The organism is Pararhodobacter sp. SW119 (assembly GCF_017811755.1).
Taxonomy (GTDB): Bacteria; Pseudomonadota; Alphaproteobacteria; order Rhodobacterales; family Rhodobacteraceae; genus Pararhodobacter.
Genome location: NZ_JADDJF010000001.1, coordinates 1 through 56,663, shown reverse-complemented (window position 1 = coordinate 56,663; position 56,663 = coordinate 1). Strand labels below are relative to the sequence as shown.

Sequence of the window (56,663 nt, the reverse complement as noted above, 5' to 3'; positions counted from 1 at the left end):
ATCCGCCCCTGTCCAGCCAAAGGCGCCCGCCCGCGCCACGACTTCACGGGTCTCTCTCCGGCAGGAAGCTGCGACCGGGTCCGCGCGCAGCCAGGCCCAGATGCGCCGCGACCGACGCCGCGACATCGACAAAGGCGCATTGCCCGATCCGCCCCGCCCCGTAGCCCCAGGCCAGCACCGGCACGCGTTCGCGCGTATGGTCGGTCCCGTGCCAGGTCGGATCGTTGCCGTGATCTGCGGTGAAGATCGCCAGATCCCCCGGACCCAGCCGCGACAGGAACGCGCCTGCCTCGACGTCGAATGCCTCCAGCGCGCGGGCGTAGCCGGCCACGTCCCGCGGATGACCGTAGTTGCTGTCGAACTCGACAAGGTTGCAGAAGGTCAGCGAGCCGGGTTCGGCTTCAAGCGCCAGCCGCTGCAGATGCCCGATCAGGTCGCTGTCCGACTGTCCCTTGTGGACCTGCCCGACCGCCCGATGCGCGAAGATGTCGGCGATCTTGCCGATGGTGTGGACCGCTCTCTTCTCGTTGCGCGCCCAGTCCAGAAGCGTCGGTTCCGGCGGCGCAATCGCGTAGTCCCGCCGGTTGCCGGTGCGGATGAACCCGGCTTCGGCGCTGCCGACGAACGGGCGCGCAATCACCCTGCCGACCCGACGCCCATGCAACCCCGGCGCAAGCCCCGCGCAAAGCGCGTATAGCCGGTCAAGCCCAAATGCCTCTTCATGCGCGGCGATCTGGAAGACGCTGTCCGCCGAGGTGTAGCAGATCGGCCAACCGGTACGCAGATGCTCGGCACCGAGTTCGTTCATGATCGCGATACCTGCGGCGTGGCGATTGCCCAGTATGCCTTCGGTCCCTGCCAGCCCGCAGACCTGTGCCACCAGGTCAGCGTTGAACGCCGGTAAGGCCTGCGGGAAGTAAGTCCAGTTCCAGGGCACCGGAACGCCCGCCAGTTCCCAGTGCCCTGAGGGCGTGTCCTTGCCGCGCGATACCTCGGTCGCCGCGCCCCAAAGACCCGCGGGTTCGATGCCCAGCCCCGGCGGGTTGATCCCCGAAGCCAACTCGATCGCCCGCCCCAGCCCCAAACGGTCGAGGAACGGCATCCGCAAGGGGCCCGATCGCCCCGCGTCGGCCCGTCCGGCCGCGCAGGCCTCGGCGATGTGCCCCAGGGTGTTGGCGCCCGCATCACCGAAATCGGCCGCGTCAGGTGCCCCGCCGCAACCGACGGAATCGAGGACAATGAGGAATGCGCGGCTCATGCGATGCGCTCGTGAACCAGCGGCGGCGCGACGGCTGTCTCTGCCAGCGTGAAGGCGCCTGCAAGCTCGGCCTCTGCCGCCGCCAAGCCCGCCTCATCTGCGGCATGGATCAGGCAGATCGGATCGCCCACCGCGACGCTATCGCCGATCCGGGCAATGGCGGAAAGACCCACGGCAGGATCGATCCTGTCGGTTTCGATCCTGCGCCCACCGCCCAGGCCGATGACCGCATACCCCAGTGCGCGCCCATCGATGGCGGCCACGATCCCCGCCTCGCGCGCCACGAAAGGACGCACCAATCGCGCGACGGGAAGCTGGTCGCGCCAGTTTGACAGGAAATCGGACGGCCCGCCCTGGGCCGCGACCATTTCGCCCCATCGCTCGCCCGCGCGCCCGTCCGCAAGGACCCCCTGGATCATTGCGCCGCCAGCATTCGCGTCCACCGCCAGTCCGGCAAGCGCCAGCGCCTCGCCGCCAAGGGCCACGGTCACCTCGGTCAGCGCCGGATGTGCCTTGGGATCGGCGAAATTCTCCATCACTGCGGCGACCTCCAGCGCGTTCCCCGCCGCCGGGATCAAAGGCTGGCTCATTTCGGTAATCAGCGCGGCGGTCTTGCAGCCCGCCCCGTTCGCCGTGTCGCAAAGCGCCCGCGCCAGCGCGCGCGCGTCCTCCATGCCCGCGAAGAAAGCGCCAGAGCCAACCTTCACATCAAGCACCAGCGCATCCAGCCCCGCGGCGAGCTTCTTCGACAGGATCGACGCGGTGATCAGGTCGATGCTTTCCACCGTCCCGGTCACATCCCGTATCGCATAGAGTCGCCGGTCGGCGGGCGCGACATCGACGCTGGCTGCGACGATCGCCGCACCCTGGGCGCTGACCAACTGCCTGAACTCGGCGGGGTCAAACTGCGTCCGAAAACCGGGGATCGCCTCGAGCTTGTCGAGCGTGCCGCCGGCATGCCCCAGCCCGCGGCCCGAAATCATCGGCACATACGCGCCACAGGCCGCAAGCGCTGGGGCCAGCAACAGCGACACGGCATCCCCGATCCCGCCAGTCGAGTGCTTGTCGACGACCGGACCCGGCAGCGCCCAGTCCATGACGCGCCCGCTGTCGCGCATCGCCTCGGTCAGCGCGACGCGGCCCGCCCGGCCCAACCCCTTCAGGCAGACCGCCATGGCAAACGCGCCCGCCTGCGCATCGGTGACCGAGCCATCGACCAGTCCCCGCACGAAGCCGGACAACGCCTCGCCCTCTGGCACCCGTCCGTCGCGCAACGCCGCGATCAGACGCGCCGGCGCGGTCATTCGCCGGCCATTCGACCGGAGTCGAAAGCATAGGGCAGCAAGTCTCCCAGCGGCACGGTCAGCGTCCGACCGCCCGTCGTCGCCATCGTGACCGGCACCTCCGCACCGGCAAATTCGCTCAGTTTCTGCCGGCACCCTCCGCAGGGCGGTACCGGTTCGGCCGCATCGGCGATCACGAAGACCTCGGAAATCCGCGTATCACCCGCTGCCACCATCGCCGCGATCGCTCCGGCCTCGGCGCAGGTGCCCTGCGGATAGGCCGCGTTTTCGACATTGCAGCCGGTGTGGATGCGGCCCGAAGCGGACCGGACCGCGGCACCGACCTTGAAACCGGAATAGGGCGCATAGGCGTTTTCGCGAACGGCGCGGGCGGCATCGGAAAGCGTCATGCGGATCTCCGGCGAAACGGGGCAGGAAGAAGTCTGAAACTCTGTCGCGTCCGTTGCAACCCCCTGAGTTGGCGACGGTTGCACCACCCGCCGGATTGGGGCTATGCCGGAGGCCGGCGGTCACTTAACCTTGATCTTCTTGACCGGCCGGCAGGAGGAGACCGCCAATGTCCGAGGATCGCCCGCAGAACCGTCCCGATCCACGCGCCGACGTCTTTCGTCAGACCGCGCTGGATTATCACGAGTTCCCACGCCCCGGTAAGCTAGAGATCCGGGCGACCAAGCCGCTGGCGACCGGTCGCGATCTTGCCCGCGCCTATTCACCCGGCGTCGCCGAAGCCTGTCTGGAAATAAAGGCGGACCCTGCAACGGCCGCGCGCTACACCTCTCGCGCCAATCTCGTGGCGGTTGTCACGAACGGGACGGCGGTGCTGGGCCTCGGCAATATCGGGGCGCTGGCGTCGAAGCCGGTGATGGAGGGCAAGGCGGTTCTGTTCAAGAAGTTCGCCAACATAGACTGCTTCGACATCGAATTGAACGAAAGCGACCCCGAGCGCCTGGCCCAGATCGTCTGCGCGCTGGAGCCCACCTTCGGCGCGATCAATCTGGAAGACATCAAGGCGCCCGACTGCTTCATCGTCGAGAAGATCTGCCGCGAGCGTATGGGCATTCCGGTCTTCCATGACGACCAGCACGGCACAGCGATCGTAGTGGGCGCGGCGGCGACCAATGCATTGCACATCGCCGGGAAAAATTTCGCGGATATTCGAATTGTCTCGACCGGCGGCGGCGCCGCCGGCATCGCCTGCCTGAACATGCTGCTCAAGCTCGGTGTCAAACGCGAGAATGTCTGGCTCTGCGATCTGCATGGCCTGGTCTATGAGGGCCGCGAGATCGACATGAACCCGCAGAAGGCGGCCTTTGCACAACCCACGGACAAGCGAAACCTTGAGGATGTGATCGACGGTGCCGACCTCTTCCTCGGGCTTTCAGGGCCCGGTGTGCTGTCGGTCGAACTCGTCAAGCGCATGGCCTCCCGGCCCATCGTGTTCGCGCTGGCAAACCCGACGCCCGAGATCATGCCCGATGCCGCCCGCGCGGCCGTGCCGGATGCGATCATCGCCACCGGTCGGTCGGATTTCCCGAACCAGGTGAACAACGTCCTTTGCTTTCCGTTCATCTTCCGCGGCGCGCTTGACGTCGGCGCGACCGAAATCAACGACGACATGCAGATCGCCTGTATCGAGGGGATTGCCGCACTCGCCAGAGCCACCACCTCGGCCGAGGCCGCCGCGGCCTACAAGGGCGAACAACTCAGCTTCGGCGCCGACTACCTGATCCCCAAGCCGTTCGATCCGCGGCTTATGGGCGTGGTCGCCAGCGCGGTCGCCTCCGCCGCAATGGAATCCGGGGTCGCAGCGCGTCCCCTGCCCGATCTGGAGGCCTACAAGCAGTCGCTTGACGCATCGGTCTTCCGTTCGGCCATGATCATGCGCCCCGTCTTCGAGGCCGCGCGCCAGGCATCTCGCCGCATCGTCTTCGCTGAGGGCGAGGAAGAGCGTGTGCTACGCGCCGCGCATGCGATCCTCGAGGAGACGACCGAAGTGCCAATCCTGATCGGCCGCCCCGAAGTCGTCGCACAGCGCTGCGAACGCGCTGGACTGAGTATCCGCCCGGGGGTCGATTTCGACATCGTGAACCCTGAAAACGATCCGCGCTACCGCGAATACTGGGAAACCTATCACGCCCTCATGGAACGGCGCGGCGTCACCCCCGACATCGCCCGCGCGGTGATGCGCACCAACACCACCGCCATCGGTGCCGTCATGGTTCATCGCGGTGAAGCCGACAGCCTGGTCTGCGGCACCTTCGGTCAGTTCCTGTGGCATCTGAACTACGTGACCCAGATCCTTGGACGCGACGGGATGCACCCGGTCGGCGCGCTGAGCCTGATGCTGCAGCCGGAGGGCAACCTTTTCATCGCGGACACGCAGGTGCACCCCGAACCGACGCCGGAGGAGATCGCCGAAGCGGTCGTCGGCGCGGCGCGGCATGTGCGGCGCTTCGGGATCGAGCCGAACATCGCGCTCTGCTCGAATTCGCAATTCGGCAATCTCGACACCTCGTCCGGTCGTCGGATGCGTCGCGCGCTCGAAATCCTCGACGCCAACGCCCCCGATTTCGCCTACGAGGGGGAGATGACGGTCGATGCCGCTCTCGACCCCGAACTGCGCGCGCGCATGTTTCCCAATGCCCGCTTCACCGACCCGGCGAATGTGCTCATCTTCGCCTCGACCGATGCCGCCTCGGCGGTGCGCAACACGCTCAAGATGCGCGCAGGCGGGCTGGAGGTCGGGCCGATCCTGATGGGGATGGGCAACCGTGCGCATGTCGTGACGCCGTCGATCACTGCGCGCGGGCTTCTGAACATGGCCGCGATAGCCGGCACGCCGGTCGCACACTACGGCTGACGCCTCTCGCCGCAAGCTTGATTTGCAAACTGCGCGCCGTCGCGGCGCAGGACCTTTGCACGGCGGCGGCTTTGCAGAATATGCGCCTCCGTACCGAAGATTCTGCAACTCTTTTGCAGGTGCGGCGCGACTGTCATCCGGTAACAGCGTTGCAGGATGACCGCGACGTAGCGTAACACGATGGCGACGCCGAGGAGGAGGGACGCCCATGCGCTATGCCGATCTGCACCGCCGTTCGATCGAGGACCCCGAGGGTTTCTGGCTGGAACAGGCGCGCGCCATCGACTGGATCGAAGCGCCGAAACAGGCGCTCTTCACAAATCGTGCGCCAATCTACGAGTGGTTCAAGAACTCAAAGCTGAACGCTTGCTGGAACGCGCTTGATCGCCACGTCGAAGGCGGGCGAGCCGAACAGACGGCGCTGATCTACGACAGCCCGGTGACGCACACCAAGCAGACCTACACCTATCGCGAACTCCGCGACCGTGTCGCGTCGCTCGCCGGGGCCTTGAAGGCGCGCGGCGTCACCAAGGGCGACCGCGTGGTCATCTACATGCCGATGATCCCGCAGGCGCTTGAGGCGATGCTCGCCTGCGCGCGGCTTGGCGCGATCCATTCGGTGGTTTTCGGAGGATTTGCCGCGCGCGAACTCGCCACCCGGATCGACGACGCGAAGCCCCGCGCGATCATCGCCGCCTCCTGCGGGATCGAGCCCGGCCGCGTGGTGCACTACAAGCCGCTTCTGGACGGCGCGATCGACATGGCCGCGCACAAGCCCGATTTCTGCGTGATCTACCAGCGCGAGCAGGAAGTGGCGCAACTGACCGAGGGCCGCGATCTTGACTGGCACGCCTGCCAACACGGCGTGGAACCGGCCGACTGCGTCCCGGTCGAGGGCGATCACCCGCTCTATATCCTCTATACCTCGGGCACGACCGGACAACCGAAGGGCGTGATCCGGGCCACCGCCGGCTACCTCGTCGCGCTCGCCTGGACGATGAAGAACCACTACAACGTCAATCCAGGCGAGGTGTTCTGGACCGCCTCGGACGTGGGCTGGGTCGTCGGCCACAGCTATATCGTCTACGCCCCACTGCTCCACGGCGCCACCACCATCGTGTTCGAGGGCAAGCCTGTCGGCACGCCCGACGCCGGGACCTTCTGGCGGATCATCGAGGAATACGGCGTTGTCAGCTTCTTCACCGCACCCACCGCCTTCCGCGCCATCAAGCGCGAGGATCCCGCAGGCGCGCTGGTCAAGGACTACGACCTGTCGTGCCTCCGCTCGCTCTACCTTGCGGGCGAGCGCGCCGACCCCGATACCGTTCACTGGGCGCAGGAAAAGCTGCAGGTTCCGGTCGTCGATCACTGGTGGCAGACCGAGACAGGCTGGCCGATCTGCGGCAACCCACAGGGGTTCGAGCCGTTGCCGATCAAGGTGGGCTCGCCGTCGGTCCCGATGCCCGGCTACGACGTTCAGGTGCTGAACGAGGCCGGCAACCCGGTGAAACCCAACGAACTGGGGGCGATCGCGATCAAGCTGCCCTTGCCACCGGGTACGCTTCCGAACCTCTGGCAGGCCGAGGCGCGCTTCGTGAAATCCTACCTCGCGACCTTCCCCGGATATTACGAGACCGGCGACGCCGGCCATATCGATGAGGACGGCTACCTCTACATCATGGCGCGCACCGACGATGTCATCAACGTCGCGGGCCACCGTCTCTCGACCGGCGCCATCGAAGAGGTGCTGGCCAGTCACCCGGATGTCGGCGAATGCGCCGTGATCGGGGTCGCGGATGATCTCAAGGGGCAGTTGCCGCTCGGGTTTCTCTGCCTCAACAAGGGCGCGACCAAGGATCCCGCGGCCGTGGTGAAGGACTGCGTGGCCCTCGTCCGCGACCGGATCGGCCCGGTGGCGGCGTTCAAGCTGGCCGTCGTGGTCGACCGCCTGCCAAAGACCCGATCCGGCAAGATCCTCCGGGCAACCATGGCCCAGGTCGCCGACGGCAAGGACCCCAAGGTTCCCGCCACCATCGACGATCCGGCGATCCTGGACGAGATCGCCGCCGCCCTGGCGACGATCGGCTATGCCCGAACACCCGCATGAGGAGCCACTCCCAACACAGGTCGGAACATTTCCGTAGGTTGTGCGATTCATCCCTTGATTGTGCTGCGGATTCCGCTCAAGCTGTCTTTGTTCCAGACCCCAAGCCTGTTCCGGTTTCATGATGGATGATCTTCTTGCCATGACCCACGCTGACCGGACGTCTGGAACCGCCATCGATCCGGCCGTTCTGAACCAGATCCTGGACATCGGCGATGCGACGCTCAAGCAGGCGCTCCTGTCGCAACTGCTGGATGACTTTCGCCGCATCTCGGACGCGCTGGACGGGGAAAGCACCCGCGGCGTGGGCGCTGCGGCGCATGAACTGAAGGGGCTTGCGGCGACAATCGGCGCCCACCGGCTGGCAAACCTTGCGCTGCGCCTCAACGTCGCCGCCGATACGGTGGTCTCGGCGGAACTCGGTGATTTCAGCGCACCTGTGCGGGGCGAGATCCGCGTCGTGCTGAACAGCCTGGCGAGTTTTGCCGACGGAGCCCGCTCCTGACCCGGAAATCCATGAGCGACGCACCTGATCACTCCGACACGATCCTGCTGGTCGAGGATACCCCGTCGCTGCAGATGATCTATGCCGCGGCGCTTGACCGCGCCGGCTTCAAGGCCGAGGTCTGCGGCACCGCCGCGGAGGGCCGCGATGCCTTCGACCGGCTGCGTCCCTCGGTCGTTCTGCTCGACCTGATGCTGCCCGACGGGACCGGCCTTGACGTGATGCGCTACATGCTGGGCAAGGCCCCGCAGACCTGCGTCATCGTGATCACGGCCCATGGCTCGATCAACAAGGCGGTCGAGATGATGCGCGCCGGCGCGCACGAGTTTCTTGTCAAACCCTTCGACGACCAGCGCCTTCTGGCGGCGATCGAGAATGCGCGCCGCTCGCTGAGCCATGCGCCGCAGGCCCGGACACCCGCGGCCGACGCCACCGCGCTGGACCCCTTCATCGGCCGGTCGACCTCCATGAAGGCGATCTATGACAAGATCCGCTCGGTCGCGCGGTCGATGGCCACGGTCTTCATCACCGGCGAAAGCGGCACCGGCAAGGAGCTGGCCGCCGATGCCGTGCACCGTCTCTCGGCGCGCGGTCATGGCCCCTTCATCGCGCTCAATTGCGGCGCGATCCCCGTGGATCTGCTGGAATCCGAGGTTTTCGGCCATCTGCGCGGCTCGTTCACCGGCGCGATCTCGGACAAGATCGGCGCGGCGGCGGCCGCGGACGGCGGCACGCTCTTTCTGGACGAGATCTGCGAGATGGACCTCAACCTGCAGACGAAGCTGCTGCGCTTCCTGCAGACCTCGACGATCACGCCGGTGGGTGCCACGAAACCGCGCAAGATCGACGTGCGCATCGTCTGCGCCACGAACCGCCATCCCCTGGACGAGGTGCGCGCCGGCAACTTCCGCGAGGATCTCTACTACCGCCTGCATGTCGTGCCGATCCACATGCCCCCGTTGCGCGCCCGTGGCGAGGACGTGAACGAGATCGCCGAACGCCTGCTCGCCGACATGGGACAGGAAGAGGGGCACGCCTTCACCGGCCTCGACAACGAGGTGAAGTCGCTTTTCCGTCGGCTGCCCTGGCCCGGAAACGTGCGCCAGTTGATCAACGTGCTGCGCAATGTCGTCGTGCTCAACGACGGTCCGGTCGTCACCGTGGACATGCTGCCACCCGAGCTTCTGGCCGAGGATCGCCGGGAGGCGCCCCCCGGCACCGAAACCGACCCGGCATCGGCCGCGCGCCCGGGCCAGAGCCCCTTCGCCGGCCGCACGCTGGCCGAGATCGAGCGGATGGTGATCGAGGATACGCTTCAACGCCACGACGGCTCGGTGCCGAAGGCCGCGCGCGAACTCGATGTCGCGGCCTCGACGATCTACCGCAAGCTCGAGACCTGGGCAAAGCGGAATGCCGGCTGAGCGGCCGGGCGCACGCGTCCTGCTGATCACCGGCTGTTCCTCGGGCATCGGGCTCGATGCCGCACGGACGATGGCCGCGCGCGGCTGGCGTGTCTTCGCCGCCTGCCGCAAGGCCGAGGATTGCGACCGCCTGCGCGCCGAAGGGCTGGAAAGCCCGCGCATCGACCATGCCGACCCCGAAAGCATCGACACCGGCCTCGCCGAAGTGCTGGCGGCGACCGGCGGGCGTCTCGATGCGCTCTTCAACAACGGGGCTTTCGCCACACCCGGCGCGGTCGAGGATCTGCCCACCGACGCGCTCCGCGCGATATTCGAGGCCAATCTTTTCGGTTGGCACGACCTCACCCGCCGCGTGATCCCGGTGATGCGGGCGCAGGGGCAAGGCCGGATCGTTCATTGCTCCTCTGTTCTGGGCTTCACGCCGATGCCCTGGCGCGGCGCCTACGTCGCGACAAAATTCGCGCTCGAGGGGCTGACGCATGTCCTGCGGATGGAGATGCGCGACACACCGCTGAAGATCATCCTGATCGAACCCGGTCCGATCAGCACCCGCTTCCGTATCAACGCCCGTGCGCAGTTCGAACGCTGGATCGACTGGCAGGCCAGTCCCCGCGCCGGGCAATACCGCGACAGGCTGCTCCAGCGGCTCTATGCGGACACCGGCCCGGACCGGTTCGAACTGCCGCCGGCCGCGGTCACGCGCAAGCTGATCCATGCGCTGGAAAGTCCGCGCCCGCGCCGGCGCTATTTCGTCACCGTACCGACCTGGGCGATGGCCGCGCTAATGCGGCTACTTCCCCTGTCGGTACTGGACAGGCTGCTCGCCCGGGTCTAGGCGGGGCTGGCAATGACCGCGGCGCCGGCTATATCGACGCCACGGAAAGGGGGGCGCATGCTTCTGTCAGACCCACTGTTCATCGTCGCCGAGATCGCCTCGATCGCGGTGCTGGGGATCCTCGTCTTCGGCATCGGCAGCTTTGCCCGGGGCGGCGAGTTCAACCGGCGCAACGCCAACCGGCTGATGCGCTGGCGGCTGGGCGCGCAGTTCGTGGCGGTGATCCTGATCGTGGCTTTCGCCTGGTTCAAGACAAGGGGCTGAACACATGGTCGTACTCAATCGCATCTACACCCGCACCGGCGACAAGGGCGAGACGGCGCTCGGAAACGGCGCGCGGGTACCGAAATTCGCGCCGCGGGTCGACGCCTACGGCACCGTGGACGAGCTGAATTCGACCCTCGGCCTCGCGCGGCTCCACGCCGAGGGCGACTTGTCCGGGATGATCGCCCGTATCCAGAACGACCTCTTCGATCTGGGCGCCGACCTCTGCCGCCCCGACATCGCCAAGGATTCCGAGGCCGGCTACACCCCCCTGCGCATGATCGACGCGCAGGTCGACCGGCTGGAGGCCGAAATCGACGCGATGAACGCGAACCTGCAACCGCTGCGCAGCTTCATCCTTCCGGGCGGATCGGCGCTGGCGGCGCACCTGCACCTTGCGCGCACCATATGCCGCCGGGCCGAACGCCTCACGGTGGAGTTGTCGCGCGCCGAGGACGTCAATCCGCCCGCGCTGCGCTATCTGAACCGGCTTTCCGACTGGCTCTTCGTCGCCGGTCGCGTCGCCAACGACAACGGCGCCGAAGACATTCTCTGGGTTCCCGGCGCGAACCGATGAGCGCGCTTGCCCGCCAACGCGGCGTCGAGACGCGGAAATCGGTCGCATTCCCTCTGTTTTCCAGTCACCGAAGGCGCTAGGAAGCGGGGGCGAATTTTTTGCGCCCTTCCGTCGGCGGCGGGGCTGAAGAGAGGAGAAGGACATCCATGAAGGTACTCGTACCTGTGAAGCGGGTGATCGACTACAACGTCAAGGTCCGGGTGAAGGGCGATGGCAGCGGTGTCGATCTGGCGAACGTCAAGATGTCGATGAACCCCTTTGACGAGATCGCCGTCGAAGAGGCGATCCGGCTGAAGGAAAAGGGCGTGGTCACCGAGGTCGTCGCGGTTTCCATCGGCGTCAAGCAGGCGCAGGAAACCCTGCGCACCGCGCTCGCCATGGGCGCCGACCGCGCCATCCTGATCGTCGCCGCCGATGATGTGCACACCGACATCGAACCCCTGGCCGTCGCCAAGCTCCTCGCCGCGGTGGTGAAGGAGGAGGAGCCCGGCCTCGTCATCTGCGGCAAGCAGGCGATCGATAACGACATGAACGCCACCGGCCAGATGCTCTCCGCCCTTCTGGGCTGGAGCCAGGCCACCTTCGCCTCCGAAGTGACGATTGAGGGCGACCACGCCCTGGTCACGCGCGAGGTCGATGGCGGTCTGCAGACCATCAAGGCCAAGATGCCCTGCATCGTCAGCGTCGACCTGCGCCTGAACGAGCCGCGCTACGCAAGCCTTCCCAACATCATGAAGGCCAAGAAGAAGCCGCTCGACGAAAAGACGCCCGATGACTACGGCGTCGACGTCGCGCCGCGCCTGAGCATCGTCAAGACCGCCGAGCCGCCGACGCGCAAGGCCGGGGTCAAGGTAGGCTCGGTCGACGAACTGATCGCGAAACTGAAAGACGAAGCGGGGGTGATCTGATGGCTGTTCTTCTTCTGGGCGAAGTCACCGACGGGCATCTGAACCGCGACGCCACCGCCAAGTCGGTCACCGCCGCGAAACAACTCGGCGATGTCACCGTCCTCTGCGCCGGCGCGCGCGCCAAGGAGGCGGCGGCCGAGGCGGCGAAGATCGAGGGCGTCGCCAAGGTGCTCTGCGCCGAGGATGCGAGCCTCGGCCACCGCCTCGCCGAACCGACCGCGGCGCTGATCGTCAGCCTCGCCGGCGACTACAGCCACATCATGGCCCCGGCGACGACGGACGCCAAGAACGTCATGCCCCGCGTCGCGGCCCTTCTCGACGTCATGGTGATCTCGGATGTCTCGGGCATCGTCGACGCCGACACGTTCGAGCGCCCGATCTACGCCGGCAACGCGCTCCAGACGGTGAAGACGTCCGACAAGGTCAAGGTCGTGACCATCCGCACCTCGACCTTCGACGCCGCCGGCGACGGCGGCTCGGCCGAGGTCGAGGAGATCGGCGCCGCCGACAATCCCGGCCTTACCGAATGGGTCGAGGACAAGGTCGCGGCCTCGGACCGGCCGGAACTCACCTCCGCGGGCATCGTCGTCTCGGGCGGCCGCGGCGTCGGCTCGGAAGAGAATTTCGAGATGATCGAGAAGCTGGCCGACAAGCTGGGCGCCGCCGTCGGCGCCTCTCGCGCGGCGGTCGATTCGGGCTACGCGCCGAACGACTGGCAGGTCGGCCAGACCGGCAAGGTCGTGGCGCCGAGCCTCTACATCGCCGTCGGCATCTCGGGCGCGATCCAGCACCTGGCGGGGATGAAGGACAGCAAGGTCATCGTCGCGATCAACAAGGACGAGGAAGCCCCGATCTTCCAGGTCGCCGACTACGGCCTGGTGGGCGACCTGTTCCAGATCGTGCCGGAACTGACGGAAAAGCTCGGCTGAACCACGCTCCATCGGACCCCCGGTTTACTCGGGGGTCCGATCAATTCGAAGTTCGTAGCGGCAGGAATAGTTGTAGTCGTTGAAGATCCGGACAAACATGTGTGCGGCGTTGCCAACAAAGACTCGTCGGTAGTTCGAACTTCCTTCCCTTGGAAAATCCCAGGTCGCAATGAGCTGCTCGCGATCATCATGGGCGGAAGCTTTGCATATGTTGTTCTGCGCGAGGCTCCTTATCTTTATATCCACTTCCTGACCGTGAAGTTCGGCGGTGTCGAATACGAACCAATCGCGGCTATCGTTTCGAGAAGGTGTGAGATTGCCGGAATAATACACGCCTAGCATGATCTGATTTGCTTCATGGATCGTGTCGTTCGGCTCGCTCTCAGCGGCCTCGGCGCCGCCGGGCAGGATGATCGCCCTCTGGCCTTCGCCAGTCCCCGACTCGTCCGTCTGTAAGCCGGTGCCCCCCACCCCGGCGCGCGCCTGGGCACCCGTCGACGCCGGCTTCTCGGGCACAAAGATTGGCACCGCCAAGAATAACGCGCCAATCAGGAAGACTAACAGGCCTGCCGAACTCGCCTGAAACTTCAAGCCGAAAAGCTCGATCCGCGCCGCTTCCCCGGCCGGCTGTGGGCGGAACATGAGCCACAGGCCCGCCAGCGCGAAGATGCCGCCGGCGAGCATGAGCGCGAGAAGTTTCGCCCCGTCGAGCGCGACGATCTGCATGGCGCCGCCTTTCGGTTGATCCCCAACAGTCTACCGCAACTTCCCGCGCCGACAAAGCGGAACCGCGGAACGACGGCCCGCTTGGGCTTGCGCCTGCCGCGCGTGGGCGCATAAGGTCTGGCGCAGTTGAAGATGGGGACAGTAATGGACATCAAGACCGTGGGCGTCGTGGGCGCGGGCCAGATGGGCAACGGCATCGCGCATGTCTTCGCAGTGGCCGGGTTCGACGTGCTGATGACCGATATCAGCCAGGAGGCACTGGAAAAGGCGATGGCGTTGATCGAGCGAAACCTCGATCGGCAGGTCAGCCGCGAGAAGCTCAGCGCCAAGGACCGCGACGCCGCGTTGGCCCGCATCAAGACCACGACCACGCTGACCGACCTCGGCCCGTCCGACCTGATCATCGAGGCCGCGACCGAGCGCGAGACGGTCAAGCAGGCGATCTTCGAGGATCTGCTGCCGCATCTGAAGCCGACCACGATCCTGACCTCGAACACCTCGTCGATCTCGATCACGCGGCTGGCCAGCCGGACCGACCGGCCGGAAAAGTTCATGGGGTTCCACTTCATGAACCCGGTGCCGGTGATGCAGCTGGTGGAACTGATCCGCGGCATCGCCACCGACGACGCCACCTATCAGACCATGATCAAGGTGGTCGAGAAGCTGGAAAAGACCGCGGCCAGCGCCGAGGATTTCCCCGCCTTCATCGTCAACCGCATCCTGATGCCGATGATCAACGAGGCGGTCTATACGCTTTACGAAGGCGTCGGGAATGTCCGGTCCATCGACGAGTCGCTGAAGCTGGGTGCGAACCATCCGATGGGGCCGCTGGAGCTGGCCGATTTCATCGGGCTCGACACCTGCCTTGCGATCATGAACGTCCTGCACGACGGTCTGGCGGACACGAAATACCGCCCCTGCCCGCTGCTGACCAAGTATGTCGAGGCCGGCTGGCTGGGCCGCAAGACCAAGCGCGGCTTCTACGACTACCGCGGCGAGACCCCGGTGCCGACGCGCTGAAAGGCCGGCCCGGGGGGCGATCCCCGCCCGGATCGGACGCCGGACGCGCGAGGGGTGCTCACGCGTGAGCAGACCGGCAAGGCATTGATTATGTACTGAAATTTCGGGCCGTTAACCGCAATGAAAGGTTCGCGCGGACCTCGACCGTGGAGCCATGCCAAACATTTCATTGCGGTTAACGGCGTCGATTACGCCAATGAAATCATGGCCTTGCCAAAGCGTCCGCATGCGGACGCCTGCACGGGCCGCGACCGGCCCGAAGGTCGTCCGAAAGGGCCCATGGCGCTCTCAGAACCCCTCGCCGAAGCGGTCCTCGACCAGCGCGGCCAGCGCGTCCATCAGCGCCTCGGCCTGCGCGCCTTCGGTGCGCACCACGATCTCGGTCCCGCGCGAGGCGGCGAGCATCAGAAGACCCATGATCGAATCGCCCGAAACGCTCATCCCGTCCTTCTCGACCTCGGCCTCGGCGTCGAACTTCTCGACCACCTCGACGAACCTGGCCGAGGCCCGGGCATGCAGCCCCTTCTCGTTGACGATCTTCAGGATGCGTTCGGCGCTCAATCGACTTCCCCCACCGGCGCCGCCTCAGACGCCGCGCCCGCCCGACACCTCGATGCAGTTGATGTACTTGCGCCCAGCCTCCAGCGCCAGCGCGGTGGCCTCGGCTACCGTGAAATTGCGCGACTTGGCAAGCTTGATCAGCATCGGCAGGTTGGCGCCATAAAGGATGCGGCGATTGGGCGGCATGCAGGCCGGTAGCGACAGGTTCGACGGCGATCCCCCGAACATGTCGGTGACCACCAGCACGCCCTGCCCCGTGTCGACCTCGTCGGCGGCGCGGCAGATCTCGTCCTGCTTCTCGCCGCGGTCGTGATCGTACTCGATCGCGATGGCCCGGATACCTTCCTGCTTGCCGACGACATGCTCGACCGCGGCGAGATACTCGCGCGCCAGTCCGCCATGCGCGACAATGACAATGCCGATCACGTCCCTGATCCCGTTTTCGCGACCGGAGAGGCAAGCGACTGCCGCTCCAGTTCCCTGTGCCTCTTTGACACCCGCCAGCCCTGCTCGGCAAGCGTCTGCGCCATCTTTTCAGCCATTGCCACGGATCTGTGCTTTCCCCCGGTACAGCCGAAAGCGACCGTCAGACTCGTCTTGCCCTCTTCCACGAAAGCATCGAGCAAAGATGCCAACAGTTCGTGCACACGGTCGAAAAACGGCGAAAAACGCGGGTCGGCCTCGATATGGGCAACGACCTCGGCGTCGCGGCCGTCGCGCGCGCGCAGGGCAGGCTGCCAGTGCGGATTGGCCAGGAAGCGGCAATCGAAGACCATGTCGACACCGCGCGGCAACCCGCGCTTGTAGGAAAACGACTGCACCTGCAGCGCCATCGGCTGACCTGAGGGCGGCGAGAACCAGCGCGCCAGTTCGGCCCGCAACTGATGCGGCGTCAGCGCCGAGGTGTCGATCAGCACATCGGCGCGTTCGCGGACCGGGGCCAGAAACTCCATCTCGCGCCGCAGCCCGACAATCGGCGCGTCGTCGGGGCTTAGCGGATGCCGCCTTCGGGTTTCCGAGAAACGGCGCAAGAGCGTGTCGATGTCGCAGTCGAGATAGAGAAGCTCGCAGCCGACGGTTTCCGCGCGGTGGAGCCGGTCCACAAGCTCGATCATCGCGCTGGACGAGAAGTCCCGGTTGCGCACATCGACCCCCAGCGCCAGTGGGCGCGGCAGCGGCGGGCCATCCAGAAGGCGCGGGATCAGCGACAGCGGCAGGTTGTCGATCGCCTCGAAGCCCAGATCCTCCAGCACGTTGATCGCCGAAGACCGCCCGGCGCCGGAAGGTCCGGTGACCAGCACCACGCCGGCGGCGCGTTCGGCAATCTGGGACATGTAAAGGCGCCTCCGTTCACGCCCTGCGACTCAGTTCCACAACATAATGCCGCAACGCAGCAGGGAAAGCATCCCCAGCCCCCGCGGGCAGTAGCGGAAGTGTCACACCTTCGAGATCGCGCGTCGCTCCCTCAGGCATACGGGCGGGCGGGGCGTTCAGATCAACGATCAGCCGCAGCCGGGCCAGCCGCAACGGCAGAAGCCGCACGAGGCCCGTGCCGCGCGCCTCAATCAGCCCGGCGATGGGGCGCGGTGCGCGCGCAAAGAGCTGCCCGCCCCGCGCGATCACGATGGTCCGGTCATCGGCGACAAGCTGCGCGCCGGTCGCGATCAGCCGCAGCGCCAGCGTCGATTTCCCCGTGCCCGACGACCCTAGGATCAGGATGCCGCCCCCCCGCCCGAAGGCCACGGCAGAAGCATGCAGGATCGTCATCGCGGTCTCATGCGCGCGGCCCCCTCATAGCGGCAGTCCGACGACGAAGCGCGCGCCCAGCGGCGGCGAGTCCGCCGCGGCGTCGGCGGCGCGGATGTTCTCGGCCCAGATGACGCCGCCATGGGCCTCGACGATCTGCTTGGAAATCGCCAGACCCAGCCCCGAGTGGTTGCCGAACTGGCTTTCGGGGCGTTCCGAATAGAAGCGCTTGAAGATCTTGTCGAGCGCGGCTTCGGGGATGCCCGGACCGGTATCCTCGACCACCACCAGCGCGCGGTTCGCCCGCTTGCGCGCCCAGACGCGCACCACGTCCCCCGACTGGCTGAACGAGATCGCGTTCGAGATCAGGTTGACGAAGACCTGCGCCAGACGCGCCTCCAGGCCCTGGATCATCACCGGCTCCGCGGGCATCTCGATGACAAACTCGATGCCCTGCGCCTCGGCTTCTTGGGCCAGGTGGCGGCTCAGCGCCTCCAGCGTCCCGCACAGATCGAAGGTTTCCTCGGTCTCCTTGACCAGTTCGCTGTCGAGGCGCGACGCGTTCGACGTATCCGAGATCAGCCGGTCGATGCGGCGCACGTCATGCTCGATCACGTCCAGCAGGCGCACGATCTGGTCCTCGCGCTTGGTCATCCGCAGCGCGCCGACGGCCGAGCGCAGGCTTGCGAGGGGGTTCTTGATCTCGTGCGCGACGTCGGCCGCGAATTGCTCGTTCGCGTCGATTCGGTCGTAGAGCGCCGAAACCATGCCGCGCATGGCGACCGAAAGCCGCCCGATCTCGTCGGGGCGGCCGGCCAGGTCGGGAATGCGCACGCGCTCGGGGCTGATCCGGCGCACCTGCCGATCGCGCCCCAGTTCGGCGGCGGTGGCCAGATCCGACAGCGGATTCGCGATGGTGGAGGCCAGCACCAGGCTCAGACCGACGGAGACCAGAAAGGCGACGACGAACATCTGCAGGACCTGCTCGCGCTCGGCGCGCAGGGTCAGCGACAGCGCGCGCGGAACCTGCCGCAGGACCAACACCGAGGTCGCCTCGCCGCCGGCGCCGATCGGGACGGCAACCAGCATCCGTAACTGCGCGCCCTGCTGGACAACGCGGCTGGCGGTGGCGCCACCGCGCGCGGCGGGCAACAGATCGGCGATCACCGTGGCATCCTCGGGCGGCGGGCTGGGCGGGGGTGCAATCGCCGCGAACCCCGACCAGAGCGCCTCAAGCGCGTCGCTGATCACCGTCCGGCGCGGCGGGTCGGCCCTGCTGACCTGGTCACCCCCGGCATGGCGAAAGACCACCTCGCCGGCCGGGTCGATCAGCATCACCTCGGTTTCCATGGGCAGGCGCAGCGCCGCAAGCGCGCGCACCCGCGCCGGGCCGTCGGAGGCCGCCAGGATATCCGACAGCGCCTCGGCCTGCGCGCGCAGCGCCGTTTCGTGCTGGCGCAGCAGGGTATCGCGGAAGGGGTTGGTGAACAGCACCCCCGCGGCCAGCAGCACCAGCGCCAGCATGTTGAACAGGATGATCCGCCGCGCCAGCGGCGAGCGCAGGAGCGTCAGCACCCCGCGCCGGGCCCCCCGGTTGCGCAGCTCCGCCTCCAGGTTGCCTGGCGGGCGCATCCAGTCGTCGCTCAGGACGATCTCGGTTTCCGGCGTCGCCGTCTTTCTGCTCACCTTCGCCTCGCCGACCTTCTGTCGTGGGCCATCCGTCGTGGGAGCGCGCTTGCCGCGCGCGGCCGTCAGGCCTCGTTGTAGCGGTAGCCGATGCCGTATAGCGTCTCGATCGAGGCGAAATCGGGATCGACCGCGCGCAGTTTCTTGCGCAGTCGCTTGACGTGGCTATCGATGGTGCGGTCGTCGACATAGACCTGATCATCATAGGCCACGTCCATCAGCTGGTCGCGGCTTTTCACGAAGCCGGGACGAACGGCAAGCGCCTGCAGAAGCAGGAACTCCGTCACCGTCAGCGTCACGTCCTCGCCCTTCCAGGCGACGGCATGGCGCAGCGGGTCCATCGTCAGGCTGCCACGCACCATGATCCGTGTTTCCTCGGTCGTGCCCACCTCGCCGGTTTCCACCGCCTGCTGCCGACGCAGGATGGTGCGGATGCGTTCCAGCAGCAGCCGCTGCGAAAAGGGCTTCTTGACGTAGTCGTCCGCCCCCATCCTGAGGCCCAGCACCTCGTCGATCTCGTCATCCTTCGAGGTCAGAAAGATCACTGGCATGTGCGTCTTCATGCGCAGCCGCTGTAGCAGCTCCATCCCGTCCATGCGGGGCATCTTGATATCCAGGACCGCCATGTCCGGAAGCCGGCGGTTGAAGGCATCGAGGGCCGACTGGCCGTCGTTGTAGGTATCCACCTCAAACCCCTCCGCCTCGAGCGAGATCGACACCGAGGTGAGGATGTTCCGGTCGTCGTCGACGAGTGCTATGCGCGACATCGGTTCGTCCTTGTTTCGCTCAGGTTGATTATCTGCCGTTTTGGCCGATTTTATTTCCGTCAATCAACCGAATACTGGTCCATCAGCGCAGCATGCCGCGATTCTGTCACTAATTCCTTATTTTCGCCATCTTGCGCGTCTTCCGGCCGAGTTTGCGATAACAGGGGGCTGGTTGCGCTAACTCAGGGCCTCGTGCCTGTTCCATCATGGAAATGCCATGATATAGCCCACTCAAGCGGACAGGGATGGACGTGGCTGGCGAGGCCTCTTTCTGGGCGTCGGCGGGATTTCGCAGGCCACCCAAGGCCGGGCATCAGGAGCGAGTGCATGACAGCAGGACGCGTGAACCCCAGTTTCAGGCTCGAGGATCAGGGGATCACCGGGCTCGGCTCGGCTTCCTACAACCTGATCGAACCGGCGCTGATCCAGGCGGCGCTCTCGCGCGGCGAAGGCAAGCTGGGTCATGGCGGGGCGTTTCTGGTCACCACCGGACAGTTCACCGGACGCTCGCCCAAGGACAAGTTCGTGGTCCGCACGCCCTCGGTCGAAGACACGATCTGGTGGAACAACAACAAGCCGATGGCCCCCGATGCGTTCAAGCGGCTGCACGCCGACATGCTGGAACACCTCAAGGGCCGCGAGGTCTTCGTGCAGGACCTGCACGCCGGCGCCGACACCGAACACCGCCTGAACGTCCGCGTCGTGACCGAGCTTGCCTGGCACGGCCTTTTCATCCGGCACATGTTGCGCCGCCCCGCGCGCGACGACCTGGACAGTTTCGTGGCCGAATGGACGATCATCAACTGCCCGTCGTTCAAGGCCGATCCGGCCCGGCACGGCTGCCGCTCCGAGACCGCGATCGTGCTCAACTTCGATGCCAAGCTCATCCTGATCGCCAACACCGCCTATGCCGGCGAGAACAAGAAATCCGTGTTCACGCTGCTCAACTACCTGCTGCCGGAAAAGGGCGTGATGCCGATGCACTGCTCGGCCAACCACGCGATCGGCGATCCCAGCGATTCGGCGGTCTTCTTCGGCCTTTCCGGAACCGGCAAGACGACGCTCAGCCAGGACCCCTCGCGCGTGCTGATCGGGGATGACGAACACGGCTGGTCCGATACCGGCATCTTCAACTTCGAGGGCGGCTGCTACGCCAAGACCATCAACCTCGACCCGCGCGCCGAGCCCGAGATCTACGCGACCACCGCGCGTTTCGCCTCGGTCGTCGAGAACATGGTCTTTGACCCCGAAACCCTGGTGCTCGATTTCGACGATGACAGCCTGACCGCCAACACCCGCGTCGCCTATCCGTTGGACGCAATTTCGAACGCCTCGACCTCGTCGTTGGGGGGCCACCCAAAGAACGTGATCATGCTGACCTGCGACGCGTTCGGCGTGTTGCCGCCGATCTCGCGGCTCAGCGCGGCGCAGGCGATGTATCACTTCCTGTCCGGCTTCACCTCCAAGGTCGCCGGCACCGAACGCGGCGTGACCGAGCCCGAACCGACCTTCTCGACCTGTTTCGGCGCCCCCTTCATGCCCCGCCGCCCCGAGGTTTACGGCAAGCTGCTGCAGCAGAAGATCAACCAGCACGGCGCGACCTGCTGGCTGGTCAACACCGGCTGGACCGGCGGCGCCTACGGCACCGGCAACCGGATGCCGATCAAGGCCACGCGCGCGCTTCTGACCGCCGCGCTCAACGGCTCGCTCAATGCCGCCGAGTTCCGCAAGGACCCGAACTTCGGCTTCGAAGTGCCGGTCGCCGTCGCCGGGGTGGAGCCCGAGTTGCTGGACCCGCGCCGTACCTGGGCCGACGCCGACGCCTATGACGCGCAGGCGCGCAAACTGGTCGCGATGTTTGCCGAGAATTTCGACAAATACGCACCCTACATCGATGACGATGTCCGCGCCGCCGCGATCGGCTGAGCGCCCCTTGCCGCGCAGCGCAGCGGGCCCTGCCCTTGCCGCGCTGGTGCTTCTGGCCGCCGTGCCCGCCCGGGCCGAACCGGTCCTGCAGCGCTCGGATCTGGTCGAAACCCTGGCGCAGGGGCTTTTCTGCGCGACCTCCGAAACCGGGCGCATGGAGGCCCCGGACACCGAATTCGGCTGGATCCACATCCCCGAGGAACCGATCGCCATGCGCCAGCGCGGCAGCGTGGCGCCAGCGGTCCTGGGCATCGGCTTCGGCCTGGAATACACGCTGACCGGCGACGCGCCGATCCTGATCCGGCATGTGGTCGAGCATCCGCCCATGCCGGCCTCGGGGCGGACACGCCAAAGCTGGGAAAGCTGGGCCCTGGGCGGCGTGCCCGAGATCATCTTCTTCCAGTTCGACCTCGAGGAAGAACTGCTGCCGGGCCGCTGGACCTTCATCGCGCTCGCCGGCGAGGCCGAGGTCTTTCGCGCCGGATTCGACGTGGTCCCGCCCGACGCCGCGCCGCATCTTGCCGGGCTCTGCAGCGGCGGCGACCTGCTTGCCCTCAGCCGGTGATCGCCCGGCGCAGCAGGTTCAGGGCGACCAGGATCAGCACGAGCAGCGTCCAGCGCCGGAAGCGCACGGGATCCAGCCGGTCCTGCATGCGAAAGCCCAGCCACATGCCCAGCGCCGCCGGCGCGACCAGCGCCGCCGACAACGGCAGCGTCACCGCATCCAGCACGCCCGATCCCAGATGCGCCGCGGTCAGCACCACCGCCCCGACCATGAAGACCACGCCCAGAACCCGCACCATCTCGGCCTTCTCGGCGCGGATCGCCAGCAGATAGACGATCACCGGCGGCCCCCAGATGCCGGAGATCCCACCATAAAGCCCGCCCAGCAGACCCAACCCGTACTCGGCCGACGCCCGGTGGCGCAGCGGGATCACCGGGGCCCAGCCGCGCAACTGCATCAGCGCAAACCCCATGACCGGAACGCCGAGCAACGCGAAGAGAAGCTGCTGCGGCAGCACGACGACAAACGGCGCCGAGATGACGATGCCCGCACAGGTCGTGGCGATGATCCGCCGGTACTTCACTGCCGACTCCCAGGCCGCGCGCCGACCAAAGCGCAGCGACTGGTGCACGTTGGTCGTCAGCAGGGACAGGATCATCGCCGCCAGCGCGGTGTCGGGCGGCATGAAGCTTGAAAACGCCGCGATCATGATCAGCGGCATGGCAAAGCCGACCGCGCCCTTGACGAAGCCGGCAAAGATCGTCACCACGCAGGCCAGCCCGAACGCCCAGGCCGGCAAGCCACCGAAAATCATGTCCATTCGGTATCCTCCGTTGCGCCTGCGTGATAGCGTGGGGGCGGGCCGGCTGCACGGACAAAACGGATGCGACATTTTCCTGCTTGAAGTGAAGCGCCGAAGACTTAAAGTTGCGCTGCAGCTGCAAAATAGCCAGCGCCAAGCCATGCAAGGAGACGCCGATGCCGCATGATGGCCAGGACATTCCCGCCCGCCCGCCGGTCCTCGACGATCTGTCCGCGCTCACCGCCCAGGCGCAACCCGCGCTCGACGCGCTGCTAGAGCGCGCGCGCGCCGCGGTGCAGGCCCGCGTCATCTCCGGCGGACGGGTGAACGCTGCGGCGTTGGAGACGCACCAGCGCGCCGCGCACGGCCTTGCCTGGCTGGCCACCTATGTCGAAAGCCTGCGCCAGATGCAGGCCTGGTCCGCCCGCCTGACCGAGGCCGGTGAGTTCGGCGAGATGGAGGCGCTGATCCTGCAGGTCGGTTTCGCCGAATACCTCGCCCAGATCGCCGGCGGCCTGCCGATGAGCCAGACCGAGATCCTCCGCCCGTCGGACCTCGACCTCTCGCCCGACGATCTCGCCGCTTTCCACACCCCCGCCGTCACCCGCCTGATGACCGGCAACACGCCCCAGGCCCGTGCCGCGCTCGTTGCGCTCATGCGCCAGAACGCCGGGCGCGCCAGCTTCGGCGCCACCGGCCTCGATGACGAGCTGGAGATGATCCGCGAGCAGTTCCGCCGCTTCGCCGACGAGAAGGTGGTGCCGCACGCCCACGGATGGCACCTGAAGGATGAACTGATCCCGATGGAGATCATCGCCCAGCTGGCCGAAATGGGTGTCTTCGGCCTGACCATCCCCGAGGAATTTGGCGGCCTTGGCCTGTCGAAAGCCTCGATGGTCGTCGTCTCCGAAGAGCTCAGCCGCGGCTACATCGGCGTGGGCTCGCTCGGCACCCGGTCCGAGATCGCCGCCGAACTGATCCTCTGCGGCGGCACCGACGCGCAGAAATCCCATTGGCTCCCTGGCCTCGCCTCGGGCGAGATCCTGCCCACCGCCGTCTTCACCGAGCCCAACACCGGCTCGGACCTCGGCGCCCTGCGCACCCGCGCCACCCGTGACGGCGACGACTGGCGCATCACCGGCAACAAGACCTGGATCACCCACGCCGCGCGCACGCATGTGATGACGCTTCTGGCGCGCACCGACCCTGACACCACCGACTACCGGGGCCTGTCGATGTTCCTGGCCGAGAAGACCCCCGGCACCGACGCCGCCCCCTTCCCCGACGACGGGATCACCGGCGGCGAGATCGAGGTGCTGGGCTACCGCGGCATGAAGGAATACGAGCTTGCCTTCGACGCCTTTCCGGTGAAGGGCGAGAACCTCCTCGGCGGCGCCCCGGGACAGGGCTTCAAGCAGCTCATGCAGACCTTCGAGAGCGCGCGGATCCAGACCGCCGCCCGCGCCATCGGCGTCGCCCAGAACGCGCTGGAACTGGGCCTGCACTACGCCGAGGACCGCAAGCAGTTCGGCAAGGCGCTGATCGAGTTCCCGCGCGTCGCCGACAAGCTGGCTATGATGGCGGTCGAGATCATGGTCGCGCGCCAGCTCACCTATTTCTCCGCCTGGCAGAAGGACCACGACCGCCGCTGCGACCTGGAGGCCGGCATGGCCAAGCTTCTGGCGGCCCGCGTCGCCTGGTCGGCCGCCGACAACGCCCTGCAGATCCACGGTGGTAATGGGTTCGCGCTGGAATACCCGATCAGCCGCGTCCTCTGCGACGCGCGCATCCTCAACATCTTCGAGGGCGCGGGAGAGATCCAGGCCCAGGTCATCGCCCGACGGCTGCTGGACTGATCGGGCCCTGAGGGGCGGGAGCGCGGGACTCCACGCGCTCCCGCCCCTCGTCAGGTTGTGCTGCGCACGAACCTTCCTCGCGTTGGGCCGGGCCGGGGGGCGCTGCCCCCCGGACCCCCCGGCGTCGCACGCCATCGCAACGGAGGGGGCCGGATCCAATGCTTGCAATCCGGTTAATTTTTTTTCGGGTATATAATGATTTCAGTAGCTTGACCACTCTGCGCAATTTGCGCAGCCGGCACCTGGGGTCCGATGCGGGGCCTCAGCCGCGGATCGCCTCCAGCATCCGGTGAACGTTCTCGGGGTCGGCTTCGGGGGTGATTCCGTGGCCCAGGTTGAAGATATGCGGCCCCTTCGAGAACGCCTTGACGATCCGCTTCGTCTCGGCAACCAGTGCCGGGCCGCCCTCGACCAGGTGATGCGGTGCAAGGTTTCCCTGCACGCAGCCATCGACCTGCACGTGCTTCGCCGCCCAGTCAGCATCGACCGAGTTGTCGATGGCCACGCAATCGGCCCCGGTCGCGCGCGCAAACCCGATGTACTGATCGCCCGCCTGACGCGGAAAGGCGATGATCGGCAGGTCCGGGAGGCGCGCCTTCAGCGCCGCGATGATCTGCTGCGCGGGCTCCAGCGCGTAGCGGGTGAAATCCGCGCCTTTCAGCGACCCTGCCCAGCTGTCGAAGATCTTCACCACCTCTGCCCCGGCCTCCACCTGCGCCGAGAGGTACTCGGTCGTCGCCTCCGTCAGCCGCGCCATCAGCGCGTCGAACGCTTCGGGCTCGGCCGCCTTCATCGCGTGTGCCGGGCCCTGGTCGGGCGTGCCGCGGCCGGCGATCATGTAGGTCGCCACCGTCCAGGGCGCGCCGGCAAAGCCGATCAGCGTGACCTCGCGCGGCAGTTCGCGCGCCAGAATCTTCACCGTCTCGTAGACCGGCGACAGCGTCTCGTGGATCGCCTCGGTCGGCTTCAGCGCCGCCACGCCCTCTGCATCGGAAAGGGTCGACAGCCGCGGCCCCTCGCCGGTGACGAACCAAAGATCCGCCCCCAGCGCCTGCGGCAGCAGCAGGATGTCGGCAAACAGGATCGACGCATCAAAACCGTAGCGCCGGATCGGCTGCAGCGTCACCTCGGCGGCCAGTTCCGGGTTGTAGCACAGCGACAGGAAATCGCCCGCCTGCGCCCGCGTCGCGCGGTATTCCGGCAGGTAGCGCCCGGCCTGGCGCATCATCCAGACCGGCGGGACGGCCTGCACCTCGCCCGCCAGCGCGCGCAGGATGGTCTTGGTGGGCGCGGCGGTTGCGGTCATGGCGTCTCTCCCTCGTTTCGCGCCTTGGTCACGGCGCCGGGCGGGAAAGTCAAGCCGCGGCGCGTGCAATCGCGGTTGCCACCCCGCCGGGCCGCGACTAAGCAGAAGCCATGACGCACGATCTTCCCTCGCCCGCCTCGCCCCTGCGCATCGGAACCCGCGGCTCCCCGCTCGCGCTCGCCCAGGCGCATGAAACCCGCGCCCGGCTGATGGCCGCGCACGAGTTGCCCGAGGACGCGTTCGAGGTGGTGGTGATCAAGACCACCGGCGACCGCGTCCTCGACCGCCCACTGAAGGAGATCGGCGGCAAGGGGCTGTTCACGCGCGAGATCGAAGACGCGATGCTCTCGGGCGAGATCGACATCGCCGTGCATTCGATGAAGGACATGCCGACGCTGCAACCCGCGGGGCTGGTGCTGGACTGCTACCTTGCGCGCGAGGATGTGCGCGACGCCTTCGTGTCGGACAAGGTCGTGCGCATCGCCGATCTGGCCGCGGGGCAGGTCGTCGGCACCTCCAGCCTGCGCCGGCGCGCGCAGCTGCTGCACCGCCGCCCCGACCTGCGCGTGGTCGAGTTTCGCGGCAACGTGCAGACCCGGCTGCGCAAGCTTGCCGACGGAGTCGCCGATTGCACTTTCCTCGCCATGGCCGGGCTGAACCGGCTCGGCATGGCGCGGGTCGCGCAATCGGCCATCGACGTGGACGAGATGCTGCCCGCCATCGCCCAGGGCGCCATCGGGATCGAGCGGCGCGACGGTGACACCCGCGTGGCGGCGCTGCTGGAGCCGCTGCACGATGCGCCGACCGGCCAGCGCCTTGCCGCCGAACGCGCCTTCCTCGCCCGGCTCGACGGCTCGTGCGAGACGCCCATCGCGGGGCTTGCCGAACTCGACGGCGGCACCCTGCGCCTGCGCGGCGAGATCCTGCGCCCGGACGGATCGGAATCGATGGCCGAGGATGAATCCGCCCCGATAGAAGACGGCGCCGCGTTGGGCCACGACCTGGCCAGCCGGCTGCTGGGCCGCGCGCCCGCCGGTTTCTTCGACTGGCGCACCGATTGAGCGCGACACGGCCGGACCGGCGTAACCCTCAGCAAGGTTCCGGCCCGAGGGCGCGTCAGCGCCAGTCAGGCTTGCGCTTCTCGATGAAGGCCTGGATCCCCTCGTCGGTGTCGCGAAACATCATGTTTTCGGCCATCACCTGCCCGGTCAGTTCATAGGCCTGCGCCAGCGGCAGATCGACCTGGTCGTAGAACGCCCGCTTGCCGACCTTCACCGCCGCGGTCAACTTGCCTGCCACGATCCGCGCCAGATCCATGGTTTCCCGCTCCAACTCCTCGGGCGCCGCGATGCGGTTGACCAGTCCCAGTTCCTGCGCCCGCTCGGCCCCGATGAACCCGCCGGTCACCAGCATCTCGAACGCGGCCTTGCGCGTCACGTTCCGGCTCAGCGCGACCATGGGCGTCGAGCAGAAAAGACCGATGTTCACGCCATTCACGCCGAAACGGGCATCGCTTGCCGCGACGGCCATGTCGCAACTCGCCACCAGCTGGCAGCCCGCCGCGGTGGCGATGCCGTGCACCTCGGCGATCACCGGCTGGGGCAGTGTCGGGATCGTCTGCATCACCTCCGAACACCGCCCGAAAAGATCCGCGAAGTACTGCGCCCCGCCATCGGCGGCGGCCCGCCCGGCCTGCATTTCCTTCAGGTCGTGCCCCGCGCAGAACGCCTTGCCCGCGCCCTTCAGGATCGCCACGCGCACCGCCTGGTCCGCGCCGAGCCGATCGAACGCGTCCTTCAACGCCGCCAGCATCGCATCCGACAGCGCATTCAACGCTTCCGGCCGCCGCAGGGTCAGAACCGCCACCCGTTCCGTCACGTCATACCCGACCAAGCCGTCGCTCATCTTGCCCTCCAAAGCATTTGCGGAAACTCTATCGGCGCAATCGCCGGGAGGAAAGCATGACGCCGCAAATGGACTGCAACGCGCTCAACGCCTTCATGATGGCCGAGTTTCCGCAGGTCGCCAGTGATTTCCAGGTCGAGCGCGTGGCGTCGATGGAGGCAGACGTGCGCCTGCTGGCGCATGAAAAGCACCTCAGGCCGGGGGGCACGGTGTCCGGTCCGGCGATGTTCGCGCTGGCGGATCTGGCGATGTACGCCGTCCTTCTGGCGATGATCGGACCGAAAGGCCTGTCGGTGACGACGAGTTGCTCGATCGATTTCATGCGTAAACCCGCCGCCGGGCGGGACATGATCGCCAGGGCGCGGCTGCTGAAACTGGGCCGGGTGCTGGCGGTGGGCGATGCGCTGCTCTTCTCCGAGGGCGAGGACCAGCCCGCCGCGCGCGCCAGCCTGACCTATTCGATCCCGCCGCGTTGAGTCCCACGCCCCGAAGCGTCCAAATTTGGACGCTTCGGCAAGGCGCTGAAAAACATTGGTAAATTCGGAAAATTAACCGTAGTGAAACTTTCGGCCGCAGAGCCCGGCACGCGGCCGGGGCGCCAGCGGGCGGTGCCGGATCGGCCGGCACCGGGCGGCGGCACATGTCCGGCTCAGTCCTTCTTGCGCGGGCTCCACCGCACCTCCAACTGGTTGCCGCTCACCCGCGTCTCGAACCCGCCGGCCTTGCGGATCAGGTCGGAAAGCTTGGCGCAACCATAGGTGCGGGCGTCGAAATCGGGGTGGTTGGTGGTGATCTTCTGCCCGAGCGGGCCCAGGGGGAACCACTCCTGATCCTTGTCGATCGCCTGCATCGCGGCCTTGATCAACGGCACGGCATCGGCGGGCGATTCGCGCCTGGGCGCGTCGCGCTGGTCGGGCTCCGGCTCGGCGCCCAGGTTCTCGACGAAGATGAAGCGCTTGCAGGCCTTGCGGAAGGCCTCTGGCGTCTTCTGCTGGCCGATGCCGTAGACATCGAGCCCGTGTTCGCGGATGCGGCTGGCCAGCCGGGTGAAGTCGCTGTCCGAGGAGATCAGCACGAATCCGTCGAAACGGCCCGAATGCAGCAGGTCCATCGCATCGATCACCAGCGCGATGTCCGAGGCGTTCTTGCCGACGGTGTTCGCCGGCTGGTGGTGCGGAACCAGCGCCAGCGTCGGCATCTGGTCGGCCCAGCCCTTCATGCCGGGGCGCGAGAAATCGCCATAGATGCGTCGCACCGAGGCTTCGCCCAGGCTCGCGATCTCCTCGAAGATCGCCTCGGCCCATTTCGGGGAGGAGTTGTCGGCGTCGATCAGGACGGCGAGGAGGGGGATGCCGGCGCGGGCCATGGGGTTCCTTTCGAAGGCGGGGCAAGGGGGGCTGTCTGCCCCCCTCCGGGCCTGCGGCCCGTTCACCCCCCGAGGATATTTGACGACAGAAAATGCGGCGGCGGGGCGGTCACGCCGCTTTTGCCTTCTCTGCCAGATCACGCGCGATAGCGAAAGCCCCGCGCAGCTTCTCCTTCTCGTCGGACCAGTCGCGACGCACGATCATCTTGTTGTCGCGGATCCTGGCCTGTTGGCCCTGCGCATGAAGAAACTCCACCAACCCCTTGGGATTTGGGAACTTATCTTGGTGGAACTGGACCGTCGCGCCCTTCGGCCCGGCATCCAGCCGCGCGATCTGCGCCCGCTTGCACATCGCCTTGATGCGCACGACGACCAGGAGCGTGTTGACCTCTTTCGGCAGCGGGCCGAAGCGGTCGATGAGTTCGGCGGCAAATCCCTCGAACTCGACCTTCTTCTCCAGCGCGGCAAGCCGGCGGTAGAGGCCAAGGCGCACATCGAGGTCGGGGACGTAGCTTTCGGGGATGAGGACCGGCACGCCCAGGTTGATCTGCGGCGCCCATTGACCGTCGGAGAGATCGGCGAGATCGCCGGCGCGCAGCCGGCTGATCGCCTCTTCCAGCATCTGCTGGTAAAGCTCGTAGCCGACCTCGCGGATATGGCCCGACTGCTCCTCGCCCAGGATGTTGCCGGCGCCGCGCAGGTCCATGTCCTGGCTGGCGATGGTGAAGCCCGCGCCCAGGCTGTCGATCGATCCCAGCAGTTTCAACCGCCGTTGCGCCTGCGGGGTCAGCGGGGTGCGCGGCTTCGTCGTCAGGTAGCAATAGGCCCGCGTCTTGGACCGCCCCACCCGGCCCCGGATCTGGTAGAGTTGCGCAAGGCCGAACATGTCGGCGCGGTGCACGATCATCGTGTTCGCGCGCGGGATGTCGAGGCCGGATTCGACGATGCTGGTGGCGAGCAGCACGTCGTACTTGCCGTCGTAGAAGGCGTTCATGCGGCTGTCGAGTTCGCCCGCCGCCATCTGCCCGTGCGCGACCAGGACCGACACCTCGGGGACGTGATCGCGCAGGAAATCCTCGATCTCGGGCAGGTCCTTGATGCGCGGCGCAACGAAAAAGGACTGGCCGCCGCGGAAGCGTTCCCGCAAAAGCGCCTCGCGCAGCGTCACGGTATCGAATTCGCTGACATAGGTCCGGATCGCCAACCGGTCGATCGGCGGCGTGGCAATGAGCGAGAGGTCGCGCACACCGGACAGCGACAGTTGCAGCGTGCGCGGGATCGGCGTCGCGGTCAGGGTCAGCACATGGATGTCCGAGCGCATTTCCTTCAGGCGTTCCTTGTGGGTCACGCCGAAATGCTGCTCCTCGTCAATGACCAGCAGGCCGAGGTTGCGGAACTTCACCGATTTCGCCAGCAGCGCGTGGGTGCCGATGACGATGTCCACCGTGCCGTCGGCGATGCCGGCGCGGGTGGCGGCGGCCTCCCTGGCCGAAACGAAGCGCGACAGCGGGCGGACCTGCAACGGGAAGCCGCGGAAGCGTTCGGCAAAGCTGTGGTGGTGCTGCCGGGCGAGCAGCGTGGTCGGCGCGATGACCGCGACCTGCAGCCCGGACATGGCGGCGACGAAGGCCGCGCGCATCGCCACCTCGGTCTTGCCGAAGCCGACGTCGCCGACGATCAGCCGGTCCATCGGGCGGCCGCGGTCCAGATCGGCCAGCACGTCCTCGATGGCGCGCATCTGGTCGTCGGTCTCGGCATAGGGAAAGCGCGCGGCGAAGGCGTCCCACATCCCCTCGGGCGGCTCCAGCGCGGGCGCTTTCCGCAACTCGCGCTCGGCGGCGACGCGGATCAGCTTGTCGGCGATCTCGCGGATGCGCTGCTTCAGCTTGGCCTTCTTCGCCTGCCAGGAGCCGCCGCCGAGCTTGTCGAGCAGGCCATCCTCGTGCCCGAAGCGGCTGAGCAGCTCGATATTCTCGACCGGCAGGAACAGCCGGTCGCCGCCGGCGTATTCCAGCGCCAGGCATTCATGCGGCGCGCCCATCGCGGCGATGGTCTCCAGCCCGGTGTAGCGGCCGACGCCGTGATCGACATGCACGACCAGATCGCCGGGGCTGATCGCCTGCGCCTCGGTCAGGAAGTTCTCGGCGCGCCGTTTCCGCCGGGGGGCGCGGACCAGCCTTTCGCCCAGGACGTCCTGTTCCGAAATGACCGCGATATCCGCGCTGACGAACCCGCGTTCAAGCGGCCAGACGGTCAGGTGGACAGCCCCCGCACCCGCCAGCGCGCGGGCATCGGCGACGGGGCGCGCGCCCGGCAGTCCGTGTTCGTCCAGCAGACCCGCAAGACGCTCCCGCGCGCCTTCGGACCAGGAGGCGATCACCACCGCACGCGCTTCGCGCAAACTCTCAACATACGACGCGAGCGCATTGAAAATATTCGCGTTCTCGTTCTGTCGTTCCGGCGCGAAATTGCGCCCCTCGCGCCCTTGCGCATCCAGCACGCCCGGCCCCGGCGGCTGCGGCAGGGGCGACAGCTGGACCACGCGAAGGGGCGCCAGCGCGGCCGCCCAGGCGGCGTCGTCGAGATAGAGCAGGCCCGGCGGGGCGGGCTTGTAGATCGTGTCCACCCGGCCGCGGGCAGCCAGCGCCTCGCGGCGGTGGTCGTACTGCTCGGCGACGGTTTCCCAGCGGACGGCGCGCGCCGGTTCTGTCTGGTCGTCCAGCATCACCGACGCGTTCGGCAGGTAATCGAAAAGCGTCTCCAGCCGGTCGTGAAAGAACGCCAGCCAATGTTCCATCCCCTGGTGCTTGCGGCCGGCGCTGACCGCCTCGTAGAGCGGGTCATCCAGACCGGCCGCGCCGAACTCGGCGCGATAGGCCTGCCGGAACCGCGCGATCGACGGCTCGTCCAGGATCACTTCGGACGCCGGGGAAAGCTCCAGGCGATCCAGCTTGCCGGTGGTGCGCTGGCTCGCCGGGTCGAACAGGCGCAGCCCGTCCAGCACATCGCCGAACAGGTCCAGCCGGACCGGCTCCTTGTGGCCGGAGGCGAAGATGTCGATGATCCCGCCGCGCACGGCGAAATCGCCGGGCTCGGTCACCGTGGGGCTGGGGGAATAGCCCATGCGCGCAAGCCAGGCGCGCAGCGCGGCCTCGTCGATGCGTCGGCCCACCGTGGCGTGGAACGACGCCCCTGCGACGGTCTCGCGCGCGGGCAACCTTTGCGTCACCGCGTTGAGCGTGGTCAGCACCGCGAACGCGCCGTCAAGCCCCCGCGCCAGGGCCGCCAGCGTCGCCATGCGCTGCGCCACGATCTCGGGGTTCGGCGAGACCCGGTCGAAGGGGAGGCAGTCCCACGCTGGAAAGACCAGAACCGGCAGCTCCGGCGCAAAGAAGTCGAGCGCCGCGCGCATCGCCGCCAGCCGCTTGTCGTCGCGCGCGACGTGGATGACCGGCCCCTTGGCGCGCACCGTCTCGCGGCGCAGCAGTTCGGCGTCGAACCCCTCGGGCGCGCCGCCCAGCAGTATACGTTCACCGGCCATCACCCGCCCCTTCACGCACCAAGCACGTTCATCGAAAGATTGTGCCACATGCCCCAGAGCGCGGTGACAAGGATCGACAGCACGCCGATGATCTGGATGAGCAGCCGATGCCAGGTCAGTCGCCGCGCCAGCGCCTCGTCGCGGGGACGTTCGGTGCGCAGGCGCGTGCTCAGTCGAAAGCTCAGCGCCATGACCAGGGTCAGCGGCACCGCCAGCAGGGCCAGCGCCTGCGCAATCTCGACCCGGTACCAGAAGCCGAGCAGCGCCACGATGGTCAGCACCGCCGCCCAGAGCCCGACCAGCCAGGCGCCGCCCGATCGCACGATGCCGGACCGGCGGCGAAGCTGCAGGTCGACCATCGCCTCCAGATCGGCCATCGCGGCACCGCCCTGCCGGCGTGCGCGCAGCACCATGTCGAAGGGCACGCCCAGCACGTAATGCGAGGCGATCGACCAGGTGACGGCCAACACGATCCAGTACCAGAGGTTCGAGAACGACCTCAGGTCAATCAGCGTCAAAACACTGTCGTACAGGCCCACGACTGCGACTCCGGCATGAGACGTCCCTACCTAGCGCCGGCGGACGGGCGGGCCAAGGGCCGACTCGCGGCATCGGCAGGCTTGAGATCGCCGCGCCTGCGTGGCACCACCGTCGGGCCGAGAGAGGAAGTCCCATGCCCGTCCATCCCCCCGCCCCCTACCCCGCCGCCCGCCTGCGCCGGCTTCGCCAGACCGCCGCGCTGCGCGATCTGGTGGCCGAGAACCGACTGGCGGCCGCAGACCTGATCTGGCCCGTCTTCATCCGGGAAGGCGAGAATGTCGAGGAACCGATCCCGTCGATGCCCGGTGTGGCGCGCCTTTCGCTGGACCGGCTGCGCCGCAAGGCCGAGGCCGCGCGTGAGACCGGCATCCGCACCATCTGCCTGTTCCCTTATACCGACCCCGCCCTGCGCACCGAGGATTGCGCCGAGGCGTGGAGCCCCGACAACCTGACCAACCGCGCGATCCGCATGCTCAAGTCCGATCTGCCGGACCTCAGCGTGATGACCGACATCGCGCTCGACCCCTACAACATCAACGGCCATGACGGGTTCGTGGTGGGTGGCCAGATCCTCAACGACGAAACCGTCGAGGCGCTGGTCAAGATGGCGCTGGCACAGGCCGATGCGGGCGCCGATATCCTCGGCCCGTCGGACATGATGGACGGGCGCATCGGCGCGATCCGGCTGGGGCTGGAGCAGTCGGGGCACCAGCGGGTGGCGATTCTCTCCTACGCCGCGAAATTCGCCAGCGGTTTCTACGGCCCGTTCCGCGACGCGGTCGGCGCCTCGGGCCGGCTGGTCGGCGACAAGAAGACCTACCAGATCGACCCCGCCAACCGCAACGAGGCGCTGCGCTGCGTCGCGCGCGACCTCGATGAAGGCGCCGACATGGTCATGGTCAAGCCGGGCATGCCGTATCTGGATATCTGCCGCGCCGCAAAGGACGAATTCGGCGTGCCGGTCTGCGCCTATCAGGTGTCGGGCGAATACGCGATGCTGCAGGCCGCGGCGCAGAACGGCTGGCTGGACGGCGAGAAGGTGATGCTGGAAAGCCTGCTGGCGTTCAAGCGCGCGGGATGCGACGCGATCCTGACCTACTTCGCCCCCGAGGCCGCGCGCGTCCTGCGCGCCTAAGGCGACGCCCCATTCTTGCCGATGGGCCACGCGATATGGTGACAACTGCGCGCGCAACCCCTATACTTGCGCCTCACAGCGCGGGGCGCTGAAGACCCCGCCATTACCTTTGAGGCCGAGCATGTCCAACTTCTCTCGCAGAGCGCTGCTTGCAAGCGGTGCGGCAACCCTCGCGCTCTCCGCGTGCGGGAACCCCGTCGGCAGCTTCAACGCCGATCGACTCGACGCGCGCGTGGACGCGACGCGCGACTACCTCCGGTCCGGTTTCCCCGATCTTCAGCCGCTTTTCGCCAACGCGCACGGCATCCTCTACATGCCGCTGGTCAGCGAGGCCGGGCTCTTTTTCGGCGGCGCCTACGGCCAGGGGGCGTTGCGGATCAACGATGTCACGGTCGACTACTATTCGGCCACGCGCGCCAGTTTCGGTCTGCAGATCGGGGCGCAGCAATACGCGCATGTGCTGTTCTTCATGACCCCGCAGGCGCTGGCCGATTTCCGCGCCTCCGAAGGCTGGGCCGCATCGGCCGACCTCCGCTACGCCGTGCCCGAGCGTGGCGGCTCGGCGGGGATCGAGACGACCGCGCTCTTCTCGCCGGTGATCGCGGTGGTCTTCGGCCAGTCCGGGCTGATCGCCGGGGCGTCGCTTGCCGGCGTACGCTACGCGCGCATCATCCCCTGACCCCGACGCCGGGCGGGCGCGGGTCCGTTCCCGCGCCCCCGGCCTTCGCGTCAGCCCTCGCGGTCCATCAGCCAGTTCGGGTTGGCCACGGTCACGCCCAGCGTGGCAAGCCCGCCGCGCCCGTCGAACGTGCCGGCAAAGACCGCGTAGCTTCCGGCGGCGGGTTCGGGGATCAGGACCCCCGGGTGCAACCCCTCGAAATCGTCGTTGCAATAAAGCGTGCCGTCCGGTCCGACGACGACCAGCGTCCCGTCCCCGTCGGCGACCATGTAGATCATCAGTTGCGGCAAGCCGTCCTGCGCCTCGATCACCATGTCGGGGCGCGACGGGTCGATGTAGCCCGCGCAGTCGTTCCCCAGATCGAAGGCGTCGAACGTGCTGTCGCGAACGTCAAACACGGTCCGCGGATCGGGTCGCGTCTGCGGCCCGAAGGCGAAGCGCGCGATGGCGGGTTCCGCCTCGACGTTCAGGGTGGCGGTCGCGGGGTTTTGCGCTTCGTCCCAGTTCGGCTCGCCATCCGCGGCGAAGGCGGTGAAGGCCCCCTCCGCGTCGCGGGCGAACGCGCCGACGTAGATCTGGTATTCCCCGGCGACCGGCGCCGGAAAGGTGACCGCCGGATTGACGCCCGAGGCGTCGTCATTGCACATCCAGACCCCGTTCGGGTCCTGCACCGCGATCACCAGATCGACCGAGGAAACCGCGTAGAGCGACAGTTCCGCGGCCGGGTCCTCGACCAGCAGGGTCACGTCCGGCGCGTCGCTGCCGACGTATCCGCTGCAATACTGGTCGGGCACCAAGTCGTCCGCCGGACGCCGGGCGACGATCTCGGCGGTGGCCAGCGTCTGACCGCGCAGCGCGGCGCGCGGGTCGTGCGCCACCTGCCCGGCCCGCGGCGGCCCGCCGACCCCGGCGCCGGGTTCGGCGAATTGCGGCGCACCCGGCCGCGCATAGAGGTCATAGAGGTCGCCCCCCATCCCCTGTCCGAAGGCGCCGACGAAGATCTGGTAATCCCCGGCCGGGGCGTCCTCGAAGGTGACCGCCGGGTCCAGCCCCGAGGTGTCGTCGTTGCACATCACGCGCCCGTCGGGTGCGACCACCGCAAGGGTCAGGTCGCGCTCGGACATTGCAAAGATGCTCAGCATCTGCTCGAGCGCTTCGACCGCCAGCACCGCATCCGCGGCATCCAGCCGGCTGTACCCCGGACAATAGTCGCGGTCGAGCGGGCGCAACTCCTCCTCGGGGAACAGGCGACCGCCGGCCACCAGGATCTGGCGTCCGGTCTCGGGCGTGGCGGTGAACAGATGCCGCCCGGCGCGCGGCTCGCCCAGCTGCGCCACATCGAGGCCAGCCAGTTCGATGGTCGAGATGGCGCGGTCGGCGGCCAGGATGCGCGCGTCGATATCCGCGCCCTGATCCGCCCCCGCCCAGACCCGGTAACGCCCCGCCTGCGGGTTTGCGATCTGCGCGATCGCCGCTCCCGCCTGATCCGCCAGCGCGCAACGAAAGAGGCCATCCGGCGTCTCCACCACCAGGCTCAGCAGCCCGTCACCATGCGCCGAGAAGGCCAGCATGCTGCCCGGCTCGGTCATCTCAAAGAGGGCCGCCGCCCCCTCGCCGGCGACATGTCCGATGCAGCCGCGCACATAGTCCGACGCGGGCTCCATCGCCTGTCCGAACTGCCGGACCCCCACGCGCATTTCACTGAAGGCGTCCGCGGGCGGCTCCAGCTCGACCACGAACCCCGCCTCCTGCGCCGGGGCGAGCGTCGGCATGACAACCATGCCCGCCAGGACGAGCGACGACAGCAAGGCAATTTTCCGAGGATTTGGCATGGGAGCGTCCTGTGTGGCAGCCGCGGCAATGCCGCGCCCGGCAAGTCTGCCGTGTCGCAACCGTCCGGTCAATCGCAATGACCGTCCCCGCCGGGCTGGCAGGCGGGCCGACCTTGCGCTAAACGGTGGCCGAACGCCCGGTCCGGGCGCATCGGAACGGTACGGCAGATGGCGCGCATACTCATCACCTCGGCACTTCCCTATATCAACGGGATCAAGCACCTGGGCAATCTGGTGGGCAGCCAGCTTCCCGCCGACCTCTATGCCCGCTACTGCCGCGCGCGGGGCCACGAGGTCATGTTCATCTGCGCCACCGACGAACACGGCACGCCCGCCGAACTGGCCGCCGCCAAGACCGGCGAGCCGGTGGCCGACTACTGCGCCCGGATGCATCAGGTGCAAACCGATCTGGCGCACGGATTCCGGCTGTCGTTCGACCATTACGGCCGCTCCTCCAGCCCGCAGAACCACCGCCTGACCCAGCATTTCGCCGGCCGCCTGCGCGCCGCCGGCCTGATCGCCGAGGTCAGCGAAAAGCAGGTCTATTCCCCCGCCGACGGCCGCTTCCTGCCCGACCGCTATATCGAGGGGACCTGCCCCAATTGCGGCTACGAGCGTGCGCGCGGCGACCAGTGCGAGAATTGCACCAAGCAGCTCGACCCGACCGACCTGATCAACCCCCGCTCGGCAATCTCCGGCGCCACCGATCTGGAGGTGCGCGAAACCAAGCACCTCTACCTGCGCCAGTCGCTGATGCGCGACCAACTCGACCGGTGGCTCGACAGCCAGACGGGCTGGCCGATCCTGACCACCTCGATCGCCAAGAAATGGCTGCACGACGGCGACGGCCTGCGCGACCGCGGCATCACCCGTGATCTGGACTGGGGCATCCCGGTCAAGGACGGCGAGAACGACTGGCCGGGGATGGAGGGCAAGGTCTTCTACGTCTGGTTCGACGCGCCCATCGAATACATCGCCGCCACCGCCGAATGGGCCGAGGCGCAAGGCAAGGACGACGCCGCCTGGCGCCGCTGGTGGCGCACCGACGAAGGCGCGGACGACGTGCGCTATGTCCAGTTCATGGGCAAGGACAACGTCCCCTTCCACACACTGTCCTTCCCGGCGACCCTGATGGGCTCGGGCGAGCCGTGGAAGCTCGTGGACTACATCAAAAGCTTCAACTACCTCAACTACGACGGCGGCCAGTTCAGCACCTCGCAGGGCCGCGGCGTCTTCATGGACCAGGCGCTGGACCTGCTGCCCTCGGATTACTGGCGCTGGTGGCTCCTGTCCCACGCGCCCGAAAGCAATGACAGCGAATTCACCTGGGAGAATTTCCAGGCCTCGGTCAACAAGGACCTCGCCGATGTGCTGGGCAATTTCGTCAGCCGGGTGACCAAGTTCTGCCGGTCGAAATTCGACGAGGCGGTGCCCGAGGGCGGCACCTGGGGCGACCGCGAAAAGGCGCTCGAGCAGGCGCTGGCCACGCGCATCGCAGCCTATGACCGGCAGATGGCGGCGATGGAAATCCGCAAGTCCGCGGCCGAACTGCGCGCGATCTGGGTCCTGGGCAACGAGTACCTGCAGGAAGCCGCGCCCTGGGCCACCTTCAAGACCGACCCGGAGGCCGCCGCCATGCAGGTGCGCCTGGCGCTGAACCTGATCCGCCTCTACGCGGTCCTGTCGCGCCCCTTCATCCCCGATGCCGCCTGGTCGATGATGGCCGCCCTCGAGTCCGAGGATTGGACCTGGCCCGAGGACGTGCGCGCGGCGCTGACCACCCTGCCCGCCGGGCACGCCTTCACCGTGCCCGAGGTCCTCTTCGCCAAGATCACCGACGACGCGCGCGAGGACTGGGCCGCCCGCTTCGCCGGCGCGCGCGACTGAGCCCCGGCAGGACACCGAGCGCCGGCAGGACCGCCCGCCGCCCCGACGCGCCGCCGCGCGGGCGTTGCGTGAAACCCCGGTGGAGCGTTCGTTACTGCCATACGCTTGCCAGCCCCTTGCCATACGCCTGCCAGCAGGCTTGCCAGCCCCGATTGCGCCGCTTGAACCCGGCGCGAATGTGCTTAGACTGCCGGCATGTTCACCATCGAGCACGACTTCGACGCGACCGTCATCACCCTGGTTGACGAGGGCAGCCCGCACCTCCACGAGGACGTCACCATCACCGCCTTCGAGGACTGCGTGACCCTCGAACAGCTCGACCCGCAGACCGACAAGGTGATGAAGATCACCTTCTCGACCCGGCAGTTGCAGGAACTCGCCGCCGCGCTCGACCTGCCCGAAGGCGTCTACCGCGCGCGCCCGGCGGGCAAGCCCGACGGGTCGACCTGAACGCCGAACGCGACGGGGCGGCAACGGCTTTACGGCGCCTCGGGCGCCGCTACGGCCTTCCGGCCAGAAGTTTCATTGCGGTTAATTCCGGATTTTTATCCTTCGGATTGAACGGCTTGGCGACGCGTCCACGCGTGGACACCCTGCCCGATCCGTTATCCCTCGAGCGGCAGATCGAGCGCGCGGCGCATCATCGCGCGGTCGACATTGCCGCCGGTCGCGACCGCGATCACCGCGTCGCCCGGCCCCGGCAGGAACAGCGCCGCGGCCAGCGCCACCGCGCCGCCCGGCTCCAGCACGATCTTCAGGCGGTCATGCGCCAGCGCCATCGCCCGCAAGGCCTGCGCCTCGCTGACCACAAGACCGGGTCCGCACAGCTGCTGCAGAATGGGCCAGGTCAGCGCCCCGGGACGCGGCGTGACGATCGCGTCGCAGATCGACCCCGTCAGCCGCGCGTTCGTCTGCACCTCGCCCGCGACAAGCGAACGCGCCACATCATCAAACCCCTCCGGCTCGACCGGACGCACCCGCATCCCCGGCGCCCGCGCCTCAAGCGCAAGCGCGATCCCCGACGTCAGCCCGCCCCCCCCGCAACAGACAAGGACATCGGCAGCGTCGACCCCCGCTTCGGCCGCCTGCTCGGCGATCTCCAGCCCGGCGGTTCCCTGGCCGGCGATCACTTCGGCCATGTCGAATGGCTTGATGAGCGTCAGCCCGCGCTCCTTGCTGAGGCTTGCCCCGATCGCGTCGCGATTTTCCGTCGCCCGGTCATACAGCACCACCTCGGCGCCCAGCGCACGGGTGTTCTCGATCTTGATGCGCGGCGCGTCGGACGGCATGATGATCGTCGCCGGAATGCCCTTCAACTTCGCCGCCAGCGCCACACCCTGCGCGTGATTGCCGGAGGAAAAGGCGATCACACCCGGCGGATGCAGCGCGGAAACCGCGTTCCACGCGCCCCTGAACTTGAACGAACCCGTATGCTGCAGGCACTCGGCCTTCACCAGAACCCGTCGCCCGGCGATCTCGTCCAGAAAGGGCGACGAAAGCATCGGCGTGCGCCGCGCATGACCGTGCAGCCGCCGCGCGGCCGCTTCAATCATGTGGATGTCCGCCGCGGCGATCCCGGCAGTGGCGAGTTCGGTCATGAAATACGCTCCAGAAAGGCGCGGATCGCGCCCAAGGCCTGTTCTTCATCCAGAAAGGGGATATGCCCGCGATCAGGCACTTCGGCAAGGATGATGTCCGGGCAGCGGCGACGCATCTCCTCGACCGTCGCGCGGCTGAGAAGATCGGAATTTGCCCCGCGGATCACCGCCAGGGGACGCCCGCAGGCAGCATCGAACAGCGGCCAGGCATCGCCCTGCTGCGCATCCAGCGCCGCCAGAAACGCGTCACGCAATGCGGGGTCGTAGTTGATCTCCAGCCCGCTGTCGGTGCTGACGAAATGCCGCTGCGCCTCTTCAAGCCAGCGGCCGGGCGGAACGTTGGCGAAGCCGTGGGACGTGGCCTCCAGCGCGGCTGCCACCTCCTCCATGCTGCGGGCAACGGGGTTCCGGCCGATGTAGTCGCGGATCCGGTCGATCCCCGCGGGCTCGAGCACCGGACCCACATCGTTGAGGCAGAGGCCGCGCACGCGCTCGGGCGCGATGGCGCAAAGAAACATCCCGACAATGCCGCCGCGCGACGTGCCCAGGATTGGCGCGGCCCCGAGGGACAGATGATCGAGAAGACGCAGGGCGTCATCGCCCTCCTGCGCAACGGTGTAGGTGCTTGCGCCCGTCCAGTCCGACTTGCCGCGCCCGCGGTAGTCCATGCAGATCATTCGGACCCCGCTGAGATGGGGGGCAAGGTAGTCGAAATCGCTCGCGTTCCGCGTCAGGCCGGCAAGGCACAACAGCGGCGTCCCCTGCCCGCGGTCGGTGTAGTGGATTCTGGCCCCGTCGGCAGCGGCAAAGAACGGCATGAACGAACCTTTCGGTCTGAGGCGGCTGGAGGCAGGCCGCGGCGGGCATACTCGCGGTTGAGCGCATCAGGTATGGTGACGCGAGGCTCCGGTGGCAACCCGGATCGCGTCGCACAGAGCCGCGCGCAGGTCAATGCGGCAGGGCGCGTTCCAGCACGGGTTGCGCGTCGATCCCGGCCAGCGATCCCGCAATCTGACCGCGCGCCGCACCCAGACGACTGGCCAGATAGGCACCGGCCAGGGGGCTTCGTTCCATCAGCGCGACGGCGGAAAGAAGTTGTGCCAGACTTTCTGCGAACCAGCGCGCTTCGGCTTCGGGCGGCAGGGTTGGCCAGCGGTCGCGATGGGCGTCGAGCGCGGTGTCGAAAAGCACGTCCTGCCCCCGTGCCGCATCCAGCCGCGCATCGACCTGGGCACCCGCTGCCGCATCGCGCGACAGTGTGCGCAGGATGTCGAGGCAGATGACGTTGCCCGACCCCTCCCAGATCGAATTGAGCGGGGCTTCGCGGTAGAGCATCGCCAAAGGCGCTTCCTCCACATAGCCCATGCCGCCCAGCACTTCCATGCATTCGTAGATCATCCCCGGGGCGCGCTTGTTCGACAGGAACTTGGCAAGCGCCACGGTCAGCCGGGCATAGGGCCGGCGATCCGGGTCGTCAAAGGCGCCTGCGACCTCCATGCCGAAGACCAGCGCGGCCTCGGATTCGAGCGCGAGATCGGCAAGCACCGCGCGCATCAGGGGCTGATCGAACAGGCGGCGCTGGAAGGCGGTGCGCGCGCTGGCCCAGCTGAGTGCCTCGACCAGCGCGGCGCGCATCAGCCCGGCCGGCGCCATGGCGGTATCCAGCCGGGTATGATGCACCATCTCGATGATCGTCTGGATGCCGCGCCCCTCCTCGCCCAGGCGCTGCGCGTAGGTGCCGTCGTACTCGATTTCGGACGAAGCGTTGGACCGGTTCCCCAGCTTGTCTTTCAGCCGCAAGATGTTGAACGGGTTGCGCGTGCCGTCCGGCAGCCAGCGCGGCACCAGAAAGCAGGTCAGTCCGCCCTCGGCCTGTGCCAGTGTCAGGAACCCGTCGCACATCGGCGCCGAACAGAACCACTTGTGCCCGGTCAGGCGATAGCCCTGCCCGTCGCGCGCGGCACGGGTGGTGTTGGCGCGCACGTCGGACCCGCCCTGCTTTTCGGTCATCGCCATGCCCATCGTCACAGACTGCTTGTCCGCGACCGGCCGGCGCGACGGATCATAGGCGCGGGCAATCAGGCGGGGCCGCCACAGCGCGGCCAGTTCGTCATCCGCCCGGAGAGCCGGCACGGCGGCATAGGTCATCGTCATCGGGCAGCAGACGCCCGGTTCGACCTGGCTCAGCATGTAGACCATTGCGGCGTGCCGCGCGTGTCGACCGCCTTCTTCCCAGGCGCTTGCGGCATAGCCGGCTTCCATACCGAGCGCCATCAGGCGGTGATAGCCGGGATGGAAATGCACCTCGTCGATGCGCCGCCCGGACCGGTCGAAGGTGCGAAGCCGTGGCAGGCAGGTCTGCGCATCGTGCGCAGCCTCGCGCGTCGCGGGATTAGCCAGCTCCGCGCCGAAGCGCGCCAGAGCCGGATCTTCGCCGACCAGCTCGCGCAGCGCGCCATCTCCGGCCCAGGGATCATGGGCCATCGGCATCGGCTGGTTGAAAACCTCGTGCGTCGAAAGCCGTGTTCGCGGGACGGCCTGGTTTTCCTTGGCGGTCATGGCGGCTCCTCCGGTTCCTCGGCCATGTTGCGGGCTAGACCCGCGCCAGGCAAGCATGACCGCGCGTCGCAAGGGGGATTCCCTTTGTTCGCCGCTTGTGGCAAGATGCGTACAATCGCCTGAAAAGAGGCAGCTCAAGCAGACCCATGCAGAACAGACGTCCGCGTTTCGGCCCGGTGATGTACCTTACCCTTGCCGGGACCTTCGGCACCTATCTCGTCTTTGCCGCCGTGCAGGGAGAGTACGGGCTTTTCAACCGCATCCAGATCGAGGCCGACACCGCGCAACTGCTGATCGAGCGGGACCGCCTGGCCACCGAACTCGCCGAGATGGAGAACCGCACGCGCCGCATGTCGGACGACTATCTGGACCTAGACCTTCTGGATCAGCAGGCGCGCGACGTGCTTGGCCTGGTCCGCCCGGACGAGATCCTGCTGCGCTGAAGTCCCGCAATTCGCCCTCGCAATTTTTCGCACGCTGGTGTAAGAAATTGTTTAAGGCTAAACTATTGCCGTGGGGAACAGGGGGGGCGATCCGTGGCTGCGCGCAAGACTTCTGCCAAGTCAAATATTTCGGGCGAGGAACTGCTCAACTACTACCGTGACATGTTGCTGATCCGCCGATTCGAGGAAAAGGCGGGCCAACTCTATGGGATGGGCCTGATCGGCGGTTTCTGCCACCTCTACATCGGCCAGGAGGCCGTGGTCGTGGGTCTCGAGGCAGCCGCCGAAGAGGGCGACAAGCGCATCACCTCCTACCGCGACCATGGACACATGCTGGCCTGTGGCATGGACCCCAAGGGCGTGATGGCCGAACTCACGGGGCGTGAGGGCGGCTATTCCAAGGGCAAGGGCGGCTCGATGCACATGTTCAGCCGCGAGAAGCATTTCTACGGCGGCCACGGCATCGTCGGCGCGCAGGTGCCCCTGGGCGCAGGGCTTGCCTTTGCCGACAAGTACCTGGGCAACGACCGCGTCACCTTCACCTATTTCGGCGACGGCGCGGCCAACCAGGGCCAAGTCTACGAGACCTACAACATGGCGATGCTCTGGTCGCTGCCGGTGATCTTCGTGATCGAGAACAACAAGTACGCGATGGGCACCTCCGTCCAGCGTGCCACCAAGTCGCCCAGCCTATGGGAGCGCGGCGCCAGCTTCGGCATCCCCGGCGAGGAGGTCGACGGCATGGATGTCCTGGCCGTCAAGGCCGCGGGCGAGAAGGCGGTCAAGCACTGCCGCGCCGGCAAGGGGCCCTACATCCTCGAGGTCATGACCTATCGCTACCGCGGCCACTCGATGTCCGATCCCGCCAAATACCGGACCCGCGAGGAAGTGCAGAAGATGCGCGAGGAGCGCGACGCGATCGAGCATGTGCGCGAACTTCTGCTGACCGGCAAGCACGCCAGCGAAGACGACCTGAAGGGCATCGACAAGGAGATCAAGGCCATCGTCAACGAGGCCGCCGATTTCTCGCGCGAAAGTCCCGAGCCGGCGCTGGAGGAGCTCTGGACCGACATCTACGCCGCCGATGTGCCGCAAGAAGCCTGAGGGAGCAAGCGAATGGCAACCGAGATCCTGATGCCCGCCCTCTCGCCCACGATGGAAGAAGGCACCCTCGCCAAGTGGCTGGTCAAGGAGGGGGACGAAATCACCGCCGGCCAGATCATCGCCGAGATCGAGACCGACAAGGCGACGATGGAGTTCGAGGCCGTCGACGAAGGCACGCTCGGCAAGATCCTCATTGAGGAAGGCTCGGAGGGGGTGAAGGTCAACACCCCCATCGCAGTTCTGATCGAGGAGGGCGAAAGCGCCGACGACATCGACACCGCGAAGCCCGAGGCCGCCAAGGCCGACGCCGGCGACACGAAGGCCGAAACGGCGAAGGGAGCCGACGCGGCGCCAGCCGCTGCCCGCGAGAAGTTTCGCCCGCCCGAGCCCGACCGCACGCCTGACTGGCCCGAAGGCACGCCGACGCGCAGCCAGACCGTGCGCGAAGCCCTGCGCGACGCCATGGCCGAAGAGATGCGGCGCACCGACACTGTCTTCGTCATGGGCGAGGAGGTGGCCGAATACCAGGGCGCCTACAAGATCACCCAGGGCCTGCTCGATGAATTCGGGGCGCGCCGGGTCATCGACACGCCGATCACGGAACACGGCTTTGCCGGCATCGGCGTGGGTGCAGCCTTTGGCGGCGTGCGTCCCATCGTCGAATTCATGACTTTCAATTTCGCCATGCAGGCAATCGATCACATCATCAACTCCGCCGCCAAGACCCTCTACATGTCGGGCGGCCAGATGGGATGTCCGATCGTGTTTCGCGGCCCGAACGGCGCCGCAGCGCGCGTTGGTGCGCAGCACAGCCAGTGTTATGCCGCCTGGTACGCCCAGATCCCCGGCCTCAAGGTGGTGATGCCCTTCACCGCCGCCGACGCCAAGGGTCTCCTTAAATCCGCGATCCGCGATCCGAATCCGGTGATCTTCCTCGAAAACGAAATCCTCTATGGCCGCAGCTTCGAGGTTCCGGAACTCGAGGATTTCACCATACCGTTCGGCAAGGCGCATATCGCCCGCAAGGGCGCGGACGTGACGATCGTCAGCTTCGGCATCGGCATGACCTACGCGCTCGAAGCGGCGGAAAAACTGGCCGAGGACGGGATCGAAGCCGAGGTCATCAACCTGCGCACGATCCGCCCCATGGATACCGATACTATCCTCGCCTCGGTGCGGAAGACGAACCGCCTGATCACCGTCGAGGAAGGCTTTCCACAGGGCTCGGTCGGCAACTACATCACGTCGGTGGTGATGGAACAGGCCTTCGACCATCTGGATGCACCGGTGATCAACCTTGCCGGCAAGGACGTGCCAATGCCCTACGCCGCAAATCTGGAAAAGCTCGCGCTGGTCACAACCAACGACGTGATCGAGGCTGCCCACAAGGTCACCTACAGGTAAGGAGCGCGCGATGCCCGTTGAAATCCTGATGCCCGCGCTGTCCCCGACGATGGAGGAAGGGACTCTCGCCAAATGGCTGGTCAAGGAGGGGGACGAAATCACCGCCGGCCAGATCATCGCCGAGATCGAGACCGACAAGGCGACCATGGAGTTCGAGGCCGTCGACGAAGGCACGCTCGGCAAGATCCTGATCTCGGAAGGCACCGAGGGGGTCAAGGTCAACACCCCCATTGCGGTCCTTCTGGAAGAAGGCGAAAGCGCCGACGACATCGGCAAGGCGCAACCGGAGGCCGACAAGGCCGACGCGGGCGCCGAGGCGGCCCCCGCGCCAAAGGCGAAGGGGGCCTCCGAGAAGCCCGCCCCGGCGGAGTCCGAGAGCGCCGGATCCCAGACGAAGGCCCCACCCGCGCCGTCGGCCGACGGCAAGCGCCTCTTCGCCTCCCCGCTCGCCCGCCGGATCGCCGCCGACAAGGGGCTGGATCTCAAGCAGATCAAGGGATCCGGCCCGCACGGCCGCATCGTCAAGGCCGATGTCGAGGGGGCGAGCGCCGCGCCAAGGTCCGCGCAGCCCACCGCGGCAAAGCCGGCCGAAACCGCCCCCGCCAAAGCCGCTGCCATGGCCTCCGGCCCCACCGCCGATCAGGTCGCGAGGATGTTCGAAGGTCGCGACTACGAGGAGGTCAAACTCGACGGGATGCGCAAGACCGTCGCCGCCCGGCTGACCGAGGCCAAGCAGACCATCCCGCATTTCTACCTGCGCCGCTCGGTGCAACTCGACGCGTTGATGAAGTTCCGCGCCCGGCTGAACAAGCAACTGGAACCGCGGGGCGTGAAGCTCTCGGTCAACGACTTCATCATCAAGGCCTGCGCCCTCGGCCTGCAGAAGGTGCCCGATGCCAATGCCGTCTGGGCCGGCGACCGGATCCTGCGGCTGAAGCCCTCGGACGTGGCGGTCGCGGTCGCGGTCGACGGCGGGCTCTTCACGCCGGTGATCAAGGACGCGCACATGAAAACACTCTCGGCGCTGTCGGCCGAGATGAAGGACCTCGCCGCCCGCGCCCGCAACCGCAAGCTTGCCCCGCACGAATACGTCGGCGGCAGTTTCGCGATCTCAAATCTCGGCATGTTCGGGATCGAGAATTTCGACGCGGTCATCAATCCGCCCCACGGGTCGATCCTGGCGGTCGGGGCGGGCATCAAGCAACCCGTGGTGGGCGCCGACGGGGAACTGACGACCGCGACAGTCATGTCGATGACGCTTTCGGTCGATCACCGGGTCATCGACGGCGCGCTCGGGGCGGAATTCCTGGCGGCGGTGATCGAGAACCTTGAGAACCCGCTGGTGATGCTCGCCTGAACCGTGCGGCGTCCCTCACGGGGCGCCCACCCCCGCTCGCGCAAGAGGTTGCCCTTGGGGGCGCCTAACCGATGGGCGGGCGACGCAGGCGACGTCCCACTATCTCGGAAGTGTAGAGCACCAGTGCCGCCCAGATCATCGGAAACGCGATCGCGCGGGCGGTGCCGAACGGTTCTGCAAACAGGAAAACGGCGATCAGGAAGATCATCGTGGGCGCGATATACTGCATGATGGCGATGGTCGACAGCGTCAGTAGCTTGGCCCCGTTCGCATAGATCATCAGCGGCACGGCGGTGATCACACCACAGCCCACCAGCAGCGCCAGATCGCGTGGACCCGCCTGCACGAAATGCAGCGTCCCCTGGCTCTGCAGCCAGATCAGGTAGACCAGCGCAACCGGCATCAGTATGATCACCTCCAGCGCGAAGCCCTGGTTCGGCCCGATCGGAAGCGAGCGCTTGAAATAGGCGTAAAACCCCCAGCTCACGGTCAGCGTCAGCGCCGCCAGCGGCAGCCGCCCCGCCTCGAATGTCAGGACTGCGACGGCGAGTGCCGCAAGGCCCACCGCCACCCATTGCCGCGCGCTCAACCGCTCGCCCAGCAGCACCGCGCCCAGGAAGATACTGAACAGCGGGTTGATGTAGTAGCCAAGGGCGGCCTCCAGCGCCTGCCCGCTGTGGATCGCCCAGATATAGACACCCCAGTTGATCGAGATCAGCGTCGCGGTCACGCATCCCATCGCCAGCATCCGCGGCGTGCGCAGCGCCACGCGCAGCGTATCGGTCCGCCCCAGCGCCAGCAGCACGGCCAATGCTATCGGCAACGACCAGACGACACGATGGGCGAGGACCTCCAGCATGCCTATGTGATCGATCAGCCTGAAGTAGAGGGGCAGGAAACCCCAAAGCAGGTAGGCCGTCAGCGCAAAGACGAAGCCCCTGGGCGTGTCGCCGCCCAGCAGCGTGGCGGGGGGTGTCATGACGCTTCGAGCGCGCGAACGCAGGCCATGAAGTCCTCTCCGCGTTTCTCGAAATCCGGGTACTGGTCGAAGCTGGCCGCGGCGGGGGCAAGCAGCACGACCTCGCCGGGTTCGGCTTCCGCCGCCGCGCGGGCGACGGCCTGCGCCATGGTCTGGCACTGCTCGTGCGGCGTTTCACCCATCTGAAGGGCAAAGTCGCGCGCCGAATGGCCGATCAGATAGGCCTTTGCGACAGGCCCCAGATGCGGGACCAGCGCGGCGATCCCGCCCTCCTTGCCCAAACCGCCGGCGATCCAGCGGATTCGCGGAAAGGCCTGCAGCGCGCGCGCGGCGCTGTCGGCATTGGTCGCCTTGGAATCGTTGATGAATCGCACGCCGTCGATCTCGGCCACCAACTGGCTGCGGTGCGGCAGGCCGGTGAAACTCGCCAGGCCCGGTTCGATCTGCCGCGGGCCAAGGCCGAGCGCGCGCAGCGCGGCATAGGCAGCGCAGGCGTTCTGGTGGTTGTGCGCACCGGGCAGCCCGGGCATCGCGCGCAGATCGACCGAGGCCACCTGGCGCCCGCCCCGCCACTCGGCCAGAAACCCCTTGCGGGCAAAGACCGACCACCCCCGCCCCGCCAGTTTCTGACCGGAGGAGACGCGAATGACGCGCATATCTTCCGGGGCTTCGGACAGCTGCATCGCCAGATACCGCCCCTCGGCCTCGTCCACACCGATCACGGCGCGGTCCGGCCCGCCCTCGGCGAAAAGCCGGCGTTTGGCGGCGAAATAGCCGCCCATGCCGCCGTGGCGGTCCAGGTGATCGGGCGAAAGGTTTGTGAATACAGCAACATCCGGGGTCAACGCGCGGGCCAGTTCGGTCTGGTAGCTGGACAGTTCCAGCACGATCACCGCACCCTCGCCGGGCGGATCGATCGACAGGACGCCGGTGCCGATGTTGCCCGCCATCTGCACCGGCCGGCCGGCGCCTTCCAGGATATGGGCGATCAGCGCCGTGGTCGTCGACTTGCCGTTCGATCCGGTCACGGCGATCACCCGCGGCGGTGCATCCATCTCGGCCCAGTCGCCGCGACCGAGCGCACGGAAGAAAAGGCCCACGTCGTTGTCGACCGGGACGCCGGCGGCGCAGGCGGCGGCGATGACCGGGTGGGGGGCGGGGTAAAGGCTTGGAATTCCGGGCGAAACGACAAGGACCGCGAGGTCGTCCAACGCCCCCTGCCGGGTCAGGTCGACCGGGGTCAGACCCGCCGCCATGGCGCGTTCGCGGGCTTCGGCGCTGTCGTCCCAGGCGCAGACCTCGGCCCCGCCGGCCTGCAGCGATGCCGCCGCTGCCATCCCCGATCGGCCAAGCCCCAGAACCCCGACGCGACGCCCCGCAAAGCCTTGAACTACAATCATGATTCCCCCTGCACCACGGCTCGAACTAGCCGAGTCACCGGGCAAGCAAAAGGCAGGAAATGGCGCGGTTGACGGGGCTCGAACCCGCGACCCCCGGCGTGACAGGCCGGTACTCTAACCGACTGAGCTACAACCGCGCGACGAGGGTGCAGATAAGCGATGCCGGAAGGCGCGTCAAGCCAAAAGGGTCAGGAAAAGCACCGCCCCGCCCCACGGGAATCCCCGCCGGCAGGCCGGCTGGCAGGCGTATGGCAAGCGGCTGGCAAGCGTATGGCAAGCGTATGGCAGTTCCGAACGCTGCGTTCATCCGCCGGCAAGGCTTCGCCCCCCGCCCGCGGCCGGGACCGGGGGCGTCAGCCCCCCGGCGCGAGGCCCCCTCGACGGGGGCCGAGCGCCGCCCCCCGCAACCGGTATCCTGCCCGCCGCCCCCGTCCAACGGACCCGGGGGGCGTTGACTCGGCGCGCCGCATCGCGCCTATTCGGCGGGCATCGTCCGGACGCCCTGCGCCTTGCCGGCGCAAGCGCGCCCCGGACGGTCCCCATCATCGTGAACCCCGGGAGGACCCACATGACCCTGCAGCGATCCATCCTTTTCGGCGCCCTGTCTGGCGCCCTGTCCGGCGCGCTTCTGGCCACGCCGCTTCTGGCACAGACCGAGATCAAGATCGGCTACGCGCTGGCCGCCGCGCCCGACTCGCATTACGGCGTCGCCGCCGCGCGCTGGCAGGAGCTGGTCGAGGAGCGTACCGACGGCCGCTATGTCTTCCGCCACTTCCCATCCTCGGGCCTCGGCGGTGAGCGCGAGGTGATCGAGGGCGTGCAACTGGGCACGGTCGAGGCGACAATCGTGTCGTCAGGCACGCTGGCCAATTTCGTCCCCGAGACCGGGGTCTTCGACATCCCGTTCCTCTTCCGCGATCTCGGCCATGCGCGCCGCGTCCTCGACGGTCCCATCGGCCAGGATATCCTGGAAAAGTTCGACGACGAGGGGCTGGTCGCGCTGGCCTGGGGCGAGCAGGGCTTTCGTCATATCACCAATAACCGCAACCAGATCGGCGGCCCCGAGGACATCTCGGGGATGCGGCTGCGCACGATGGAAAACCCGATCCACCTGACCGCCTTCCAGACCCTGGGCGCCGCGCCGACCCCGATGGCCTGGCCCGAGGTGATCGGCGCGCTGCAGCAGGGCACAATCGACGGGCAGGAAAACCCGCTGTCGGTGATCGTTTCGGTCAACCTGAATGACGTGCAGGAATACCTGACCATCTCCGGTCATGTCTATTCGCCGGCGATGATCCTGATCTCTCCCATGGTCTGGGACGCGATGTCCGAAGAAGACCAGCAGATCTTCCGCGAAGCCGCGGTCGAGGCCGTGGCCGCGATGCGCGGCTTCGTCGACGATGTCGAGGAAAGCGGGCTGGAGACGCTGCGCGAGCGCGGCATGGACGTGGCCGTGCTCTCGGCCGAGGATCGCGCCGCCTTCCAGGAGGCGCTTGCCCCGGCCTACGAGCAATACTACGAGACCTACGACCAGTCGCTGATCGAGGCGATCATCGCCACCGAGTGACGCGCCCGGCCCCGGCCCGCAGGGTCGGGGCCGCCGAGTCCCGCCGACGGACGAAACCCGATGTCGCTATTCCGAAAGGCCGAACGCGCCTTCGTCGCCCTCAACGGCTGGGTGGTGATCGCCTGCCTGGTGGCGATGTCGGGGGTTGTCTTCACCAATGTCGCGCTGCGCTACCTGACCAACAATTCCATCCCCTGGGCCGACGAGGTGGCGCGCTACCTGATGATCTGGATGACCTTCCTCGGCGCCGGGCTGGTCCTGCGCCAGGGCGGCCATGTCGCCATCACCAACCTGCAGGAGGCGCTGCCGACCCGGGTGCAGATCGCGCTGCGCGCAGCCCTCGTGCTGCTGCTGGCGGGGTTCTTTGCCTATATGGTCTGGGTCGGGCAGGAATACATGACGCGGATGGGCCGGCAGCTGACGCCGGCCACGCGCATCTCCTACTGGTACATCTACCTGGCGATGCCGGTGGGCTTTGCCCTGCTGATCGTGCATCTGGCGCTGATCGCGCCGCGGCTGATCCTGTCCGGGCGCCATGCGGGCGACGACGACGACGGGGAGGCCGGCATGACCGGGGGCCAGCTTGGCTGAGATCCTCTTCGCCGCACTTTTCCTGCTGCTCGCACTCGGCGTGCCGGTGGCCTTTGCCATCGCCATTGCGGCCTTCCTGGCGCTGACCTTCGGGTCGCGCTATCCGGCCATCGTCATCGTCAAGGAGATGTTTTCGGGCATCGACAGCTTTCCGCTGCTGGCGGTGCCGTTCTTCATCCTCGCGGCCGAGTTGATGACCGGCGGCGCGATGACCCGCGCGCTGCTGCTGTTCACCGTGCGCTTTACCGGGCATCTGCGCGGCGGGCTGGGCTATGCCAATGTCGGCGCGTCGACGATGTTTGCCGGCATCTCGGGCTCGGCGCTGGCCGATGCGGCGGGCCCCGGCGCGATGATGATCCGCATGATGGAACAGGGTGGCTATCCGCGCGCCTATGCCGGGGCGCTGACGGTGTCGGCGGCGGTGGTCGGGCCGATCATCCCGCCGTCGATCATCATGATCATCTACGCCATGCAGGACGAGCGCGTGTCGGTGGTGGCACTGTTCATGGCCGGCATCCTGCCGGGGCTGTGCATCTCGGCGGGGCTGCTCTTCACCAACTGGTGGATGAGCCGCCGCCGCGCCTTTGCCGCGACCGAGGCGCGCGCCAGTTGGGCCGAGCGCGGCCGCGCGACGCTTTACGCCGCGCCGGCGCTGGGGCTGATCGCGCTGATCATCGGCGGCATCCGCGGTGGCATCTTCACCCCCACCGAGGCCTCGGTCATGGCGGTGGCCTATGCGCTTCTGTGCGGGATGTTCGTCTACCGCTCGCTCAGGCTGCGCGACCTGCCGGGGATCTTTCTGCGCGCGGCGATGACCTCGGCGGCGGTGCTGCTGATTCTGGCCGCGGCGCGGGCCTTCGCCTGGATGCTGATCATCGAAAGCGTGCCGCAGGCCTTCGCCGCCTGGATCGTCGCGCTGGACCTCAGCCCGATCGTGTTCCTGCTGGCGGTGAATGTGCTGCTGTTGATCTTCGGGCTCTTCATGGACCCGCTGCCGGGGGTGATGATCCTGGTGCCGATCCTGGCGCCGGTGGCCTTTGCGCTGGGGATCGACCCCATCCATTTCGCCATCGTGGTGATCGTCAACCTGACGCTGGGGCTGACGACGCCGCCGGTGGGGAGCCTTCTCTTCGTCGTCGCCTCGGCGGTGAAGCTGCGCCCGACCGCGCTGGTGCGCGAGCTGCCGCCGTTCTTCCTGTCGAACATCCTGGTGCTGCTGGTGCTGACCTTCGTGCCCGCGATCTCGACCTGGCTGCCGCGGATCAGCGGGTTCTGAAACGATTTGGCAAGCAAGGTTTCATTGCGGTAAATTTTTCGGTAAAGTCGTTTCTTATCTGGTACTTATACGATGGTCCGCCAGCGGACCGCCGGCCTTTTCACCGGTTTCGCCCCGTTCCCGGGCCGGGCGCGGGCAAGGGCGCCGCGAATCCCGCCTCGGCCATCAGCCGGTTCGAGCCGCCCTCGATCTCCTCCTCCAGCCGGGTCATGAAGTCGCGCAGCGGCAGGTTCGGCGGGATCGGGTCCATGAATTCCAGAACCGCCGTGCCCGGCGCGCGGTAGATCTGCCGCCGGGGCCAGAAGACGCCGACATTGCAGGCGACCGGCACGCAGGTCACGCCCATCTCCTGATAGAGGACGCCGGTGCCGACCTTGTACTCCTTCGCCGCGCCGGGGGCGACGCGGGTGCCCTGCGGATAGATGATCAGCTGCCCCGGCTCCTGCTGGCCCGAGGCGACGCGCGCCAGCATGTCCTTGATCGCGCGCCCGCGCCGCCCGCGGTCGACCGGCACGCAGCCGATCCGGCGCGCGTACCAGCCCAGGATCGGCGCGCGGTTGAGTTCCTGCTTCATGATGAACTTCGGCCGCGGCAGTTCGCTGACCAGGATGATGATGTCGAAGAAGCTCTGGTGCTTGGCGGCGATCATCACCTCGCCCGTCGGCACCGCGCCGCGGACCTCGGAATGCAGGCCGATCATCCAGCGTGCCGTCCAGCGCACCCAGCGGCACCAGGTATGCACCGCCGCGAAAGCGCCGCGCCGGTCGAGCATCGCCCAGGGCGTGAAGAAGATCGCCATCAGGCCCATCATCGCATAGGCCTGCCCGGCGAAGACCAGCGAGCGCAGCCATTGCCAGGCGTAGCCCATCAGCCGCGCCCCCCGTGCGTGCCGCCGGTATCCGACCGTTTCCCCGCCATCCAGTGCGCCCCCGCCATGACCTTCCGCCGCGACCGGCTCTTGGAACCGGATCAGGGGCTTGCTACAACACAAGACCGTCCGCGCCAATGGTCCCGCGGACACAAGCGATGCGAAAGGAGGCGGGATGCGGCTTGGCTGTCCGAAATGCGGCGCGCGCTACGAAGTGCCGTCAGCCGAGATCCCCGATACCGGGCGCGAGGTGCAATGCTCCGCCTGCGACCATCGCTGGATTCACGCCGCCCCGCCGGCCGTAACCGCCACCGCGCCGGACACCGCCCCGCGACCGCGCCCCACCGACCCCAACGTGCTGAAGATCCTGCGCGAGGAAGCCCAGCGCGAAATCGCGGCCCGCGAACGCGAGGCGGAGGATCGAACGGGTGCGGCCGCGTCCAGGACCGAACCGGTCGCCCCCCGCCGCGCGCTTCTGCCCGAGATCGAGGAGCCGCAACCCGATGCCCGCGTCGTCATCGCGCCGGAAGAGCCCGAGCGCAGCGGCTTCCTGATCGGCTTCGTGATCGCGCTTGTGCTGGCGGCACTGGCGGCCGCGGCTTACCTCTGGTCGGCGGAACTGGCCGAGGCGGTGCCGGCGCTGGCCGAACCGCTGGCGGCCTATGTCGAAGCCGTCGACAGCTTGCGCCGGGCGCTGGCAGACGCGGTCAACCGCACCCCCTGACCGCCAGCCGACCTGGACAAGGACCGGGTCCCTGCCCGCGCGCTACTCGCGGAACGCGCGGTTGAAGTAGCTCATCAGCGGCTGGGTCAGGTAGACCAGCGGCGTGCGGTCGCCGGTGCGCAGAAAGACCTCGATCGGCATGCCGGGCAGCAATGCCCTGCCGTCCAGCCGCGCGACCTCTTCCTGCGGCACCTCGATCTCGATCGTGTAGTAGCTGACGCCCGAGCGATCGTCGGTCACCGCATCGGCAGACACCCGCGAGACATAGCCCAGGATCTGCGGCGTCTGGCGCTGGTCGAACGCGGATAGCAGGAGCGAGGCTTCCTGCCCGTGATGCACGTCCTCGATCAGGTGCGTCTCGACCCGCGACTGGACGACCAGCGGCTGATCCTGCGGGACGATGTACATCAGCGGCTCGGCCGGGCGGATGACGGATTGCACCGCGAAGACCTGCGTGTCGTAGACGATGCCGCTGACCGCCGCGCGAATATCCAGCCGCGACAGCGTCTCGGCCAGCATCAACTGGCGCTGGGTCAGTTCGATCTCGTGGTATTGCAGGGTGCGCAGTGTCGTCACCGCCTCTTCGCGGCGACGGGTCGTCAGTTGCAGGCGCGCGATCTGGTTGCTGGCAGCTTCGCCGCGCAGTTCCGCGATCTCGGCCTCCAGCCGGCCGATCTGGCCGCCGATCCCGCTCCGTTCGCGCCGCATCTCGCTGACCCTTCCGGAATGCGAAAGACCCTGCGACAGCAGCGTCTGCTGCGAGCCGACCTCGACATCCAGCAGTTCGGCCTGCTCGCGCAGGGCGGCAAGCTGGGCGGAGATCCCGGCGACGCGGTTGTCGATCTGGAGGTTCTTTTCGTCCAGAAGCTCGATCTCCTGAGCGAGCGACTCGCGCCGGGCGGCGAAGAGCGCGTTTTCCTCGACGATGTGGGTGGTCAGGCGGTCGTCGTTCGCCGCCTGTTCGACAAGGCGCGGGGGAAAGACGATCTCGGCGGCATCGTCGCGTTCGGCGCGCAGGCGCGCCTGTCGGACCAGGATCTCAAGGATCTGGCGTTCGACGATCTCCAGTTCGGCGCGCTGCCGGCTTCCGTCGAGGCTGAGCAGGATATCGCCCTGCATCACCACATCGCCTTCGCGCGCAAGAATCGCACCGACCACGCCGCCGTCCGGATGCTGGATCACCTGCCGGTTGGACTGCACCTGAACGATGCCGGAGGCCACCACCGCGCCGGCGATATTGGCCTGCACCGCCCAGACACCGAGCCCGCCGACCAGCAGTCCCAGCGCGAGGACCCCCGCCGCAAGCGGCACGCGCGCGCTCCAGGACGGCGCGACGGCGGGTTGCGCGATGGCGGGATCGACGCGGTCCGACGGCCGCTTCTGTTCGGGGTTCATCCGTTCACCTCGACTGCTTCGGGCGCTTCGGTCGGGCGCATCCGCACCCCCGAATCGCGCAATGTCTTCTTCAGCACCACATCGCGCGGCCCCAGTGCCGCCACCGCGCCGGATTCGAGTACCATCAGGCGGTCGCATTCGGCGATGGCCAGCGGTTGATGGGTCATGATGATGACCGCGCGGCCCTGGGCTTTCAGGCTGCGCACTGCGGCATTGAGCGCATCGGACCCTTCATGATCGAGCGCCGAATTGGGTTCGTCGAGCACCACCACCACCGGGTCGCCATAAAGCGCGCGGGCGAGCGCGATCCGCTGCCGCTGTCCGCCGGAAAGCTGGTTCTCGTTGCCCTCGATATAGGTGTCGTAGCCGTCAGGCAGGCGAAGGATCATGTCATGCGCGTTGGCCTGCTTTGCCGCGCGCACCACCGCCTCGGGGTCGGGGGTCTGCGTCATGCGGGCGATATTCTCGGCCACCGTGCCGGAAAACAGCGTGACGGTCTGCGGCAGGTAGCCGACATGCTTGCCCAGCCGCGCCGGATCGTACTGATCGAGCGTCGCGCCACCCAGGCGGATCTCTCCGGCGGCGGCGGGCCAGTAGCCGACCAGCGCGCGCGCCAGCGTCGATTTCCCCGAGCCGGCGCGCCCGAT

The 56,663-nt window shown here is 67.4% G+C and carries 52 protein-coding genes and 1 tRNA gene; 27 read left to right on the top strand and 26 right to left on the bottom strand.

Annotated features, from left to right (window positions below; genetic code table 11):
* Positions 1-43: 43 nt before the first annotated feature.
* From IM708_RS00265 to IM708_RS00255, 3 genes are read right to left on the bottom strand one after another with little or no spacing between them, the layout of a single operon-like run.
* On the bottom strand, positions 44-1,258 hold the full coding sequence (locus IM708_RS00265) for a phosphopentomutase (RefSeq protein WP_209424297.1): 1,215 nt from the start codon (positions 1,256-1,258) through the stop codon (positions 44-46).
* Positions 1,255-2,562: a thymidine phosphorylase gene (locus IM708_RS00260; RefSeq protein WP_209424296.1), complete on the bottom strand. Its 1,308-nt coding sequence runs from the start codon at positions 2,560-2,562 to the stop codon at positions 1,255-1,257. Before IM708_RS00260 ends, IM708_RS00265 begins: the two co-directional genes overlap by 4 nt.
* Positions 2,559-2,957 carry a cytidine deaminase gene (locus tag IM708_RS00255; RefSeq protein ID WP_348524927.1) on the bottom strand — a complete coding sequence of 133 codons (399 nt, stop codon included), beginning with the start codon at positions 2,955-2,957 and terminating at the stop codon, positions 2,559-2,561. Before IM708_RS00255 ends, IM708_RS00260 begins: the two co-directional genes overlap by 4 nt.
* Before the next feature lie 161 nt (positions 2,958-3,118).
* Here IM708_RS00255 and IM708_RS00250 point away from each other — a divergent pair, with 161 nt between their 5' ends.
* From IM708_RS00250 to IM708_RS00210, 9 genes are all read left to right on the top strand, one after another.
* Complete coding sequence (locus tag IM708_RS00250) at positions 3,119-5,422, top strand: NADP-dependent malic enzyme (RefSeq protein ID WP_209424294.1); 2,304 nt, start codon at positions 3,119-3,121, stop codon at positions 5,420-5,422.
* Between the two features lie 208 nt (positions 5,423-5,630).
* Entirely contained in the window at positions 5,631-7,529 is a 1,899-nt protein-coding gene (locus IM708_RS00245) for a propionyl-CoA synthetase (RefSeq protein ID WP_209424293.1), read from the top strand.
* Positions 7,530-7,668: 139 nt separating this feature from the next.
* Entirely contained in the window at positions 7,669-8,031 is a 363-nt protein-coding gene (locus tag IM708_RS00240) for an Hpt domain-containing protein (protein WP_209424292.1), read from the top strand.
* A gap of 11 nt (positions 8,032-8,042) precedes the next feature.
* Complete coding sequence (locus tag IM708_RS00235; RefSeq protein WP_209424291.1) at positions 8,043-9,452, top strand: sigma-54 dependent transcriptional regulator; 1,410 nt, start codon at positions 8,043-8,045, stop codon at positions 9,450-9,452.
* Positions 9,442-10,287 carry an SDR family NAD(P)-dependent oxidoreductase gene (locus IM708_RS00230; protein ID WP_209424290.1) on the top strand — a complete coding sequence of 282 codons (846 nt, stop codon included), beginning with the start codon at positions 9,442-9,444 and terminating at the stop codon, positions 10,285-10,287. The genes IM708_RS00235 and IM708_RS00230 overlap by 11 nt, the downstream gene beginning before the upstream one ends.
* 57 nt (positions 10,288-10,344) lie before the next feature.
* Positions 10,345-10,551, top strand: a complete 207-nt coding sequence (locus IM708_RS00225) for a twin transmembrane helix small protein (RefSeq protein WP_209424289.1) — start codon at positions 10,345-10,347, stop codon at positions 10,549-10,551.
* A gap of 4 nt (positions 10,552-10,555) precedes the next feature.
* Positions 10,556-11,128 (top strand): cob(I)yrinic acid a,c-diamide adenosyltransferase, encoded by a 573-nt coding sequence (locus IM708_RS00220; RefSeq protein WP_209424288.1) that lies wholly within the window; start codon positions 10,556-10,558, stop codon positions 11,126-11,128.
* 146 nt (positions 11,129-11,274) lie between these two features.
* Positions 11,275-12,036 carry an electron transfer flavoprotein subunit beta/FixA family protein gene (locus IM708_RS00215; protein WP_209424287.1) on the top strand — a complete coding sequence of 254 codons (762 nt, stop codon included), beginning with the start codon at positions 11,275-11,277 and terminating at the stop codon, positions 12,034-12,036.
* Positions 12,036-12,965 carry an electron transfer flavoprotein subunit alpha/FixB family protein gene (locus IM708_RS00210; RefSeq protein WP_209424286.1) on the top strand — a complete coding sequence of 310 codons (930 nt, stop codon included), beginning with the start codon at positions 12,036-12,038 and terminating at the stop codon, positions 12,963-12,965. Before IM708_RS00215 ends, IM708_RS00210 begins: the two co-directional genes overlap by 1 nt.
* 24 nt (positions 12,966-12,989) lie before the next feature.
* Here IM708_RS00210 and IM708_RS00205 read toward each other — a convergent pair whose 3' ends face one another.
* Positions 12,990-13,691, bottom strand: a complete 702-nt coding sequence (locus IM708_RS00205) for a hypothetical protein (RefSeq protein ID WP_209424285.1) — start codon at positions 13,689-13,691, stop codon at positions 12,990-12,992.
* Positions 13,692-13,835: 144 nt separating this feature from the next.
* Here IM708_RS00205 and IM708_RS00200 point away from each other — a divergent pair, with 144 nt between their 5' ends.
* Positions 13,836-14,711, top strand: coding sequence for a 3-hydroxybutyryl-CoA dehydrogenase (locus IM708_RS00200; RefSeq protein WP_209424284.1), 876 nt, complete (start codon positions 13,836-13,838; stop codon positions 14,709-14,711).
* 288 nt (positions 14,712-14,999) lie between these two features.
* Here IM708_RS00200 and IM708_RS00195 read toward each other — a convergent pair whose 3' ends face one another.
* The 6 genes from IM708_RS00195 to IM708_RS00170 form a co-directional block, all read right to left on the bottom strand.
* Positions 15,000-15,272 carry an HPr family phosphocarrier protein gene (locus tag IM708_RS00195; RefSeq protein WP_209424283.1) on the bottom strand — a complete coding sequence of 91 codons (273 nt, stop codon included), beginning with the start codon at positions 15,270-15,272 and terminating at the stop codon, positions 15,000-15,002.
* Between the two features lie 24 nt (positions 15,273-15,296).
* On the bottom strand, positions 15,297-15,698 hold the full coding sequence (locus tag IM708_RS00190) for a PTS fructose transporter subunit IIA (protein ID WP_209424282.1): 402 nt from the start codon (positions 15,696-15,698) through the stop codon (positions 15,297-15,299).
* Entirely contained in the window at positions 15,695-16,606 is a 912-nt protein-coding gene (gene rapZ / locus IM708_RS00185; RefSeq protein ID WP_209424281.1) for an RNase adapter RapZ, read from the bottom strand. Before rapZ ends, IM708_RS00190 begins: the two co-directional genes overlap by 4 nt.
* Positions 16,607-16,622: 16 nt before the next feature.
* A complete protein-coding gene (locus tag IM708_RS00180) occupies positions 16,623-17,039 on the bottom strand; it encodes a serine kinase (protein WP_209424280.1) in 417 nt (138 codons plus the stop codon).
* A gap of 24 nt (positions 17,040-17,063) precedes the next feature.
* Positions 17,064-18,650, bottom strand: a complete 1,587-nt coding sequence (locus tag IM708_RS00175) for a sensor histidine kinase (protein WP_209424588.1) — start codon at positions 18,648-18,650, stop codon at positions 17,064-17,066.
* Between the two features lie 119 nt (positions 18,651-18,769).
* Positions 18,770-19,471 (bottom strand): response regulator transcription factor, encoded by a 702-nt coding sequence (locus tag IM708_RS00170; protein WP_209424279.1) that lies wholly within the window; start codon positions 19,469-19,471, stop codon positions 18,770-18,772.
* 327 nt (positions 19,472-19,798) lie between these two features.
* Between IM708_RS00170 and IM708_RS00165 the strand changes: the two genes are divergently transcribed.
* Positions 19,799-21,397: a phosphoenolpyruvate carboxykinase gene (locus IM708_RS00165; RefSeq protein ID WP_209424278.1), complete on the top strand. Its 1,599-nt coding sequence runs from the start codon at positions 19,799-19,801 to the stop codon at positions 21,395-21,397.
* Between the two features lie 7 nt (positions 21,398-21,404).
* Complete coding sequence (locus IM708_RS00160; RefSeq protein ID WP_209424277.1) at positions 21,405-21,962, top strand: DUF3859 domain-containing protein; 558 nt, start codon at positions 21,405-21,407, stop codon at positions 21,960-21,962.
* Here the strand turns inward: IM708_RS00160 and IM708_RS00155 are convergent.
* A complete protein-coding gene (locus tag IM708_RS00155) occupies positions 21,952-22,722 on the bottom strand; it encodes a sulfite exporter TauE/SafE family protein (RefSeq protein WP_209424276.1) in 771 nt (256 codons plus the stop codon). The genes IM708_RS00160 and IM708_RS00155 overlap by 11 nt on opposite strands.
* A gap of 158 nt (positions 22,723-22,880) precedes the next feature.
* Between IM708_RS00155 and IM708_RS00150 the strand changes: the two genes are divergently transcribed.
* Positions 22,881-24,560, top strand: coding sequence for an acyl-CoA dehydrogenase family protein (locus tag IM708_RS00150; RefSeq protein ID WP_209424275.1), 1,680 nt, complete (start codon positions 22,881-22,883; stop codon positions 24,558-24,560).
* A 262-nt stretch (positions 24,561-24,822) separates the two neighbouring features.
* On the opposite strand, the gene hemE is transcribed toward IM708_RS00150, so the two are convergent.
* Positions 24,823-25,866: a uroporphyrinogen decarboxylase gene (gene hemE / locus IM708_RS00145; protein ID WP_209424274.1), complete on the bottom strand. Its 1,044-nt coding sequence runs from the start codon at positions 25,864-25,866 to the stop codon at positions 24,823-24,825.
* Positions 25,867-25,976: 110 nt separating this feature from the next.
* Between hemE and hemC the strand changes: the two genes are divergently transcribed.
* The gene (gene hemC / locus IM708_RS00140; protein WP_209424273.1) at positions 25,977-26,927 is read left to right on the top strand and encodes a hydroxymethylbilane synthase; all 951 of its coding nucleotides are present in this window, start codon (positions 25,977-25,979) and stop codon (positions 26,925-26,927) included.
* A gap of 55 nt (positions 26,928-26,982) precedes the next feature.
* Here hemC and IM708_RS00135 read toward each other — a convergent pair whose 3' ends face one another.
* Positions 26,983-27,771 (bottom strand): enoyl-CoA hydratase, encoded by a 789-nt coding sequence (locus IM708_RS00135; RefSeq protein WP_209424272.1) that lies wholly within the window; start codon positions 27,769-27,771, stop codon positions 26,983-26,985.
* A 56-nt stretch (positions 27,772-27,827) separates the two neighbouring features.
* Between IM708_RS00135 and IM708_RS00130 the strand changes: the two genes are divergently transcribed.
* A complete protein-coding gene (locus tag IM708_RS00130; protein WP_209424271.1) occupies positions 27,828-28,247 on the top strand; it encodes a PaaI family thioesterase in 420 nt (139 codons plus the stop codon).
* Between the two features lie 173 nt (positions 28,248-28,420).
* Here the strand turns inward: IM708_RS00130 and IM708_RS00125 are convergent, their stop codons facing one another.
* From IM708_RS00125 to IM708_RS00115, 3 genes are all read right to left on the bottom strand, one after another.
* Positions 28,421-29,137: an NYN domain-containing protein gene (locus IM708_RS00125; protein WP_209424270.1), complete on the bottom strand. Its 717-nt coding sequence runs from the start codon at positions 29,135-29,137 to the stop codon at positions 28,421-28,423.
* Between the two features lie 109 nt (positions 29,138-29,246).
* On the bottom strand, positions 29,247-32,678 hold the full coding sequence (mfd, locus tag IM708_RS00120) for a transcription-repair coupling factor (RefSeq protein ID WP_209424269.1): 3,432 nt from the start codon (positions 32,676-32,678) through the stop codon (positions 29,247-29,249).
* An 11-nt stretch (positions 32,679-32,689) separates the two neighbouring features.
* The gene (locus tag IM708_RS00115; protein ID WP_209424268.1) at positions 32,690-33,217 is read right to left on the bottom strand and encodes a component of SufBCD complex; all 528 of its coding nucleotides are present in this window, start codon (positions 33,215-33,217) and stop codon (positions 32,690-32,692) included.
* Between the two features lie 134 nt (positions 33,218-33,351).
* Between IM708_RS00115 and hemB the strand changes: the two genes are divergently transcribed.
* Together hemB and IM708_RS00105 are read left to right on the top strand one after the other, a co-directional pair.
* On the top strand, positions 33,352-34,353 hold the full coding sequence (gene hemB, locus IM708_RS00110) for a porphobilinogen synthase (RefSeq protein WP_209424267.1): 1,002 nt from the start codon (positions 33,352-33,354) through the stop codon (positions 34,351-34,353).
* Between the two features lie 121 nt (positions 34,354-34,474).
* Positions 34,475-35,032 (top strand): YSC84-related protein, encoded by a 558-nt coding sequence (locus IM708_RS00105; RefSeq protein WP_209424266.1) that lies wholly within the window; start codon positions 34,475-34,477, stop codon positions 35,030-35,032.
* Positions 35,033-35,082: 50 nt separating this feature from the next.
* On the opposite strand, the gene IM708_RS00100 is transcribed toward IM708_RS00105, so the two are convergent.
* Positions 35,083-36,840: a hypothetical protein gene (locus IM708_RS00100; protein WP_209424265.1), complete on the bottom strand. Its 1,758-nt coding sequence runs from the start codon at positions 36,838-36,840 to the stop codon at positions 35,083-35,085.
* A gap of 192 nt (positions 36,841-37,032) precedes the next feature.
* On the opposite strand from IM708_RS00100, the gene metG reads away from it, so the two are divergent.
* On the top strand, positions 37,033-38,751 hold the full coding sequence (metG, locus tag IM708_RS00095) for a methionine--tRNA ligase (protein ID WP_209424264.1): 1,719 nt from the start codon (positions 37,033-37,035) through the stop codon (positions 38,749-38,751).
* A gap of 195 nt (positions 38,752-38,946) precedes the next feature.
* Positions 38,947-39,201 (top strand): hypothetical protein, encoded by a 255-nt coding sequence (locus IM708_RS00090; protein WP_209424263.1) that lies wholly within the window; start codon positions 38,947-38,949, stop codon positions 39,199-39,201.
* Positions 39,202-39,356: 155 nt separating this feature from the next.
* Here the strand turns inward: IM708_RS00090 and IM708_RS00085 are convergent, their stop codons facing one another.
* The 3 genes from IM708_RS00085 to IM708_RS00075 all read right to left on the bottom strand — a co-directional run bounded on the left by IM708_RS00085 (position 39,357) and on the right by IM708_RS00075 (position 42,908).
* Positions 39,357-40,349 carry a threonine/serine dehydratase gene (locus tag IM708_RS00085; RefSeq protein WP_209424262.1) on the bottom strand — a complete coding sequence of 331 codons (993 nt, stop codon included), beginning with the start codon at positions 40,347-40,349 and terminating at the stop codon, positions 39,357-39,359.
* Entirely contained in the window at positions 40,346-41,167 is an 822-nt protein-coding gene (locus tag IM708_RS00080) for an alpha/beta hydrolase (RefSeq protein ID WP_209424261.1), read from the bottom strand. Before IM708_RS00080 ends, IM708_RS00085 begins: the two co-directional genes overlap by 4 nt.
* 130 nt (positions 41,168-41,297) lie before the next feature.
* Complete coding sequence (locus IM708_RS00075) at positions 41,298-42,908, bottom strand: acyl-CoA dehydrogenase family protein (protein ID WP_209424260.1); 1,611 nt, start codon at positions 42,906-42,908, stop codon at positions 41,298-41,300.
* A 179-nt stretch (positions 42,909-43,087) separates the two neighbouring features.
* Here IM708_RS00075 and IM708_RS00070 point away from each other — a divergent pair, with 179 nt between their 5' ends.
* From IM708_RS00070 to IM708_RS00055, 4 genes are all read left to right on the top strand, one after another.
* Positions 43,088-43,351: a septum formation initiator family protein gene (locus IM708_RS00070; protein ID WP_245242925.1), complete on the top strand. Its 264-nt coding sequence runs from the start codon at positions 43,088-43,090 to the stop codon at positions 43,349-43,351.
* Positions 43,352-43,444: 93 nt separating this feature from the next.
* Complete coding sequence (gene pdhA, locus IM708_RS00065) at positions 43,445-44,455, top strand: pyruvate dehydrogenase (acetyl-transferring) E1 component subunit alpha (RefSeq protein WP_209424258.1); 1,011 nt, start codon at positions 43,445-43,447, stop codon at positions 44,453-44,455.
* A gap of 12 nt (positions 44,456-44,467) precedes the next feature.
* Positions 44,468-45,859 carry a pyruvate dehydrogenase complex E1 component subunit beta gene (locus IM708_RS00060; RefSeq protein WP_209424257.1) on the top strand — a complete coding sequence of 464 codons (1,392 nt, stop codon included), beginning with the start codon at positions 44,468-44,470 and terminating at the stop codon, positions 45,857-45,859.
* 10 nt (positions 45,860-45,869) lie between these two features.
* Positions 45,870-47,216, top strand: coding sequence for a pyruvate dehydrogenase complex dihydrolipoamide acetyltransferase (locus tag IM708_RS00055; RefSeq protein ID WP_209424256.1), 1,347 nt, complete (start codon positions 45,870-45,872; stop codon positions 47,214-47,216).
* Between the two features lie 64 nt (positions 47,217-47,280).
* Here the strand turns inward: IM708_RS00055 and rarD are convergent, their stop codons facing one another.
* From rarD to IM708_RS00040, 3 genes are all read right to left on the bottom strand, one after another.
* Positions 47,281-48,195 carry an EamA family transporter RarD gene (rarD, locus tag IM708_RS00050; RefSeq protein ID WP_209424255.1) on the bottom strand — a complete coding sequence of 305 codons (915 nt, stop codon included), beginning with the start codon at positions 48,193-48,195 and terminating at the stop codon, positions 47,281-47,283.
* On the bottom strand, positions 48,192-49,595 hold the full coding sequence (gene murD / locus IM708_RS00045; protein WP_209424254.1) for a UDP-N-acetylmuramoyl-L-alanine--D-glutamate ligase: 1,404 nt from the start codon (positions 49,593-49,595) through the stop codon (positions 48,192-48,194). The genes rarD and murD overlap by 4 nt, the downstream gene beginning before the upstream one ends.
* A 60-nt stretch (positions 49,596-49,655) precedes the next feature.
* A tRNA-Asp gene (locus tag IM708_RS00040) sits at positions 49,656-49,732 on the bottom strand.
* Positions 49,733-50,163: 431 nt separating this feature from the next.
* On the opposite strand from IM708_RS00040, the gene IM708_RS00035 reads away from it, so the two are divergent.
* From IM708_RS00035 to IM708_RS00025, 3 genes are read left to right on the top strand one after another with little or no spacing between them, the layout of a single operon-like run.
* A complete protein-coding gene (locus IM708_RS00035) occupies positions 50,164-51,162 on the top strand; it encodes a TRAP transporter substrate-binding protein (protein ID WP_209424253.1) in 999 nt (332 codons plus the stop codon).
* Between the two features lie 60 nt (positions 51,163-51,222).
* Positions 51,223-51,753, top strand: a complete 531-nt coding sequence (locus tag IM708_RS00030) for a TRAP transporter small permease (protein WP_209424252.1) — start codon at positions 51,223-51,225, stop codon at positions 51,751-51,753.
* Complete coding sequence (locus tag IM708_RS00025) at positions 51,746-53,029, top strand: TRAP transporter large permease (protein ID WP_209424251.1); 1,284 nt, start codon at positions 51,746-51,748, stop codon at positions 53,027-53,029. Before IM708_RS00030 ends, IM708_RS00025 begins: the two co-directional genes overlap by 8 nt.
* A gap of 100 nt (positions 53,030-53,129) precedes the next feature.
* On the opposite strand, the gene IM708_RS00020 is transcribed toward IM708_RS00025, so the two are convergent.
* Positions 53,130-53,897, bottom strand: coding sequence for a lysophospholipid acyltransferase family protein (locus IM708_RS00020; protein ID WP_209424250.1), 768 nt, complete (start codon positions 53,895-53,897; stop codon positions 53,130-53,132).
* Positions 53,898-54,072: 175 nt separating this feature from the next.
* Between IM708_RS00020 and IM708_RS00015 the strand changes: the two genes are divergently transcribed.
* Positions 54,073-54,621, top strand: coding sequence for a zinc-ribbon domain-containing protein (locus IM708_RS00015; RefSeq protein WP_209424249.1), 549 nt, complete (start codon positions 54,073-54,075; stop codon positions 54,619-54,621).
* A 42-nt stretch (positions 54,622-54,663) separates the two neighbouring features.
* Here IM708_RS00015 and IM708_RS00010 read toward each other — a convergent pair whose 3' ends face one another.
* Both IM708_RS00010 and IM708_RS00005 read right to left on the bottom strand, forming a co-directional pair.
* Entirely contained in the window at positions 54,664-56,016 is a 1,353-nt protein-coding gene (locus tag IM708_RS00010) for an HlyD family type I secretion periplasmic adaptor subunit (protein WP_209424248.1), read from the bottom strand.
* A partial coding sequence (locus IM708_RS00005; RefSeq protein ID WP_209424247.1) for an ATP-binding cassette domain-containing protein occupies positions 56,013-56,663 on the bottom strand: 651 nt, incomplete at its 5' end. The genes IM708_RS00010 and IM708_RS00005, both read right to left, overlap by 4 nt.

Coding starts and splice junctions, on each gene's coding strand:
- IM708_RS00210 (WP_209424286.1), top strand. CDS start 12,036: ATGGCTGTTCTTCTTCTGGGCGAAGTCACCGACGGGCATCTGAACCGC.
- murD (WP_209424254.1), bottom strand. CDS start 49,595: ATGATTGTAGTTCAAGGCTTTGCGGGGCGTCGCGTCGGGGTTCTGGGG.
- IM708_RS00010 (WP_209424248.1), bottom strand. CDS start 56,016: ATGAACCCCGAACAGAAGCGGCCGTCGGACCGCGTCGATCCCGCCATC.
- IM708_RS00035 (WP_209424253.1), top strand. CDS start 50,164: ATGACCCTGCAGCGATCCATCCTTTTCGGCGCCCTGTCTGGCGCCCTG.
- IM708_RS00125 (WP_209424270.1), bottom strand. CDS start 29,137: ATGGCCCGCGCCGGCATCCCCCTCCTCGCCGTCCTGATCGACGCCGAC.
- hemE (WP_209424274.1), bottom strand. CDS start 25,866: ATGACCGCAACCGCCGCGCCCACCAAGACCATCCTGCGCGCGCTGGCG.
- IM708_RS00165 (WP_209424278.1), top strand. CDS start 19,799: ATGACAGCAGGACGCGTGAACCCCAGTTTCAGGCTCGAGGATCAGGGG.
- IM708_RS00060 (WP_209424257.1), top strand. CDS start 44,468: ATGGCAACCGAGATCCTGATGCCCGCCCTCTCGCCCACGATGGAAGAA.
- IM708_RS00155 (WP_209424276.1), bottom strand. CDS start 22,722: ATGGACATGATTTTCGGTGGCTTGCCGGCCTGGGCGTTCGGGCTGGCC.
- IM708_RS00245 (WP_209424293.1), top strand. CDS start 5,631: ATGCGCTATGCCGATCTGCACCGCCGTTCGATCGAGGACCCCGAGGGT.
- IM708_RS00080 (WP_209424261.1), bottom strand. CDS start 41,167: ATGCCGTTCTTTGCCGCTGCCGACGGGGCCAGAATCCACTACACCGAC.
- IM708_RS00020 (WP_209424250.1), bottom strand. CDS start 53,897: ATGGGCTACGCCTGGCAATGGCTGCGCTCGCTGGTCTTCGCCGGGCAG.
- IM708_RS00205 (WP_209424285.1), bottom strand. CDS start 13,691: ATGCAGATCGTCGCGCTCGACGGGGCGAAACTTCTCGCGCTCATGCTC.
- IM708_RS00130 (WP_209424271.1), top strand. CDS start 27,828: ATGACGCCGCAAATGGACTGCAACGCGCTCAACGCCTTCATGATGGCC.
- IM708_RS00235 (WP_209424291.1), top strand. CDS start 8,043: ATGAGCGACGCACCTGATCACTCCGACACGATCCTGCTGGTCGAGGAT.
- IM708_RS00230 (WP_209424290.1), top strand. CDS start 9,442: ATGCCGGCTGAGCGGCCGGGCGCACGCGTCCTGCTGATCACCGGCTGT.
- rapZ (WP_209424281.1), bottom strand. CDS start 16,606: ATGTCCCAGATTGCCGAACGCGCCGCCGGCGTGGTGCTGGTCACCGGA.
- IM708_RS00240 (WP_209424292.1), top strand. CDS start 7,669: ATGACCCACGCTGACCGGACGTCTGGAACCGCCATCGATCCGGCCGTT.
- hemB (WP_209424267.1), top strand. CDS start 33,352: ATGCCCGTCCATCCCCCCGCCCCCTACCCCGCCGCCCGCCTGCGCCGG.
- IM708_RS00180 (WP_209424280.1), bottom strand. CDS start 17,039: ATGACGATCCTGCATGCTTCTGCCGTGGCCTTCGGGCGGGGGGGCGGC.
- IM708_RS00220 (WP_209424288.1), top strand. CDS start 10,556: ATGGTCGTACTCAATCGCATCTACACCCGCACCGGCGACAAGGGCGAG.
- rarD (WP_209424255.1), bottom strand. CDS start 48,195: ATGACACCCCCCGCCACGCTGCTGGGCGGCGACACGCCCAGGGGCTTC.
- IM708_RS00075 (WP_209424260.1), bottom strand. CDS start 42,908: ATGACCGCCAAGGAAAACCAGGCCGTCCCGCGAACACGGCTTTCGACG.
- IM708_RS00260 (WP_209424296.1), bottom strand. CDS start 2,562: ATGACCGCGCCGGCGCGTCTGATCGCGGCGTTGCGCGACGGACGGGTG.
- IM708_RS00015 (WP_209424249.1), top strand. CDS start 54,073: ATGCGGCTTGGCTGTCCGAAATGCGGCGCGCGCTACGAAGTGCCGTCA.
- IM708_RS00070 (WP_245242925.1), top strand. CDS start 43,088: ATGTACCTTACCCTTGCCGGGACCTTCGGCACCTATCTCGTCTTTGCC.
- IM708_RS00265 (WP_209424297.1), bottom strand. CDS start 1,258: ATGAGCCGCGCATTCCTCATTGTCCTCGATTCCGTCGGTTGCGGCGGG.
- IM708_RS00090 (WP_209424263.1), top strand. CDS start 38,947: ATGTTCACCATCGAGCACGACTTCGACGCGACCGTCATCACCCTGGTT.
- IM708_RS00215 (WP_209424287.1), top strand. CDS start 11,275: ATGAAGGTACTCGTACCTGTGAAGCGGGTGATCGACTACAACGTCAAG.
- IM708_RS00225 (WP_209424289.1), top strand. CDS start 10,345: ATGCTTCTGTCAGACCCACTGTTCATCGTCGCCGAGATCGCCTCGATC.
- IM708_RS00055 (WP_209424256.1), top strand. CDS start 45,870: ATGCCCGTTGAAATCCTGATGCCCGCGCTGTCCCCGACGATGGAGGAA.
- mfd (WP_209424269.1), bottom strand. CDS start 32,678: ATGGCCGGTGAACGTATACTGCTGGGCGGCGCGCCCGAGGGGTTCGAC.
- IM708_RS00030 (WP_209424252.1), top strand. CDS start 51,223: ATGTCGCTATTCCGAAAGGCCGAACGCGCCTTCGTCGCCCTCAACGGC.
- IM708_RS00105 (WP_209424266.1), top strand. CDS start 34,475: ATGTCCAACTTCTCTCGCAGAGCGCTGCTTGCAAGCGGTGCGGCAACC.
- IM708_RS00250 (WP_209424294.1), top strand. CDS start 3,119: ATGTCCGAGGATCGCCCGCAGAACCGTCCCGATCCACGCGCCGACGTC.
- metG (WP_209424264.1), top strand. CDS start 37,033: ATGGCGCGCATACTCATCACCTCGGCACTTCCCTATATCAACGGGATC.
- IM708_RS00085 (WP_209424262.1), bottom strand. CDS start 40,349: ATGACCGAACTCGCCACTGCCGGGATCGCCGCGGCGGACATCCACATG.
- hemC (WP_209424273.1), top strand. CDS start 25,977: ATGACGCACGATCTTCCCTCGCCCGCCTCGCCCCTGCGCATCGGAACC.
- IM708_RS00150 (WP_209424275.1), top strand. CDS start 22,881: ATGCCGCATGATGGCCAGGACATTCCCGCCCGCCCGCCGGTCCTCGAC.
- IM708_RS00200 (WP_209424284.1), top strand. CDS start 13,836: ATGGACATCAAGACCGTGGGCGTCGTGGGCGCGGGCCAGATGGGCAAC.
- IM708_RS00135 (WP_209424272.1), bottom strand. CDS start 27,771: ATGAGCGACGGCTTGGTCGGGTATGACGTGACGGAACGGGTGGCGGTT.
- IM708_RS00175 (WP_209424588.1), bottom strand. CDS start 18,650: ATGCGCCCGCCAGGCAACCTGGAGGCGGAGCTGCGCAACCGGGGGGCC.
- IM708_RS00170 (WP_209424279.1), bottom strand. CDS start 19,471: ATGTCGCGCATAGCACTCGTCGACGACGACCGGAACATCCTCACCTCG.